Source organism: Ensifer sp. EB106-05-01-XG146 (genome assembly GCF_058791875.1).
This window is the reverse complement of record NZ_JBYTDX010000003.1, coordinates 1-57,671: the sequence shown is the minus strand read 5'-3', so window position 1 is coordinate 57,671 and position 57,671 is coordinate 1. Positions and strand designations below refer to the sequence as shown.

Annotated in this window: 44 protein-coding genes and 1 pseudogene (1 of these 45 running past the window's edge); 21 read left to right on the top strand and 24 right to left on the bottom strand. The window is 58.2% G+C overall.

What is annotated here, in order from left to right; all coding sequences use genetic code 11:
• The 10 genes from AC3WVQ_RS28795 to AC3WVQ_RS28750 all read right to left on the bottom strand — a co-directional run.
• Positions 1-43: the beginning of an NADH-quinone oxidoreductase subunit C gene (locus AC3WVQ_RS28795; RefSeq protein WP_492383344.1), read on the bottom strand. The gene continues 494 nt to the left of window position 1, outside the view; 43 of the gene's 537 nt are visible here — the first part of the coding sequence; its start codon is at positions 41-43; its stop codon lies off the left edge, out of view.
• A complete protein-coding gene (locus tag AC3WVQ_RS28790) occupies positions 40-543 on the bottom strand; it encodes a NuoB/complex I 20 kDa subunit family protein (RefSeq protein WP_060517302.1) in 504 nt (167 codons plus the stop codon). Before AC3WVQ_RS28790 ends, AC3WVQ_RS28795 begins: the two co-directional genes overlap by 4 nt.
• On the bottom strand, positions 531-896 hold the full coding sequence (locus AC3WVQ_RS28785) for an NADH-quinone oxidoreductase subunit A (protein WP_029742550.1): 366 nt from the start codon (positions 894-896) through the stop codon (positions 531-533). The genes AC3WVQ_RS28790 and AC3WVQ_RS28785 overlap by 13 nt, the downstream gene beginning before the upstream one ends.
• A gap of 154 nt (positions 897-1,050) precedes the next feature.
• A complete protein-coding gene (locus tag AC3WVQ_RS28780) occupies positions 1,051-2,490 on the bottom strand; it encodes an NADH-quinone oxidoreductase subunit N (RefSeq protein ID WP_492383343.1) in 1,440 nt (479 codons plus the stop codon).
• Positions 2,487-3,962, bottom strand: coding sequence for a complex I subunit 4 family protein (locus AC3WVQ_RS28775; protein WP_492383342.1), 1,476 nt, complete (start codon positions 3,960-3,962; stop codon positions 2,487-2,489). The genes AC3WVQ_RS28780 and AC3WVQ_RS28775 overlap by 4 nt, the downstream gene beginning before the upstream one ends.
• Positions 3,963-3,973: 11 nt before the next feature.
• The gene (locus AC3WVQ_RS28770; protein ID WP_492383341.1) at positions 3,974-5,749 is read right to left on the bottom strand and encodes a Na(+)/H(+) antiporter subunit D; all 1,776 of its coding nucleotides are present in this window, start codon (positions 5,747-5,749) and stop codon (positions 3,974-3,976) included.
• Positions 5,742-5,996, bottom strand: coding sequence for a hypothetical protein (locus AC3WVQ_RS28765; protein WP_492383340.1), 255 nt, complete (start codon positions 5,994-5,996; stop codon positions 5,742-5,744). The genes AC3WVQ_RS28770 and AC3WVQ_RS28765 overlap by 8 nt, the downstream gene beginning before the upstream one ends.
• A complete protein-coding gene (locus AC3WVQ_RS28760) occupies positions 5,993-7,456 on the bottom strand; it encodes a monovalent cation/H+ antiporter subunit D family protein (protein WP_492383339.1) in 1,464 nt (487 codons plus the stop codon). Before AC3WVQ_RS28760 ends, AC3WVQ_RS28765 begins: the two co-directional genes overlap by 4 nt.
• 4 nt (positions 7,457-7,460) lie before the next feature.
• Positions 7,461-7,763, bottom strand: a complete 303-nt coding sequence (nuoK, locus tag AC3WVQ_RS28755; RefSeq protein ID WP_029742540.1) for an NADH-quinone oxidoreductase subunit NuoK — start codon at positions 7,761-7,763, stop codon at positions 7,461-7,463.
• The gene (locus AC3WVQ_RS28750) at positions 7,763-8,263 is read right to left on the bottom strand and encodes an NADH-quinone oxidoreductase subunit J (RefSeq protein WP_089045251.1); all 501 of its coding nucleotides are present in this window, start codon (positions 8,261-8,263) and stop codon (positions 7,763-7,765) included. The genes nuoK and AC3WVQ_RS28750 overlap by 1 nt, the downstream gene beginning before the upstream one ends.
• 1,105 nt (positions 8,264-9,368) lie before the next feature.
• Here AC3WVQ_RS28750 and AC3WVQ_RS28745 point away from each other — a divergent pair.
• The 6 genes from AC3WVQ_RS28745 to AC3WVQ_RS28720 are packed head-to-tail and all read left to right on the top strand — an operon-like array spanning position 9,369 to position 17,756.
• A complete protein-coding gene (locus AC3WVQ_RS28745) occupies positions 9,369-10,199 on the top strand; it encodes a zinc metalloprotease (protein WP_492383338.1) in 831 nt (276 codons plus the stop codon).
• Positions 10,199-11,422, top strand: a complete 1,224-nt coding sequence (locus AC3WVQ_RS28740) for a S1 family peptidase (RefSeq protein ID WP_492383337.1) — start codon at positions 10,199-10,201, stop codon at positions 11,420-11,422. Before AC3WVQ_RS28745 ends, AC3WVQ_RS28740 begins: the two co-directional genes overlap by 1 nt.
• A 38-nt stretch (positions 11,423-11,460) precedes the next feature.
• On the top strand, positions 11,461-12,828 hold the full coding sequence (locus AC3WVQ_RS28735; RefSeq protein WP_492383336.1) for a peptidoglycan-binding domain-containing protein: 1,368 nt from the start codon (positions 11,461-11,463) through the stop codon (positions 12,826-12,828).
• 9 nt (positions 12,829-12,837) lie between these two features.
• Positions 12,838-14,673 carry a di-heme-cytochrome C peroxidase gene (locus AC3WVQ_RS28730; RefSeq protein WP_492383335.1) on the top strand — a complete coding sequence of 612 codons (1,836 nt, stop codon included), beginning with the start codon at positions 12,838-12,840 and terminating at the stop codon, positions 14,671-14,673.
• Positions 14,674-14,724: 51 nt separating this feature from the next.
• Positions 14,725-15,915, top strand: coding sequence for a catalase family protein (locus tag AC3WVQ_RS28725; protein ID WP_492383334.1), 1,191 nt, complete (start codon positions 14,725-14,727; stop codon positions 15,913-15,915).
• Positions 15,916-15,917: 2 nt separating this feature from the next.
• The gene (locus tag AC3WVQ_RS28720) at positions 15,918-17,756 is read left to right on the top strand and encodes a c-type cytochrome (RefSeq protein ID WP_492383333.1); all 1,839 of its coding nucleotides are present in this window, start codon (positions 15,918-15,920) and stop codon (positions 17,754-17,756) included.
• Positions 17,757-18,214: 458 nt separating this feature from the next.
• On the opposite strand, the gene AC3WVQ_RS28715 is transcribed toward AC3WVQ_RS28720, so the two are convergent.
• Complete coding sequence (locus AC3WVQ_RS28715) at positions 18,215-18,538, bottom strand: hypothetical protein (RefSeq protein ID WP_492383332.1); 324 nt, start codon at positions 18,536-18,538, stop codon at positions 18,215-18,217.
• On the opposite strand from AC3WVQ_RS28715, the gene AC3WVQ_RS28710 reads away from it, so the two are divergent.
• Positions 18,458-19,744 (top strand): ISKra4 family transposase, encoded by a 1,287-nt coding sequence (locus AC3WVQ_RS28710; RefSeq protein WP_492383560.1) that lies wholly within the window; start codon positions 18,458-18,460, stop codon positions 19,742-19,744. The genes AC3WVQ_RS28715 and AC3WVQ_RS28710 overlap by 81 nt on opposite strands.
• 189 nt (positions 19,745-19,933) lie before the next feature.
• On the opposite strand, the gene AC3WVQ_RS28705 is transcribed toward AC3WVQ_RS28710, so the two are convergent.
• The 7 genes from AC3WVQ_RS28705 to AC3WVQ_RS28675 form a co-directional block, all read right to left on the bottom strand.
• Positions 19,934-20,179, bottom strand: coding sequence for a hypothetical protein (locus AC3WVQ_RS28705; RefSeq protein ID WP_492383331.1), 246 nt, complete (start codon positions 20,177-20,179; stop codon positions 19,934-19,936).
• Positions 20,180-20,183: 4 nt separating this feature from the next.
• Positions 20,184-21,728 carry a hypothetical protein gene (locus AC3WVQ_RS28700; protein ID WP_492383330.1) on the bottom strand — a complete coding sequence of 515 codons (1,545 nt, stop codon included), beginning with the start codon at positions 21,726-21,728 and terminating at the stop codon, positions 20,184-20,186.
• 90 nt (positions 21,729-21,818) lie between these two features.
• Complete coding sequence (locus tag AC3WVQ_RS28695; protein ID WP_492383329.1) at positions 21,819-22,793, bottom strand: NAD(P)/FAD-dependent oxidoreductase; 975 nt, start codon at positions 22,791-22,793, stop codon at positions 21,819-21,821.
• A gap of 59 nt (positions 22,794-22,852) precedes the next feature.
• Entirely contained in the window at positions 22,853-24,601 is a 1,749-nt protein-coding gene (locus AC3WVQ_RS28690) for a ferritin-like domain-containing protein (RefSeq protein WP_492383328.1), read from the bottom strand.
• Positions 24,602-25,930 (bottom strand): radical SAM protein, encoded by a 1,329-nt coding sequence (locus AC3WVQ_RS28685; RefSeq protein ID WP_492383327.1) that lies wholly within the window; start codon positions 25,928-25,930, stop codon positions 24,602-24,604.
• Positions 25,931-25,934: 4 nt separating this feature from the next.
• A complete protein-coding gene (locus AC3WVQ_RS28680; protein ID WP_492383326.1) occupies positions 25,935-27,557 on the bottom strand; it encodes a hypothetical protein in 1,623 nt (540 codons plus the stop codon).
• A gap of 91 nt (positions 27,558-27,648) precedes the next feature.
• On the bottom strand, positions 27,649-28,623 hold the full coding sequence (locus tag AC3WVQ_RS28675) for a trypsin-like serine peptidase (RefSeq protein WP_492383325.1): 975 nt from the start codon (positions 28,621-28,623) through the stop codon (positions 27,649-27,651).
• Between the two features lie 1,114 nt (positions 28,624-29,737).
• Here AC3WVQ_RS28675 and AC3WVQ_RS28670 point away from each other — a divergent pair.
• The 3 genes from AC3WVQ_RS28670 (at position 29,738) to AC3WVQ_RS28660 (ending at position 35,948) form a co-directional block, all read left to right on the top strand.
• The gene (locus AC3WVQ_RS28670) at positions 29,738-31,306 is read left to right on the top strand and encodes a DUF8225 domain-containing protein (protein WP_492383324.1); all 1,569 of its coding nucleotides are present in this window, start codon (positions 29,738-29,740) and stop codon (positions 31,304-31,306) included.
• Positions 31,306-34,815 carry a Dyp-type peroxidase gene (locus tag AC3WVQ_RS28665; RefSeq protein WP_492383323.1) on the top strand — a complete coding sequence of 1,170 codons (3,510 nt, stop codon included), beginning with the start codon at positions 31,306-31,308 and terminating at the stop codon, positions 34,813-34,815. The genes AC3WVQ_RS28670 and AC3WVQ_RS28665 overlap by 1 nt, the downstream gene beginning before the upstream one ends.
• Before the next feature lie 128 nt (positions 34,816-34,943).
• Positions 34,944-35,948 carry a S1/P1 nuclease gene (locus tag AC3WVQ_RS28660; protein WP_492383322.1) on the top strand — a complete coding sequence of 335 codons (1,005 nt, stop codon included), beginning with the start codon at positions 34,944-34,946 and terminating at the stop codon, positions 35,946-35,948.
• Positions 35,949-36,534: 586 nt separating this feature from the next.
• On the opposite strand, the gene AC3WVQ_RS28655 is transcribed toward AC3WVQ_RS28660, so the two are convergent.
• Positions 36,535-37,869, bottom strand: coding sequence for a S8 family peptidase (locus tag AC3WVQ_RS28655; RefSeq protein WP_492383321.1), 1,335 nt, complete (start codon positions 37,867-37,869; stop codon positions 36,535-36,537).
• A gap of 559 nt (positions 37,870-38,428) precedes the next feature.
• Between AC3WVQ_RS28655 and AC3WVQ_RS28650 the strand changes: the two genes are divergently transcribed.
• From AC3WVQ_RS28650 to AC3WVQ_RS28640, 3 genes are read left to right on the top strand one after another with little or no spacing between them, the layout of a single operon-like run.
• Positions 38,429-38,947 carry a hypothetical protein gene (locus AC3WVQ_RS28650; protein WP_492383320.1) on the top strand — a complete coding sequence of 173 codons (519 nt, stop codon included), beginning with the start codon at positions 38,429-38,431 and terminating at the stop codon, positions 38,945-38,947.
• A gap of 8 nt (positions 38,948-38,955) precedes the next feature.
• Positions 38,956-40,212, top strand: a complete 1,257-nt coding sequence (locus AC3WVQ_RS28645; protein WP_492383319.1) for a hypothetical protein — start codon at positions 38,956-38,958, stop codon at positions 40,210-40,212.
• Positions 40,209-40,772 carry a hypothetical protein gene (locus tag AC3WVQ_RS28640; protein ID WP_492383318.1) on the top strand — a complete coding sequence of 188 codons (564 nt, stop codon included), beginning with the start codon at positions 40,209-40,211 and terminating at the stop codon, positions 40,770-40,772. Before AC3WVQ_RS28645 ends, AC3WVQ_RS28640 begins: the two co-directional genes overlap by 4 nt.
• Before the next feature lie 309 nt (positions 40,773-41,081).
• On the opposite strand, the gene AC3WVQ_RS28635 is transcribed toward AC3WVQ_RS28640, so the two are convergent.
• Both AC3WVQ_RS28635 and AC3WVQ_RS28630 read right to left on the bottom strand, forming a co-directional pair.
• The gene (locus AC3WVQ_RS28635; protein WP_492383317.1) at positions 41,082-41,378 is read right to left on the bottom strand and encodes a hypothetical protein; all 297 of its coding nucleotides are present in this window, start codon (positions 41,376-41,378) and stop codon (positions 41,082-41,084) included.
• A pseudogene (locus AC3WVQ_RS28630) lies at positions 41,378-41,806 on the bottom strand (IS66 family transposase); the annotation flags it as partial. The gene AC3WVQ_RS28635 and the pseudogene AC3WVQ_RS28630, both read right to left, overlap by 1 nt.
• A gap of 113 nt (positions 41,807-41,919) precedes the next feature.
• Here AC3WVQ_RS28630 and istA (AC3WVQ_RS28625) point away from each other — a divergent pair.
• From istA (AC3WVQ_RS28625) to AC3WVQ_RS28590, 8 genes are all read left to right on the top strand, one after another.
• Positions 41,920-43,452: an IS21 family transposase gene (istA, locus tag AC3WVQ_RS28625; protein WP_112977380.1), complete on the top strand. Its 1,533-nt coding sequence runs from the start codon at positions 41,920-41,922 to the stop codon at positions 43,450-43,452.
• The gene (istB, locus tag AC3WVQ_RS28620) at positions 43,442-44,236 is read left to right on the top strand and encodes an IS21-like element helper ATPase IstB (protein ID WP_192445786.1); all 795 of its coding nucleotides are present in this window, start codon (positions 43,442-43,444) and stop codon (positions 44,234-44,236) included. The genes istA (AC3WVQ_RS28625) and istB (AC3WVQ_RS28620) overlap by 11 nt, the downstream gene beginning before the upstream one ends.
• Before the next feature lie 202 nt (positions 44,237-44,438).
• Positions 44,439-45,992 (top strand): IS21 family transposase, encoded by a 1,554-nt coding sequence (gene istA, locus AC3WVQ_RS28615; RefSeq protein WP_492382697.1) that lies wholly within the window; start codon positions 44,439-44,441, stop codon positions 45,990-45,992.
• An 18-nt stretch (positions 45,993-46,010) separates the two neighbouring features.
• On the top strand, positions 46,011-46,787 hold the full coding sequence (gene istB / locus AC3WVQ_RS28610) for an IS21-like element helper ATPase IstB (protein ID WP_060521043.1): 777 nt from the start codon (positions 46,011-46,013) through the stop codon (positions 46,785-46,787).
• Positions 46,788-47,047: 260 nt separating this feature from the next.
• The gene (locus AC3WVQ_RS28605; RefSeq protein WP_492383316.1) at positions 47,048-47,971 is read left to right on the top strand and encodes a DUF2326 domain-containing protein; all 924 of its coding nucleotides are present in this window, start codon (positions 47,048-47,050) and stop codon (positions 47,969-47,971) included.
• A gap of 20 nt (positions 47,972-47,991) precedes the next feature.
• Positions 47,992-48,720: an HNH endonuclease gene (locus tag AC3WVQ_RS28600; RefSeq protein WP_492383315.1), complete on the top strand. Its 729-nt coding sequence runs from the start codon at positions 47,992-47,994 to the stop codon at positions 48,718-48,720.
• A gap of 771 nt (positions 48,721-49,491) precedes the next feature.
• The gene (locus AC3WVQ_RS28595; protein ID WP_060520067.1) at positions 49,492-50,406 is read left to right on the top strand and encodes a recombinase family protein; all 915 of its coding nucleotides are present in this window, start codon (positions 49,492-49,494) and stop codon (positions 50,404-50,406) included.
• Between the two features lie 560 nt (positions 50,407-50,966).
• Entirely contained in the window at positions 50,967-52,802 is a 1,836-nt protein-coding gene (locus tag AC3WVQ_RS28590) for a PAS domain S-box protein (protein ID WP_492383559.1), read from the top strand.
• Positions 52,803-53,977: 1,175 nt separating this feature from the next.
• On the opposite strand, the gene repC is transcribed toward AC3WVQ_RS28590, so the two are convergent.
• The 3 genes from repC to repA form a co-directional block, all read right to left on the bottom strand.
• Positions 53,978-55,222: a plasmid replication protein RepC gene (gene repC / locus AC3WVQ_RS28585; RefSeq protein ID WP_492383314.1), complete on the bottom strand. Its 1,245-nt coding sequence runs from the start codon at positions 55,220-55,222 to the stop codon at positions 53,978-53,980.
• 212 nt (positions 55,223-55,434) lie between these two features.
• The gene (gene repB / locus AC3WVQ_RS28580) at positions 55,435-56,451 is read right to left on the bottom strand and encodes a plasmid partitioning protein RepB (RefSeq protein ID WP_060520071.1); all 1,017 of its coding nucleotides are present in this window, start codon (positions 56,449-56,451) and stop codon (positions 55,435-55,437) included.
• Positions 56,448-57,671, bottom strand: a 1,224-nt coding sequence (gene repA / locus AC3WVQ_RS28575) for a plasmid partitioning protein RepA (protein ID WP_034796864.1), incomplete at its 5' end; no start/stop codon positions are given. The genes repA and repB, both read right to left, overlap by 4 nt.

Below are 57,671 nucleotides of genomic sequence, written 5' to 3'. Positions count from 1 at the left end.
GCTCCAGGATCAAAGCGCGATTGAGAGACGGTTCGACACTCATGATGCCGCCACCCGATCGAGAGGCGTTCCGGCAAGCGCGCGGGACTTCTTGATCTTTTCTTGCAATAGCAGGAAGCCATGCATCAGCGCCTCGGGCCGTGGCGGACAGCCGGGCACATGCACGTCGACTGGCACAAAGGTTTCAGACCCTTGCACCACGGCATAGGTGTTGTAGACGCCCCCTGAAATGGCGCAGGTACCCATGGCGATCACCCAGCGTGGCTCCGGCATCTGGTCGTAAAGCCGGCGCACGACGGGCGCGAACTTGCGGGTCACCGTGCCGGCGATGATCATCACGTCGGACTGCCGCGGCGAAGGGCGAAACACCACGCCGAACCGGTCGAGGTCGTAGCGCGCGCAGCCGGCCGAGATCATTTCGATGGCACAGCAGGCGATGCCGAAGGTCTCGGGCCACAAGGCCGACCTTCGGCTCCAATTGATGACGCTCTCGGCCGTGGTGAACAGCACGCTGTCCTGGATCGTGTTTCCTACTCCTCCCATTCCAGCGCTCCCTTCAGCCAGGCGTAGGCAAAACCCACGAGAAGCAGCACGATGAAGACGAACATTTCGAGATAAGCGACGAGACCAATCTCTTTGAGAACGACTGCCCAGGGGAAGAGAAACATCGCCTCGACATCAAAGACGACCAGGAGGATCGCAAGGATGAAGAACTGCACCCTGAAGCGTCCCCCGGCTGCCTCGCCTGCCGGGTCCATTCCGCATTCATAGGGCATGTTCTTTTCGGGATAAGGATTGGACGGCCGCAACAGCGAGGAAACAAAAAGCGTCGCCCCCACCACCAGAACAATTCCGGCGATCATGAAAAGAACCGGCAGGAAATCCGCTGCAGACATATCGCGCAGCCCGGTCACCCATCGGGGACGTTGCTCAAGCCGCGATCGGCTCTTTCGGGCCGGTAACGCGGTCGCCCAGTAGAAGCGACTTTGGGCATTCCTTTCCTAAACTGCTAGTTTATTCTGTCGGATAGGCCAATGCAAATGCGATCGCTCAGCCGCCGAAGGCCGACTGCTGGGCGAGCTTCAGAAACCACGCCGGAAACAGGCCGATGCCAATCGTGCCGGCGGCCGTGACGGCGAGAGCAGCGCCGACCAGGGGCGTCAGCGCCGGCTCGAACGACCGCTCTGGTTCGCGCATGAACATCACCATGACGATGCGGATGTAAAAATAGGCGGCGACGGCGCTCAGGAGCACCGCGATCACGGCCAGGAGGACGAAACCGCGCTCGACGAGCGCGACCAGCACGTAGAACTTGGCAAAGAAGCCTGCCGTCGGCGGAATGCCCGCCAGCGAAAACAGATAGAGCAACATCAACAGCGCCAGCCCCGGATGCAGCTTGGCGAAGCCGGAATAGTCGTCAATGACTTCGCCCGAGAAATTGCCGTTGCGCATCATGATGACGGCGCCGAAGATGCCAAGGTTCATGAAAGTGTAAATCAGAAGGTAGAGCATCACGCTGGCGATCCCGTCCGCACCGCCGGCCACGATGCCCAAAATGGCAAAGCCGGCATGGGCGATACTGGAATAGGCGAGCAGGCGCTTGAAGTTATCCTGCACCAGCGCCACGAAGCTGCCGAGCGCCATCGTCACCACCGCGATAACGGCCAATATGATCCAGACGTTGGAGCTTGCGACCAACGGGTTGAGGAACACCCTGAGGATCACCGCGAAGCCTGCCGCCTTGGGCCCGACAGACATGAAGGCGGTAATCGTCGTCGGGGCACCCTCGTAGACATCCGGCACCCACATGTGGAACGGCACCGCGCCAATCTTGAAAACCAGCCCCGCGACGATGAACACGACCGCCAAAAGCAAACCCGGATCGAGCGGATTATTGCTGATTGCCGTCGCCATACGATCCAGCTGCGTCGTGCCGGTAAGGCCATAGACCAGCGAAACACCATAAAGGAAAATCCCGGTCGAGACGGCGCCGAGGATGACGTATTTGAGCGCCGCCTCGTTTGAGCGTTGTTCACGCCGGAGGAAGCCGGTCAGCACGTAGGTGCACAGCACCATCAGTTCGAGACTGACATAGATCGACAGGAGATCGGTCGCAGACGCCATGATCATCATGCCGGCAAGCGCAAGCAGCAGCAGGACATAGTATTCGCTGCCGCCGATCCCTTCGATATCGGCATAGTTTCGCGAGAGCAGGAACGTGAGCAGGATCGACAGGTAGAACAGCGATTTGAAGAAGATGGAGAAGGGGTCGGCGACGAACATGCCCGCATAGGCCGGCTGCGCCCCTCCTGACAGCGTGAATGTCGCCACCGCAGCGACCAGCACCACACCGATCGACGCCCACACAAGAAGAGCGTCCTTTCCCTTCGGCAAGAGTTGCCCGCCAATCAACAGGATTGAGGACCCGACAATCACGATGATTTCGGGCAGGCTTACAAGGATCGACGCAAGGAGCGCTGCGGCGGTCATGGGCCGTTCCCCCTGTCGTGGACCTGCTGCAAAAGATGCGTGACCGAGCTGTCGATGATGGCGAGAAAGGGCTTGGGGTAGAACCCGACCCAAAGCACGAAGACGGCAAGCGGCAGGATCGCCACCAGTTCGCGGCCGTTGACATCACGAACCTTGAACCGCGCGCCGACGGTTGCCGGACCGAGCGCCACTTTCCGATACATGCCAAGCAGATAGGCCGCGCTCATCAACGCGCCCAATACGGCGACTGCGCCAAGGGTGAGGTTGGCCGCAAACCCGCCCGATAGCACCAGCAACTCGCCCACGAACGCGTTCGTTCCCGGCAACGCCATCGACGACAGCACGAACAACGCCAGAAATCCGGTGTAAACGGGAGCCACCTTCATCAAGCCGCCATAGTCGGCGATGCTGCGGGTATGGGTGCGCTCGTAGATCAGGCCGACGAACAGAAAGAGCGCGCCGGTCGTCACGCCGTGATTGAACATCTGCAGGATGCTGCCTTGAAGCCCGAGCGGGTTGAGGGCAAAAATCCCAAGCGTCACGAAGCCCATATGGCTGATGCTCGAATAGGCCACCAGCTTCTTTAAATCGTCCTGCGCCAAGGCAAGCAGCCCGCCATAAACGATCGCGAGTGCCGAGAGAGCCATCATCAAGGTCGAATAATAGACTGAAGCCTCCGGCAGCATCGGCAGCGAGAACCTCAGGAATCCATAGGCCCCCATCTTCAGGAGTACGCCGGCAAGGATGATGCTGCCGGCCGTCGGAGCCTGCACATGGGCGTCCGGCAGCCAGGTATGGAGCGGGACCATCGGCACCTTGACCGCGAATGCGACGAGGAAGGCAAAAAACAGCCAGGATTGAATGTCGAACGGCAGGTCGAGTGCCATCAAGGCGAGGATGTCGAAGGTCCTGCCACCCTCGAAGTAAAGAACGATGACGCCGATCAGGAACAGGAGGCTGCCCGCCAGGGTGTAGAGGAAGAACTTGAACGCCGCATAGACCCGGCCGCCACCGCCCCAGACCCCGATGATCAGATACATCGGGATCAGCATCGCCTCCCAGCAGACATAGAAGAGAAACAGGTCGAGCGCCGTGAATACACCCAACATCAGGGTCTGCATGGCGAGCAGGCAGACCATGAACTGCTTCACTTTGCGGTCGATGGCGACCCATGAGGCGAGCACGGAGACCCAGCCCAAAAGCGCGGTCAGGAACACGAAGAGCGCACTGATCCCGTCGACGCCGAGCGCAAAGGTTATGCCAAGCGCCGGCACCCACGGGTGCTTCTCGACAAACTGCATCTCTGAGCTCCCGGTATTAAACCCGGAAAGCATCGCAATGGCGAGCGCCACGTCGAGCAAGGTGAAGCCGAGCGCTGCCCACCGCACCGTCTCGTCGCTGCGCAGGAGCATCACGACCGCCGCCCCGGCGGCAGGTACGAAGACGATCAGGCTGAGCAGCGGGAACGCCATCACAAAACCCCCTACTGCCACACGATGGCAAAAACAGTGATCGCCGCGATCACGCCGGCGATCATCGCCAGCGCGTAGTGGGTGACCATGCCGGTCTGCAACCGCCGCAACGCGCCGCCGCCAGCAAGGATGGCGCGGGCAAGCCCGTTCACGGCCGCATCGACGCCATTTAGATCCACCCGCAGTCCGGCGCGCGCCGTCCCGTGCAGGAGCGGCAGGACCAGAGCGTCGGACACATTGCTCACTGCCTTTTCGTATCGCGCCAGCGGTCTCTCGGCGAGCCACAGGAAGGCTCGCGCCCCCTTGCGGTAGAACCAGTCCGTATCGATGCTGATGGTATTTTCCGGATCGAGCGCTTTCAGGAAGAGCACGAAGCCCAGCGCGGTAAACATCAGCAGACCGAGGCTTTCGGTGACATGCGCGCCCGTATAGGGCTCGAAGGCGACCGGATAGGGAAGGAGCGCATAGAGCGGTCCCGGGAACACACCAATCGCGATGCAAAGCAGTGCCGCCATACCCATCGCAACCAGCATGTTACTGGGCGGCTCGCGCGCCTCCAGCTTTCGATCAGGCCCGAAAAACATGTAGTAGGGCAGCTTGAGGCCCGTGTGCAGGAACGTGCCTGCCGATGCCATCGTGAGTACCAGAACCACGAGTGCCCTGTGATCCTGACCGGCGGCGGCGATCACCATCGACTTGGTGACGAAACCCGAGAAGAACGGAAACGCTGAGATCGCGAAGGCGCCGATCATATAGAGCGCGACCGTCAGCGGCATGGTTTTGTAGAGCCCGCCGAGCTCGGTCAGTTTCCGCCGTCCGGTGACCTCAATCACCGCCCCTGCCCCCATGAAGAGAAGCGCCTTGTAAAGGATGTGTGCGAAGGCGTGGCTGGTGGCTCCATTTACCGCCATTTCAGTGCCGATCCCGATGCCCGCCACCATGTAACCCACCTGGCTGACGATGTGATAGGCAAGCAGCCGCCGACAGTCGTTTTCCAACACCGCATAGATGACGCCATAGAGTGCCATCACAGCACCGAGCCAGACGAGAAGCTCAGTGCCTGGGAATGCGCGCGCCAGCACGTAGACGGCCGTCTTGGTGGTGAAGGCGCTCATGAATACCGCGCCTGTGACGGTCGCTTCGGGATAGGCGTCCGTCAGCCAGGCGTTCAGCGGCGGCACCGCAGCATTCAGCAAAAAGCCCGCAAGGATCAGATAGCCGCCAATATCCATTGCTCCCGCGGCACTGGCTCCGGCGATCGGGCCGAAGAGCAACGAACCGGCGGCGAACCCGTGGAGCACGATGCCACCAAGCAGAGCGACGCCGCCCGTGATATGCACGATCAGATAGCGGAAAGCCGCACGGATCGCGCGTTCGCCCCCTTGCGCAAAGACCAGATAGGCCGAGGCAAACGCCATGCCCTCCCAGAAGAGGTAGAGGGTCAGATAGTCACCGGCAAACACCACACCCAGCGCACTGCCGACATAGGCGAAGGCCGCCACATGCTGACCTGCCCGCGGCAGATGCAGCGCGTAAACCATGCCGATCAGCGCCATGATGGTGAAGACGGTGGCAAAGACGATGCTGAGCTTGTCGACGTTTGCAAACAGGATTTCCTGCCCGAAGACGCGCGCCGCGCCATAACTGCCTGGCTCCATCGTCAACACCGCGACGATGGCGAGAGCAGGAACGAGCACCAGAAAGACCTTGCGGACCGTTCCCTTCAGGAACGGGATCGGCACGGCGCCGAGAATGAACAGCAGGGCGGGATGGACGAAGTCAATCATAGTAGTCCTCGCGCCGCATGAGGCCGACTTGGTGGCCGAGGAATTTTGAGACGAAAATGATGAGCACGCAGGAGCCGAAACCATAAGCCGCCGACCAGCCGGGCAAGCGGTCCCACAGATATTCGGCCTGCTCGCGCGGAACCAGGAAATCGGCGGCGACGATCAGAACGAGCACGAGATAGAACAACCGGCGGCGAGACCGCGCATAGCGCTCGTCGCCAAAGAAATCGACGATGTGCCTGATCATCTGACCACTCCTTCCGCCAAGGCGATGAAATAGCCGGGGAAGATGCCCATCAGCACCGACAGGGCAGCGGTCGCCACCAGCGGGATCGTTACCAGCGGAATTTCCCGGACAGGTGCTGCCTCTTCCGGCGCCTCTGTTCCGAAAAAGGCGATATAGCTCACCGGCAGGAAGTAGGCGGCGTTGAGGACCGAGCTTGCCAGGAGGACGACGAGGAAAGCCATCTCGCCTGCTTCGACCGAGCCGAGCGCAAGATACCACTTGCTGACGAAGCCCGCAGTTGGCGGCACGCCGATCATGCTCAGCGACGCGACGAAGAAGGCTCCCATGGTCCAGGGCAGCCGGCGGCCGATGCCGGCCATGTCGCTGATGTTTCGTTTTCCCGAGGCGCAGTAGATCGATCCGGCGCAGAAGAAGAGCGTGATCTTGGAGAAGGCGTGCACGGCGATATGAATGATGCCGCCGATCATCGCGACCGGAGACAAAAGCACAGCACCCAGTACCACGTAGGAGAGCTGGCTCACCGTCGAATAGGCAAGCCGCGCCTTCAGGTCGTCGCGGGTTAGCGCGTAGTTCGACGCCATAAGGATGGTGAAGGAGACGAGATAGGCCGTTGCGATGCCGAGCCCCAGCCTTGCGACCAGATCCACGCCGAAGACATCGAACACCAAGCGCAGCAGGCAAAACACGCCCATCTTGACCACGGCCACTGCATGCAAGAGCGCGCTCACCGGCGTCGGTGCAACCATTGCGGCGGGCAGCCAGGCGTGCATCGGCATCACGGCGGCCTTGGCGAAGCCGAAAAGGTAGCAGAAATAGACAACCGTCAGCAGCGGCGCCGAGGCGTCCACTTTCGCCAGCCGGCCCCCGGGCACAAAGTCGAGCGATCCGGCAATCTGGTAGGTCAGCGCCAGCGCGGCAAGAAGCACGCTTTTCGATGCGCCCATCAGGTAGACGAGATACTTTCGGCTGCCTGCCCAGGCTTCTTCATCCTCGTGGTGGTAGACGAGCGGATAGGTCACGAGGCTCAGAACCTCGTAGAAGATCACCAGTGTGAACAGATTGGCTGCGAAGGCACCCCCGACGGCGGCGGCGAGACTGGCGGCGAAGCAGGCGAAGAAGCGGGTCTGCGCGTGCTCGTTCAAGTGCCGCATGTAGCCGATGGAATAGACCGCTGCGACGATCCAGAGCAGCGAGGAAACGGTGGCAAACACCATGCCGAGCGCATCGACACGGAAAGCGAAGGCGATGCCCGGCAGGATCTCGAACAGGCGGAGATCGAGCGTACCACCCGAAAGCACCGTGGGTGCCATCGAGATGACGATCGCGAACATGACGACCGCGGCAAGCGGCGAGACGGCGTCCCGGATTTTGTCGTGCTTGTTCAAGAGGAGAACTGCCAGTGCCGCCAGTCCTGCGACGGCGACGGCAAGTAGCGGCCGGATTGATAGCACCGGATCCAAGCCGCTATCCTTTCATCGTCGTCACGTCGTCGATCTTGAGGGTGGGCTTGTTCCTCACGAGGGCGACCAGAATGCCGAGGGCGACGGCAACTTCCGCCGCGGTGATGGCGATGACGAAGATCGCGACGATCTGCCCGCGAAAGTCACCGTAGTACCGTCCAAAGGCGATGAAATTGATGTTGACCGAGTTGAGCATAAGCTCCAGCGACATCAGCACGACCAGGATGTTGCGCCTCAGCAGCACACCCGCGGCTCCGATCACGAAGAGGATCACGGCGAGCGAAATGTACCACCAGAGCGGAACCATCACCCGGTCTCCTTCCGGGCGAGCACAATGGCACCAACGAGTGCTGCGAGAAGGATGATCGAAGCAACTTCGAACGGCAGCAGATAATCGGCGAAAAGGACCGTGCTCAGCTGCCTCACCTGGTCGCCGCCGCGCGACGCGACGGGCTCAACCGCCGAAAAGCGGCCACTCCAGAGCACAAGCGCAAGCATCTCGACCCCAAGCAGGACGAGGAGGGTCAGTGCGGGCAGATTCCCCCCGGGCACGAACCGTTGCAACACCGCTTCGCGCACGTCGATCATCATGATCACGAAGAGGAAGAGGACCATGATGGCGCCGACATAGACGAAGATCTGCACGACTGCGAGGAGCGGCGCTTCAAGCAGGACAAAGATTGCCGAGATTTGCAGGAAACACGCCATCAGCGCCAATGCGCTATGAACAGGGTTCCGAGCCAGGACGACCGTAAGGGCGGTAACCACGGCCCCCGCAGCAAACAGAAGGAAGAACCCCTGGCCCATGACGCAGCCTCTCCCGCGCGAACTATTTCGCGGCGCTTGATGGCCGGAATTCAGAGAGCGCCGCAGTTTCAGTTGCGTTTATAAATTGTGCCCCAAGGAACGGTTTTTCACAAGAATATTGTCTGCAACTTAGTTGAATGAGGCTTTATAGGTCGTCAATGCGATCCTCTGGGAGAGCGGCATGCGGGTGCTTGCCCAAACAACATCAATTGCTAATATGCAATACCGGTTAGCAGCCAATTGAAGCGAACACCCTGGTCCGCCGGTAGCGGGGAATATTCAAGCGATATCAAACGTTCGATTTTGTGACGGCCTTAGGGAGAGGCGAGCACGATGCGAATGTGGTTTTCATGGTTATCCTTGCTTGCACTCACTCTGATCGCGTCCACTGATGCGTTTGCAGCCGAAAGCGGTCGACGCCTGGCGCTCGTCATTGGAATCGCCGCCGGGTCGCTTCCAAACGCGTAGATGCGATGCGTTCATTGTCGAGTTCGCTTCTCTCGGGATCCAAGACCATTGGCGACAATACAAGCGGCCAAAAAGCTAAACGGAATTCATGCCGTTCAACACTAAGGGTTGAAATTCCGCGAATTTCGGTACATGCTAATAATCGGAAGGAAATCTCCGCAATTTGAGATCGTCGGCAATAAGCCGAAGTATTCTGGCGTCCAGCGATGCCGGCATATGCGCCTGAGCGCTGACGTTTATGTAGGTTGGCATAAGCGATATAGAATTGAAGCGAATTAGGAATAACAGAAGTTGCATTCCGCGAGCACAAAGTTGCTGACGAAGAAATTTTTCGGGGGAGAACTGTGCCATACCGGGAAGATTTCGCGAGAGCGGTCGGTTGGTCCGCTACGGATGTTAGCGTTCGCCTAAGCAATGGCGCCGGGCGAGGATTTTTATCCTACCCGAATTCAAATGGCGTTGATATCGTCATTCGTTGTTACGCAAGTTTTGCTCGCCCAAAAACAATATCGCCTGCAGAAACAAGATTCCTGTCCAAAGAGGGATTTGGAGACGAGGATGGTTTCACCAAGCCAGGTCAGCAAGTCATTGCTCTTCTGAAAAACCGAGCCGGACTCTAACGGCTATGAGTAATGGGATGGCCAGAGGAATCTGCATTTTAGTCGCCATAAGCCTTAATCTCAGTTTAGTCGGCTTGGTACGGGCGCAGGACGCTTATAGTCTGGAACGGATGGTTACGACGCGCTCGCTATTCGGAGACAATCTGAATGGAAGCGTAGCTGATTTGATTGAGGATCAATCGGTCGGGACGTTGTTTGGATTGGGTTTAGGGGCAAATGCAGGCGCTTTCTTTTCGGAATTGACCGACGAGCAAAAGCGAAACATCATTGAGCGCGCCTATCCTGATCTTGCCGCGAAATGGCCGACTAAGACGCTCTTCGTCTGCTGGGAGGAGTTCTCCGATAAGTTCGCTGCCGACCGTGACCTCGTGCGACGCGCCATCGAAGCGACCTGGCAAGCGGCCTCGGCCCTGACCTTCGAGGGTTGGGGTGCCTGTCAAGAGGGCTCGGTCGGCATCCGAATAGCCGTCAGAGACGTCGGTCCACATGTGCTGAAGCTTGGCAAGAACATCGACAAACTGAAGGATGGTATGGTGCTCAACTTCGCCTACACCATCACCGAACCGGGCTGTTTGTCCTCGGAGGATACCCGGCACTGGTGCATCCGCACCAGTGCCGTTCACGAGTTCGGTCATGCGATCGGCTTCTCCCACGAGCAGAACCGGCCAGACACGCCGACGGATTGCCAAAGGGTTCAGCGGCCGCAAGGCGACAACGGCACTGACATTGGCATGACGCCTTGGGATCCGCATTCCGTGATGAACTATTGCAACGACATTTTTCTTAACAACGGTGAGTTGAGCGACTTCGACAGGGCAGCCGTTCAAAAGATTTATGGGGCAGTTTGATGCGACCCTTTCTAGCAGGCATCTTCATTTCACTCTTTGTTGTGGCGACGGCGCCCGCGCAGGCTACCGATCAGCAATTGCACCAAAAGGTGCAACACAGCCTAGTTCAGTTGACGACCACTGGAACCGCCCGCATTGGGCCGTTCACTGGCTCAGAGGTAAGTGGTAACGGCACCGGGTTCTTCGTCGGTTCGGATGGCTACATCCTGACGACGGCACATCTCTTCGACCAACTGAAAGAGGCAAATGCCGCTAACGCCTCGATCAAGGCGAAATTCGAAGGGACCGGCACCGGCACCGTCCAAGTCGTCTACGTTTCGGAGCTAGCCAGCCTTGACCTTGTGTTGTTGCGAGCGATAGTCGACAACGGCATCACCGTGCCACCCTCGCTTGAGATTGGCGACAGTAAGGACGTCGACCTGAACGCGCCGGCGCTTCTTACGTCCGGATACGATACAACCGGCTACCGGCAACGGCCACTCGTTTTCAATAGCACCTCTAACGCTTTGGCCGCCTTCGCCTGGACGGTGAACGGCGTCACAAACTCCGGCGCAAGTGGCAGCCCGGTCTACATCGACCGTGGCGGCACGCCCTTGGTCGTCGGCATCCTCAGCGCCACGGCTAAGGACGATAACGATCTGTCGCTGATGATCCCGATCGAGTATTCCTTTCAACTGATCGGTCAGTTCAAGATGAAAAAGTTGCAGGAAGAGGTGGCCCGGCTGACGACCATGCTTGGCAAGGCGACGAGGACCAATCCGCCCTTGAATGCCCGCGTCGACGACATCGAGAAATCAGTGGACGAGATCAAGGAAAGCTTCAGTTGGACCGCCGAGACCGACGACGCCCGCGGCACGTTGGTGATCAAGTACCACAAGATCGTCAGCGACGGCCCGCAGATCGATCAAATCAGCGTCAAGATCCAACCCTACACGTTCGGCAGCGACAGCACCGGCAATGCGAGCGCCGCGCAGCCGGAAGTGACTTGGAACACCCAGACACTCCCGCGAAAGTCTTTGGAGTCGGAAGAACGCACTGGCACCTTCGTGATGGACGAGTTCAAGAAAAAGCTGACCGACGTGATCCTAAATAAGGGCGCCATCCCCTCAATTCGGGATCCGTTTCGCGACGTCGTCGTCCGAATCAGCGCGGATACCGGCCAAACATTCTTCCAGACCGAATTGATCATCGAGCCGAAGTTCAGCTGGAACTTCCAGAGATAGCCTCCCACCTCGCAGTGTCCAAGGAAAGGCAGTCCAATATGCACCTAAAACGACTTATCGTAGTGCTGGGATTGGCGGCGGCCGCAGGATTAACACCGCTTCCGGCGGCGGGGGGCGTGATTAATGACTTCATCCCTACCGGCCTGCTGACCCGTAGCGCCGCGCAGGCGCTGCCCTTCGCGCCGGCGGCCGTCACCGCTTTCGATGACAAGGTCTTCGCCGCTGGCACCGCCGACGGCAAAGGAAGGATCCTCCGCCTCGATGCGTCGACGCTGCAAATCAGCTCGACGCGGGATCTAGATATCGCCCCCAGTGCCATGGTGGCGAACTTTGACCAGACGCTGCTGTTCGTGATCGGGAAGCTGGACAATGGCCTGACCCGGGTCGAGGTGCACAACACCGATCTCAAGGCGGTCGGCGGAATCACAGTCGGCGTACCGATACAACATCCCTCGTTGACGATTACGAAGAACGACGTCCTGGTCGTCGGCAGCCTTCCCGGAGCGGCTGGCCCGGGAGCGGTAATCGCCTTCGACATGTCTCGGCCCGGCGAGCCGAGGGCACTGCCTGACCTGGTGCCTGACGTCTACGGGCAAATCGGCGTGGCGCAAGCCTGGTTCGACGGCACTCAAGCGGGGGGGACCCTTTTCGTCAACACCGCACTACCACCGTCGCTGATTGCGGTCGCGATTGAAGGCAAGGCAACCGGCGGCAAGCTCAGCAGCCTCAAATTTGACGATCCGGCGCCGGTGCCGATGATGGCCAACTTGTCCAGCCGCCCATGCCTCACCGGCGAGGCCATAGCTTGGTTCCTGGTTGCCTCGAGCGGCAAGCTGTTTCTGGCCACGTATGACCCCGGCTCTACCTTTAAATCGCTCGACATTGTCTCGCTGAGCGAAACCAACCTCAAGCTTGAGGGCGGATACGATCCTCCATTCTATTATGACACCAAGGTGCAGATGAACGCCGGCCTGCTCGCCAGTTCCTGCGATATGGGTGTGATCTTGATCGGCAACCGCAACTCGCGCCAGGTTGAGCAATTCGCGGTGAACCCGAAGGCCAATCCGCCGACGTTGGAAAAAGTGGGCCAATTCTTGCTGGACGAGGTGCCAGATCGACTGGTGATGACGACGTCGGGACAGCATGGTTATGCAGTCTCGGCCCGAACCAACACACTCACTCGGTTTGATGCCGGCAGCGGCGAAGTGACCGGAAGCGAAACGGCGCGGACGTTGCAGCGTCTATTGGTTGAAAAGGGCTTTTCGGTCGGTCCCATTGACGGACAAATCGGTGCCCGCACCCTTGATGCCATCACCCGCTTTGAGCGCAGCAACAATGTCACCCTCGACATCAGTCGCGACATCAAAAAGGCCTTCGAGACGCTTCAGGCAGCCCCAGCGCAGTAGCACCGCTTCATGCAAGTCAGAGCGATCAACCCTGAAAGGAACGTCAAAATGAGAGTGCGCCCCAGTCTCCCCGCCACTGCCGCCCTCGTCTTGGCGCTGGCAGCTGGCACCGCAAGTGGCCAAAGCGTTTGGCAGGGATGGACAGCCGATGAGCGCGAGGCAATGTATTACGGCACACAGGGCTCGCGACTTATCCCCAAGACCTGGCTAGACGCCTTAGTCATGGACGACGGCACACCCTTCGCCTCGATCGAGAACCTAACCTCCTATGGGCTCTTGCCGCCGCCTGACGGTGGCGCCAGCAGCTATCCGATTGGCGTGGCCATCGATCGGCAGGCGGACAGAGATTTTAGTTTTTCCAAACTGCGTTGGTACAAAGGCCAGGGCGATCGCGACACCACTGCCGAGCCTTGGGTGGGCCTCAATTGTACCGCGTGCCATACCGGCGCTTATACGGTTGCAGGACAGACGAATGTCGTCGACGGTGCTCCTAGTCTCTTCGACTATCAGAGCTTCGTCGAGGGACTCGACAAGGCGATGAAAGGCACACTGAGCAACGCTGACCGCTGGACGCGCCTTGTCGAAGACGTCCTGGGTCGACGAAACACGCCCGAAAACGCCGCGATGCTGAAGGCCGCCTTCACCTCGCTACTCGCGTGGGAAGAGAAGACCGACCAGATGAACCAGACGCCACTAAGATATGGCCATGGCCGAGTTGATGCGGTGGGCCATATTCTCAACCGAGTGCTGATGTTTGCGGAGGCGCCGGTCAGCGCCGGAAATGCCTCGAATGCGCCGGTCAGCTACCCGTTTCTGTGGAACATCTGGAAGCAGCACCGTGTCCAATATGACGGCTCGGTGACCAACAGCCGCATCAAGATCGGCGATGGCTGGGTCGAATATGGTGCCCTGGGCCGCAATACTGGCGAAGTGCTTGGCGTCTTCGGCGATATCGTCTTGAAGGACAAATCTCTGCTCAGCGGGCTAGTCGGCTACGACTCTTCGGTCGATGTCCGCAATCTGATGCGAATGGAGATTCTGCTACAGAAGCTGGAGCCGCCAGCCTGGCCCGACGCCTTTCCCGCCCTCGTGCAGGACAAGGTGGCGCGCGGCCAGACCGTCTTCCGCAATCGCTGCGCCAGTTGCCATTTGACCCCAGACATGCAAGTCGATGGCCAGCCGACCGAACGGATGATCCCGCTGATCAACACGCCGCCGGAGGACCTCACCGACATCTGGATGGCCTGCAACGCCTATGTCTACAGCGGCCCGACCGGCCCGTTGAAAGGCTCCAAGGATCTTGAGGGCAAGATCCTTGGAGCCGACGCACCAGTCTTCAGTATGCTCGGCACAACTGTACGTGGTGCACTGGTCGGCAGCAAGCTCGACCTGCTGAAGGAAGTCGGGCTGACCTTCGCCGGGGTCCAGCGGCTCCCGGATGTCTTCATCGCTTCGCCCAGCCCGTTCGATCCCCGCGCCAACGAGCGCACGCTTTGCATGAACACGCCGAACGTCGATATCCTCGCCTACAAGGCTCGACCTCTTGATGGCATCTGGGCGACAGCCCCCTATCTTCACAACGGCTCGGTGCCAACTTTATGGCAACTGTTGCTGCCGGCAGATCAGCGCATGACCGAGTTCTGGGTCGGCAACCGAACCTACGATCCACAGAACGTCGGCTATGTCACCGAAAAGCCTGATAACGGCCCAGCCTTCCTGTTTCAGGTGAAGGATACGAGTGGCAAGCTAATCGAGGGCAACAGCAACAGGGGCCACGAATACGGCGTCGGAAACCTCAAAGATGCTGATCGCTGGGCGCTTCTCGAATATCTGAAGTCGCTCTAATGAAAAGACAGGGATGATGTCCAGAGTCGCCCGCCCGGCGAAGGGGGAGTGATGAAACGAAGGCGAATCCTTTACGGGCTGATCATGCTGGCCTTTGCGGCCTTCGCGATCCGGGACCTATATCCCGAGACGCGGGATTTGCAACCGACGAATGCCCAGGCGTTTGATCTCAAGGCATATCGCGGCGCAATGCTGGAAGCGATCTATCCCCGGCCTGACGCCTATCTGGGTGAGGAGCTACAGCCCGACGAAGTCCTAGCAGCGGCCGATCTAATCGAAGAGCTCGCCCGCAAGGTCCAAACCGACTACGCGGCGGGCGCTGCTCGCCGCGACGCTCATCCGAAAGCGCATGGCTGCGTCACCGCCACGCTCGCTTTGGACGCCCACCTACCGGCCGAGCTTACCGGAGGCATCATACAGCCGAGCGCCAACTACGATGCCGTGGTGCGCTTCTCAAACGGCTCTCCTGACCCCAACGCCTCAGATACTAACGGCGATACCCGCGGCATGGCGATCAAACTGTTCGGCGTGCCGGGCGGCAAGCTACTCTCCGATCCGGGCAACCCTGATGCGCAGGACTTCATCCTGATATCCAGCCCTTTCTTTTTCATCAACTCGGCCCGCAACTATACCCGCTTCTTCCAGGCGGTCGACAGCGGCTCGTTCCTTCGATTAGCAGCGGTCCCGACGTATCTGGGCTGGCAAGGCAGCATGAATGCCTTCCACATGCTGCGCCAGAAGATCGCCAATCCGCTCGAGACCCGTTACTGGTCGGTAGTCCCGTCGCAACTTGGCGAAGGCGAGGGTCGGCAGGCGGTCAAATTTTCGGCCCGACCGCTCGGCCCCACGTCCAGCACCATCCCGACGAACGCTGACCCCAACTTCCTTCGTGCCGCACTTGTCGCCACCCTTTCCAAGGCGAATTACCAAATGGAATTCATGATTCAGCGCCGCGGCAATACTGGTCTTAGCGTCGAGGACTCAATCCCGGAATGGTTAGAATCCGAGGCACCGTTCCAGCGCATCGGCGTGCTGACCATCCACCAGCAAACCTTTAACACGGCCGCGCGCAACACTTATTGTGAGAACCTTAGCTTCAACCCATGGCATAGCCTGCCGGCCCATCGTCCGCTCGGCATGATCAGTCGTACCCGCCGCGTAGTCTATCAGGCGATCGCCGAGCTTCGCCACCGTATGAACGACGCAACCTTTTCAACGGGATTGCCAACGGACGGTAGATAATCATGTCGATCGCACGAATTCTCTGCGGCACGTTCGTCGTCGCGGCCTTCACGGGAGGCGGGCTCTACGCCACTAAGTGCTATCTCGATTTCGATCACACCGGTGTCGCGCTTCTACCGCCCAATGGTCAGCCTCACGTGCAACCTACGCCTGACGACTGGCCAATCGAACGCGCCAAGCGCAATGCCGCCAAAGAAACCTACATTAAGCAAAACAAAATTGCCTTCGACTGGTTCGCCGACTTTCCCTTCTCGCAAACCGACGGCACCGCGCTGATCATCTTACGGCTTTTGCCGCTGCTCGCGCCTGAACAATGGCAAAACGGCGACAAACTATTGTCCGAAGTCGGTCTATTCATGGATCCTCGCAATAGACAGACCTTCCTGCCGCGGGGGGTGGGGTTTTCTGGCCTAGACCCGACGGCGCCTGCGGACCAAGTCGACGTGACGTCGTTCACCTGCGGTGCTTGCCATATTGGCCGCGTAACTGATGCAAGCGGAGAGACAATCTTTATCGACGGCGCGGTGAATGGCAGCTTCAACATCGTGAAGTACTATGCCGAGACCGCTCGCACGATCCGCAAGCTATATGGCGGCAAGACTGATCGCGGCGAGCAGATCGACGAGCTGACCGCCGCGGTTCTGGTGGCGTTGGATAAGGCCGTGGAATCGTCGCCGACGTATTTTTATCAGAACTGGGCGTACGGGAAGCGAACCTACGATGCCGACTACGAGGCACACCAGGTGGCGTTGTTCCGGGCCGATGCCCGCCGCTATGTCACGCGCTTCGCCGATTATACCGAGGGCTTTGTAGGAGCCTTTGGCGATTATCTCGACAAGACCTATTCTGGCTACCAACAGCAGATGCTATCCGGCTTACCGGGAATGGCCGACGCCACTGGTGTCAGCGCCACCCATGGCTACGAGAAGCTAAGGGCGCGGGTCGGTGCATGGCTCGGCGCCATTATCCTCCCCGATCATCCAGGCATCACCGACTTCATGCCGGTCTGGGAGCAGAATACCCGCGCTGTGGAATGGGACTCGGGCAAGAAGCAACTGATAAACGGCGGCGGGCAGTACAACGGCAACATCCCAATCCCGGTGTTTCGCAATTTGGCCGCCTCGACCACGATGGGGTTGACCGATCCGGACATTCGCGTGCCAGCCTTTGCGGCCCAATTACTGGACGGCCTGCCGGCGACGCCATATCCCTTCGATATAAAAATCGAAAAAGCAAAGCGCGGCGAAGCGCTCTTCACCGAGAACTGTGCCGGCTGCCACCAGCCCCGGAACGGCGCGATCTATGCCGACCTTGGTACCGATCCTTCGCGTAGCCAAGTTGTCAACACCACTCTGATGCTGTCAGCGCGACATATGTACACCGTTTTCTGCTCGCCCGACCTGACGCTTGATTTGGCTGGAAGCAAAGTCAAGCCCTGCGCCGAATATCAGGGCGTGTCCCTTAAGAATTTCGGCACCGCTATCATGCGGCCGCTCGTCGACCAGCGCGGCTACAACGCCACCGCCCTGCGCGGCATATGGGCTAGCGCACCCTACCTGCACAACGGCTCTGTGCCCACCATGCGCCAACTGCTGATCCCCGGCGATAGGCCGGACCGTTTCGTCCGTGGACGCCTCGAATATGACACCGCGGGTATGGGCTTTTTCTGGCAAGAGCCTGCGAGCGATGGCGAGGTAACCGTCGATACCACCGCCTTCCCGGCGCTGAATCACCGCGGACACGACAGAGATGTTGAGAGCGATGGCAAGCGTTACAGACTGGACTGGACCGACGACCCGCAGGGCGCAGCCGATCTGATCGAATATCTCAAGACTCTCTGAGATCGAACTATGAAGGAAGACCGTACGTGAACCGCTTTCACGTACGACCGGACACTCAGCATAAGCAGGAAGGATCAAGCACAGGTTTGGGCATAGGCTGGACGAGGCAGCGGCCCTGAGGGCAATCCAGGACTTGCGACAGACCGAAACCGCGATAATTGTGGTAGCCGTCTGGGTGGCGGGGGAATGACGGAAGAACAATAGCGGACGGCATGCGGGAGAAATAACGCGAGCTAAGTCGCTCGCATGACCACCTCGGCTGCGACCGAAACAAGCAGTAAGGCCAGTGCAGCGGCTGTGCCGCACCGCGCTATCTTCATCCTGCGGCCGCGAGCGCCGTTCCAGGCATAACCCATTATGTTAGAAAAACCACAGAATTGTCCTTAGGGACAAGATCACGCTCAAAGCAAACGGCAGCGCCCCTCTGTAGCTGACGCGCCCAGTCCCGACGGGAACACTTAACGGTAGATGTCGAGCGTCCGGTTCCGGTGGTTGGGGTGGATGCTGTAAACGAAGATGCAATTGAGATCCCGATCGGTCAGCATCCGCAGGAAGCGCGCTTCGGGAGCGGGAAAAAGGTGGGGGTAAGAATCTTCGGTTAATCGGGGCCTTTTCGGAAGGGGCACTCGTTGACAGCGCAATTGAGGATGAACATTTGGGTCGAGCTTGTCGGGGTCGATGGCGTTGCGAAACGTCGGGAAATCGCAATCGTCGAACGGATTGTCGATGGAGCGCGGCTCGATGACCTCGGCCTCTCCCTGGGAGACGGCAAGGTGATACAACGCCGTCTGCAGGAGGAGCTGACACAGTTTCAGGCGGATCAAGCCGGCCAGCAGGATCGGAAATGTCATGACTGCAACCGCCTTCGGGGGGTTCATGATTACAGATTTCGTACGGTCCATTCGCTCTTCGGACGTTGTCGTGTGCGCGTGCCCCGATTGCGCAGCTGCGCGTGCGGAAAGACGGCAAGATCGGGTACTGGAAGCATCGAGACCCTGTTGAATGGCAGAGCAACGCCAGAATTGGAGCGGATCCAGGCCGAACTCGGCTCCCGGCTGTCGTTTCGGGAAGCCGCCCGTGTGCTCGATCTCTTTGTTCCGGCCGCGCGACCGCATAATCATCGGACCGTCAGCAACCGGCTCGCCAAGGTCGCCGATCAGATCGAAAAGTGGGACGTCGCAAGCCCTTACCGCATCAGCCGAGCCAGCGAATCCGCCGTTTCCGTTTTCATTGATGGCGCTTACATTCGCGCAGTTCCCGGATATCAAAGCCGGCATTTCGAGATCGCGATGGGACGCGTTGTGTCACAGGGTCGGCCACCGCGTCAGTTCGCGGCTGCGCCGAACGTGGCCACCGGCAAGCACGATGTCGTTCGTGCGGCGATGCGAGCGCAAGGATGGCTGCCGGGTCGCGATGTTACTGTCTTCAGCGACGGCGAAATCGGGCTGCAAAGTATCGTGCTCAGCGCAACACACCACCCCGTAACGCATATTCTTGACTGGTTTCACCTGTCGATGCGGCTCCGGCACATCGAACAGGCCTGGGAAGGAATAAAGCATGTCCACGACCGGAACATCTACCTTTGGGACGTCGCGGTTCATGTGCCGAGGCTTCGGCATCTCCTTTGGAGCGGATACGTCAGGGAGGCAACCAGAGCCGTGAAGCATATGCTCGACCAGTTGGAGCAGCACACTTGGCTGCCACAAGCCAGCAACAAGCTCAAGCGCCTGTACGAACTGATCAGAAATCTTCGCACCTATCTGGTCCAGAACAAGGCTTCGATTGTCGACTACTGCCGACGATATTGGGCAGGTCAGCCGATTTCGAGTTCTCCGGCCGAAAGTGCCGCCAACAGCCTCGTCAATGCCCGTATGAACAAGAAGCGTCAGATGCGCTGGTCTCCGATTGGCGCTCATCGGGTCCTTCAGGTCCGAGCCGCGGTTGCCGACGGACGCCTCAAACAAGCCAAGCTTGCCCTTGCAGCTTGAACCCCCACCTTTTTCCCGCTCCCAAAGAAACGGCCGCATTCTTACTTTCAAGTGCCAAACGACACCCGCGAAAACATACGGCTCTCGCAGCAGGGATTCGCCGATCTCCCGGCGGCGGCCGCCGTTTCGTCTCCGCGCTTGAAAACGGGAAACAGACGCTTGAGTTTGGTAAGGCCCTCGTGCAGGAGACTAGCGAGTAACCTTCCAATCCTGCATGATTAGAGTATCACCACTGGCAAAACCGTTGGTGGTGATTTTTACTCCCACCAATTGATCGAGCGCGCGATCACCAAATGAGGGGCCAGCTTGTCGCTGCAGGACAAACTTTTGCCCTTCGTCGGTTTCCAATACCACGGCATGGCGCTCACTCTTCGACCCAATGTCAGTACGCTCTGAAATCACTTTTCCAGTGATCGTGACGCGCTCGAAATCCATATCGCTATCTGCTTTCGCATTCCTCGATGTTGAACAAGCCGTCATCGATTATATGCCCAATCAAGACGCGATAGGTAACGAAATTTCGCTCAAACTCATCTTTGGTGTCACTAATGGTCTCTTTGGTTGCTACCGCGACCTTACGGTCACCAGGCATCGCCGCCTTTGCAGCCTGGAAAGCGGGCCCGCCGGAAACAGTAAAAACCTCGACTTTGGTCATCCCTTGTCCTCGGGCAATTTCTGCAAAGCGATCGATGGCGAGCGACGTCTGGTTCACTCTCCGTCCCGGTCGAGTGGCGGCAGAGGCTATGGACTCTCCCGCGCTCGCTAGTGCAACTCTTCGTAACTTGCGCTCACCCATCGCATCTGCTGGCAGCGGGGCCATCTTCGGAGTTATGGCCCCACCTGCCGGCACAACCGTTATAGTGACAGGGCAGAGCGAAGGATCGCCCAAAAGCAGAAACTGAGCGATAGTCTTGAGGTTGGTCGCCATAGACATTACTTGGGTCAAAATGAAATCCTGACGCGCCTGCAAAAGCGCCCGGCCCGACGATGCTCCACCAAGCACCTTCTGCAGGAAAAGTTGGCAGATGAGGTCGGCCTGTCCTGTCGACGATGCGGGACCGTAGGAGATATTTGTTGATCCGAGGAACGAGGCGGCTCCTTGCATCAAGTAGTCCATACAAATGGGTTTTGCTCTTCCAAGCAGGAGATAATTGTAAAGTTCAGCACCGTAGCAGCACTCCGCAGCCGCCACTGATCCGCGACTGATAGCTCCCGCAGGGATCTTGCTGGAGTCCATCGCATCGCTGTACGCACCACCGGCGTCTTCGCCGTAGAAACGATAATCACCCGAGTTGCCGTGACAATTTATGAAGTGCGCTTTGCGGCCCAACGACGGGTCAATGAGATTGTGTCCGCTTGGTCCAGATAAATAAAGGCCTGCTGCGGTCCCGAACACTGTATTCAGGCTCAGCTGCGTCGAAATTTGCCAGATATCGGCGCTGATCGCAAAGAACGACGCAAAGGCCTCGGGAGGAGATGAGAGTTGACCTATGCATCCGTCAATGAGCGCGACAAGGATCTTGTAATCTTTTTCTCCAAAACTTGCGGGAAGCCGACCCACTACTCTCGTGACATTGAGAAAGTTTGCGGCGACTTTACTGAAGGGGCTGGGCGACGCATAAGGCAGGTCACTGGGGATAGTCCTATCCCGGTCCGCAAGACCTGAAACAGGATTGAGCTCGATGTGAGGGATGATGTCCGGTCCATCCAGAAGCATGATGTAATCACAAGCAAGCGAGCTGTGAATAGCATCAACGGCCTCTTTTGCTCCGCGTTCGTCCTTAGGACTGATGACGGGCTTTCCATGTACTGTCTTCATGTGGGCGGTGTCATCGATATCGAACACCTGTGTGTTCAATCCTCTTGTTGCGTCATGGGCGATCATTCGGGCAAGAGCGGCGTAGATCGCAGCCGCACCTGCCGAGCCATATTTGGCTTGAAGAGCCAAGTTGTTGGATACTATCGCCTTATGTACCAGTGCCATCTCGTTACCCCCGCATTTAAGCTTTATCCGTCAGCTACCCTGACAATGGCCGCGTACGCGAAACGGGACTACGATCAGCGCCAACCATGGTCATCTCGGCTGATAGGCCTTCACTCCAGGCTCACCATCGCGCAAAAACGCAAGATACTCGGCCCAGAGCGGATCACACGCAAATGGAGACGCCGCTACGATTTCGGCAATGAGCAACCGCGCGTTCGCGACATTGCGCTTGCGATCGGCGGGAAAAACGGTCGCGGGTTGGCCGAGGCTTGCCCGCACTGACTGGACGGCTCCAACAAGTCCGACAGCAATTCCCTGAGATGAAAGAGCGTCTTGGGCTATGGCGGCGTCACCGATTTGCACCGACCCGATGCTTGCATCTGCCCATTGCATCGTTGTTGCCCCCGAGCGCCCGACTTCAGCGAAATCCAGCGGCAGGTCGTCAATCATCCACCTGGAGCTCTGCGCCACTTCGGCGCGAACCTCGCTCCAAGGGCTCCGCATCAATGCACCAGTGCCGACGACACCGAAGCACACGCGATGAGCATTGCCCATCCGGTAGAAGTATCCACGCTTGCCCGCACTGATGCGAAATGTGGGTGCGGTCGTTTCATTAGTGTCGAAAAGCCATTGGCGACCTGCGATCGGTCGACGTGGCTTGTGGGTAGCCAGAGCTGTGATACTGCTTCTGCCGGACGAATCGAGGACGAGTACGCCATCGCCTGCGTCTCCCTGCACTGCTTGTCGGCCAACTCTTGCTGTTGAGAGCTTGACGCCGAGACGCTCTGCTATCGCGAAAAGGGCGATATCGAGTTCGGGACGACTGACGTGGACGCGACCGGCATTCTCTTTTCGAAAGGGTTCACTTTGCGGTTCCCATTGGCGAATCTGCTCGTTGAACACTCTCTCCACGCCGAGCTGGCGGGGGAGTACGCCCATCTCAATCAGCAAAGCCATTGTCTGCGACGGAACGCTTTCGATCGTGGCGGCGACCTCCAAAGACGGCCATGTTGGACTTCGGACCTCCACCTCCAATCCGTTGTGCCGGGCGCAGATGGCAGCCATCAGACCCGTTGGCCCGCCACCAAATACAACTAACTTGAGAGGCCTCCTCATTTTAGTTGCTAGGGTGGAGAAATTGGCGCGAAGCGAGGATCTGTGACAACGTCGAACACAACCAAGAAGCCAGCCACGGCGACATCAGAGGCCAATGAGCTGAGCCCGTCAGCAACCATTTCGCGGCGTGCATTATTGATCTCAGGCGCCCCCTGAAAACGACCCTTCATATATCCAATGTGAAGGTCTTTGAGCACGTTGAGGTATGCGGCCTGCAGCGCCGAATGCTCAGGTTGGTCAGACTCCGGGCTCGTAGCTCCCGGATTGTGAAGATATTGGGTCTCCTGATAACCACCCAACCACTCCTGGATGTCGAGAAACGTCTGGTAGTGATCTTCACCTTCCGCGATAATCGAGCTAACTGCTTCAACCCACTCCTCAGCAACCCCCTCGGGCATGTCGGAGGGCGGCTCCTTAAGTGTCGCCAGGATGTCGATGTATAGTCCGTCTACGCCGGCCGATGGCGCTTCAATGTCGATGAAGTCTAGGATCGCCGCTTTTGAAGCCACCCGGGGGGTTACTGGCCGGTAGCCCCCTCCGGGGCGCGGCAACCGGTCGGCAACCTGCAACGCAGGTTCAAACGAGCCAGGCGAACTGATGGCCCGAATGACATCGTTTACGGCACGCGTATGCCGCATCTCCCCAATTGCGATCCGCATGATTTCGGCCCGCGCCGCCCGGACACTATCTCTTAGAGCAGCGTCGCCAACAAGCGAAACATCAGAGTCTCGCCTAAACGAGAATGCGGCGGCCAGGTATTCGTGTGCCACCGCCAGCTCGACCCCTGCAGCATAGCGCAGGTGCCTGAGCAAGGTGGCTCGATCTGGAAATGCGGTTCCATGCACGATGCCAGGTTGGAACGGCGACGTTGTTTCCCTCCGATTGATGACGAAGTGCAGTTCTTCCCAGCGGTGGTTGATCTCGTGATAGTCAAGTTCGCCGCGGGGTCGGAACGGGCCCGCGGATGCCGGCGGTTCGTCTCGCACGACCCGATCCGCTCTTTGCCAGGGCACCGAGACGGTCCACTTCTGGTCCTGCGCGCCGGGGCCGCCAGAAGGATAGATGGGCTGCACGATGTCTGGATGATTGCTGGCCCAGTAGTGGCAACCGCAATCTCGGAAATCATGTGTCCACGGACTACAAAGTGATTGGCTCATCTCACCCGGCAGAAAGATCGACGACAAGGCACCATTGTCGTCGAGATATCTTTCCCGCTTGGTGTTGAGCGTGAGTGTCGTTCCGCTGGTGCGTTCGAACGTGACCTTCAGGGGCGATCCCTCGGTTATCATCCGTATCGCTGTCCAGCTGTCGGGCGGCAACCTGTTCGGCCCATGACTCTTGTCGTTCAGCGCTGCTAGGTTGAAGGCCAGTTGCCCCAAGATTCCAAACGTACCTTCCAACCTGCTGACGACAGGTGCTACGCCTTCTCCGATATCGCCGGCAATCTCTTCGTATACCTGAAAATCTTCCGCGGATATGTCCCCACGCTGCGCCGCTGCTTGTGCTGGACCTATATCCACACTCACCACGCTGATATCGCGCACCGTTGGCACAACGTCCATCTCCATGAAGGGAACAAACCGTCGCTCCAAATTTCGAACATCACATTCGAGTCCCGGGTAGCAGTTGCCGACGCCGGACTCGAGCCGCGACGATACCGGATTGCCGGCCACCTGATGTCTTCCGCTAGTCGAACCCGAGAGCAGGCGGAGCGCGGTTAGATTCCTTGGGAGCAGTTTACCTTCGTTGGCTGACATTCAGGTCTCCATGGCGCCGACAGCGGGGGGTTGAAGGTGGTTGGGAGACATGGCGGTCAATTCGCAATAGGTCTTGAGGCAAAAGAGTAGCCAATTGCGCACAAAGTCACAGCTTGCCGAGGTCCGGGTACTTGCCTCTTGGTGACATCCGCCGGAACAGAGGTACCTAGCCCAACATCTTTGACAGTCGGTTTGGTTGTGAACGTGCCTGGCGGAAAGGAATTCAATTCGGCGACCTTGATCAATGCCTGATGAGCTTCCCAGTTCGAACTCGAAATCCCCTATCGCACGGTGGCACGCGTACCATTTGCCGTCAGCGGCGACGGAGAAGTACCCGCCTCCGGCACCACACGAATACGGCGATGCCCATCCTCTGTGGATTTGCTTCATGGCGATTGCGAGGTTGGTCAATCTGATCGATTTTCCCGCTTTTGCTCTTACCACTTCGCCCGAAGCAACGCTGCTGAGTTCGTTGAAGTAGCTGGAATAGTCGCCATCACTAAAGCCACTTTCGTCCATGGCCTTTCGCAACGGCGATATTCCAACCTCCAGAAAGCCCATCCCCAACACCGCGTCGAACTGGCGTTGGAGACCCGTTCCATTCTTGCGGACCGTCATGCGTGCCGCAACTTGAGCCAAACCCGGTCTCTCAAGGAGCGGAGCCAGTTTCCGCTCCAAGATCTCGTGGGTACCTCGGCCACGGTTGTCGGGCCGTTGCTGGTCGTGATGCTCGCGATCTCCATCGACGCTTACCGTGACGGCAAACCTGTTGGACCTGAACATCGCCACGTCCTCGTCGCTTACCAGGGTACCGTTGGTCGTGATAGAGAAGCGCACATCAAGGCCACGCTTTGCGCCGTGAAACGAGGCATACTTAACCGCGTCATGAACCAGACTACGGTTCACCAATGGCTCGCCGCCGAGAAAGCCTATGGTCACCGGCGCGTCGGCAGACGCACGCAAAAACAGTCCATCGATTGCGCGGTATGCTGTTTCCGCATCCATTCGTGACGACTGCTTGCCGGAGAAGCCGCCGCGGTCGGCGTAGCAATAGCCGCACGACAGATTGCAGGACGACGAGACGTTCAATGAGATGCTTTGAGGAGTTGGGAGCGGGACCTGCGACAATTCACCGTCGAGCGGCGTAACCTCGCCAAGGGCGGTTACCAGTTTTGTTATCTCTTCCGCATTGCGATCCCATGACGCCGCCAGCTCGGAAGGCACATCGAATAGACGCGTGTAGGGAACAACCAGAATATGGTCGCCCACTGCCGACTTGAATCTCATGGAGTGGGGCCAACCGGCGTTCGCATGCACATGTGTCGCCATGTGGTCATCCCTGCCTTTCACCGATATCGAGCGATGCCAGGACAGCTGCCTTGCGGCGCGCGGCCTTCTCCGAGACCAGCATCGGCCGCGGCAGTGCACCCTTGGGCTTTGTGAGCGTGTAGGCGACCCATTTCATTATGAGGTCGTATTGCCAGGTGGCCACCGTCAGCGGTTGAGCATTCGATTGTCGCATGAAGGGTGGCATCTGCATGGAAGAGACACCCCTATCTTCCTCGGGGCCGACGAAGAACGGCGGTCGCACCAAATCTTTGATGCGGTCAGGCATCAAGGCGACGAGTTTCTCAAGTCCTTGCAGGTCAGCCAGATCGCGATGTCTCATCCTTGCATGTTGGCTGAGCGGGAGGGGCTCCGCGTTCGTTGAGCCGGCAATTGAGTAGAGCGGGTCTCGCAAGCGATCGCGTCCGCCGAGCGCATAGTCTGGTCTTGGTCGGTTTCCATTGTCGAGGTCAGTAAGCCCTAGCTGAGGCGCCGGGATTTGGATCGCCCGCCGAAGGACGTAATCGTCAAGATTGACCAGCGAAACCGTTTCGTAGGCGCGTTCAAAGAAATCCTCGATCCAGACATCGAGCTCGTCTGCGGTCATCGCATTGTTTCTCTGCTGCCAGTCGCCGGAGCGATCATTGAGTTCGTCCGCCAGTGACAAAAATGGCCGACGATCGGGAGCAAAATCAGGCGGAGCCACAAAAGCGACCGACCGTCCAGGCGGGATCTCTCGCCCATCTTGTCGTTCGAGACGAACTTCGAAATGCACCTCGCATGTGTCATCCACCACGCCGAGTGAGGGGCCAATCGAACCTGTGTCTGCGTTGATAACATCGTAGGTGTTACGCGGAACTACGATCGGCAGCGAAGCTGCGCCGTACCAGCCCGCCTGATCATCAAGGAAGGCATTTTCCGGAGCGACTGCGGGTTGATCACGACCAAGGTCCGGGCGGACATCCGCTGCCTGGCGTGGGCCATAAAACATGCCCGCCGCCGGCCATAGACGAAAGCGCAAAGTCTCCAGGTCGATGTCGCCGAACCAGGGGTGTCCTTCCGCGTTATTTGTGCTTCTAAGGAACTGCACATGCCCAAGTGGAATATGTCTATGCTCAGGTATCATCGGGCGCGTAGAGGGCGGCGATCTTCCCTCAATAAAGTGCTTCCGATGATCCGCGCCCGTAAAGACGAGCGGAGTGTTCGTCCCGAACACCAGGCCAGGGTTTCCAGCGCGCCTGGCCGCCTTACGGTTGGCGGCCGACACTCTAAGAACAATATCGCTCAGCTGAAATCCGTTGTCCTTCAACAGCTGCTCGGAGAGTGGCTTGTCGATCCACGTCTCGGGCGCTGAACCTTCTTTACCCGTGCTTACCCAAACCTCGAAGAAGGGCGCGACCGGCCGCACACGGTCTCCATCCCGAAAGCTGATCTCGGCGGGCAAGTAGGGTCTAATGCTGCCATCGGGCTCAACCGCAAAGGTCCATTGGCGCATGAGCGTGGTCTTGCCGTCATATCGAGGAACCTCCGCGTCTGCCCAGCCAAATGCCTCTACCGCCGTGGTGCTGCTGCCGAGGCGAGCGATGGCCATAGAAGGACTAATCAAAAGGCGCCTTAGTTCACTCGTCATCAACACGCCTCCCTGTGTGCACACTTATTCGGACTGCTCCGCGGATCGGCCCAACCAAGGCTCCACTCCCGATAAGCCGAACCACTCCCGGTTAAGCCGAAAGGGCCTCGGCCAACTCGGTAATTCGAGTGCAGTCTTCGCCTCGGCAACCGGTCGTTGGACAAACAAGAGACACGTAGCAATTTCCGTTGGGAACGTAGTCCGTTTCACCTCTGACCAATATGCCTTCGACGACACCATCGGCGCCAAATACCGGGGAGCCGGAGTTGCCTCCATAGGTATCGAGATTGGCGATAAAATAGGTCAACGCTGTATTGTCGCGAACGTTCGAGCCGTCGGCAAACTTCAGTGGTAGCCCCGAAGGATGCCCCATCACGAAGACCGGTGCGTTGTCTGCGATCCGCCCCGAGGTACGCAAAGTAAGCACGGCACGATCCTGAACAGCCCGATCGAGACGAACGAGCGCCCAGTCCTCGCCCGAACCAGCATTAAGCATCCAACCGATCATCTCTCTACCGGAATAGATGTCGTTATCGGGTATCTTCAACAGAGTGGAATTGGCCGCTGTCATCCGAAAACCAAAAACGAACTTCACTGTCTCGACATTCGATTCATTGATGCAATGCCCAGCAGTGGCGATTATGTCCGGCGCCACCAGAAATCCCGTGCAGAATGCTCCTGTGGGCTGTTCTGCGAAGCGCTCGCCGCCGCATACACCCTGCGATCGAGACAGGGGAACGGTAGATAGGTTGGAGGTCCCATCACCATTGGACACGACGCCCGTATCCCTGAAGAGTGCTGCAACACTCTCGGCAAGAGCCTTCTCAAGGTCGTTCACGAACTCATAGTAATCTTTACGATCGTCGACGCCATATATGCCCTTTTGCTTCGTAGCTAATGCCTCGACCAAGACTTTGGAGTCTGCCGATCCAAGCGCAGATTTCGCTGCACCGTCCTTTGCTAGCGGTTGAGAGCCCGCACCACTTTTCGCAAGGATCTCACGCGAACGCAGTTCCTCCCTTAGCTCTGAAATCGAATACGAATTGAGTTCCGTAGGGTGAGACATGCAACCCTCCCGTGTTGAGCGTCATCTGAACAGACGCCGGCCGCTTAAACATTGAACGATTGGATCGGGATCGCGATAAAACTGCAAATTCTTGCCACGCCTGGAGGCAACAACTAGTCCCATGTTCGGGCGACCAATTGTATGCTTGTCGGCGGATGTTGCTTTTACTGTGATGCAGAGCAGGATGAACCGGTCTTGGGTGCAATTTCGGTCGCGCCGTCGTCCTCTGCCGCACACGGAGTCGGATATTCTTTTCGCTCTCCGTTTTTGGTCCCGCACGTTATGACCTGCGGGCAGGCCCGATCGCTCTTGGAAGTCGTGTCGGACTGGCCGGCTGCGCTCCATGGCGTAAGGACCACGACAAGCCACAAGAATGCTCTCAGATTGCGCATATCCAAGTCTCCCCAACGTGAACCGGACACAGGCCATCTCGCGCCTCGGGCTACCACCCGCGCGTTCCTCAGCCTGAATGCAAGCATTGGCTATCGTTTTGTCGAATATCTGCGTGTGAAACAACTTCCCGTTCAACCCTGCAACGACGCAGGCATGCCCGGAGAGTTAGAAAGAAAGAATATACACACCTTCTACAAGAATGCAACTCTGCGGCGTAGGCGGCAATGGCACGGCCACCCTTGTAGATGGCCGCTTCACTGGATGAGACAAGTAAGCGGTTAGTTGACGAGGTTTGCCATGCACTTGCCTGATATGAGACCGTCTATTGGCGATGCGTGCCGACTTTTGGCGCTTAAGGGCAATTTTTGTGAAAGCCACGCGATTGGGCGGCCCTCGACGTCGTTCGCAGAGATCATGATGTTGCCGGAGCGATGCTGTTAAGCCTGACATTGCGTGGACAAGAATGGCTTGACAGCAAGCAACCTAGAAATGAATTATATAAGCATTCAAGAAGCTACAAACCTCTACTTTCTAAAGAAAGTTGGGCGCAAGATATGTTGTAAGTTGCGCACGATGCGGAGGCGGTTCGTGCGAACAACTTCGGTTCGCCGAACGCCCGCAAGATACTGAATTGCATATAAGACAAACATCGCGATCGAGTTGGTCTGAACGAGATGCCGCGCACTCGTTTGACGCAGTGCGGGACCGGAAGGGGTTTTCTATGCTTTTTCGAACGCCTGCAGACGTGGGTGCGAAGGATTTTGTGCGCGCTACCCACAACGATGCGCAGCAACTCGCCCAGGGCTGGAACAGTTACCAAGCTCGCAATCTTGGAGATGCTCTGACGAAGAGCCGCAATTACTACGACCCACGCACGGTTGTCGCCGATGCAACGGCGCCAATCCCTTGGAACGCATTTCCGCGAGCTCTTGAGCGCTGGCACAGCGTGCTTGGCGATCCAACCCCAGCCAAACAAGCTGAAGCGGAGACGACGGCCGATACAGTGATCGAATATCTCTTGTGGTGGGAGCCCGGGAAAAACGGAAAGCCGGAGATCCAGGAGCATCCTGCTCATCTGACCGATCTGTTGACCCCTGAGCGACAAGCCTTGGCGCGACGTCCCCGGCTCGGTTCTGGAGCAGGCGCCGAGTTCTCAATGTGCTATCGCCAGCAGGATGAGTATTGCGAGTGGCACGCCGATCACGACCACCAAGGACGGCTTATCCGACTTTCTTTCACCGCGGAGCCGCCCGAGTACTGGACGTTCCTTGCGGCAAGCGAGCCAGCCCTCGTTTTCCAGCTCTACAAGGAGCTGGTTGGAAACCATGTTCGCCGCGACGACATCTTTTATCCGGAGCCGCCGGTAGTCTATGGCATGGGCAAAGACGGTATAAAGCGTTGGCTCCCTTTTGCGGAGAAGGGCGCCTACAATCGTTACAACAAATGGAATTCGACGCATGGTGCGGTTCACCTGACCCACCCAGCCAACACTCTCGGGGCGGAGATCGACCTTGCAGCCCGCGCGTCGCTTGCCTGGCAATCGGATGTCGATGGGCCTAGTCCCGATTATGATGACGATCCTGCGCTGACGCGCATCGCCTGCGCTGGCTATGGCGCCATCAATCGAAGCAGCGACCCAAGTATCGGTGAACAAGTCGGCATTCAGGTCATGGCCAACAATCGTGTTTCCCTCACGGATCCGATTGGCCTCTATATCGCGACAATCGACCTCTCTACACTGGAGCGAGAGGGCCCCACCGGTCACATCCCAGTGCCTGAAACAGATGTCTTAAGGGTTACGCGCGGAGACGCCGATGCTGTCCATCCGCGCAAACTTCATTTGAAACTTGAGGCTCCAGAGGGCGCTGATTGGGTCCTCGGCGATTGCTTCCTCGACAATCGCCGTCTCGAGCGCGCGGGACAGGTCGCCCGTAAAATCACGATGGCACTCTACGCCGACGTCAAGAACGGCGGAGCCAACAAGGATGCGCAATCGTGCCTCAATATTCTCGTTTGCAGGCACCCAAAGAGCCCCGGGTTTTTCGGAACCTTCAATCGGCAGTTTGTTGCTGCCTGCAAAAGCGCAACCAAAGATGATTGGACAGAAGAGATACCCTACGAATATCCGGGTGGTCTAATCGCGGGCAAGCATCAGGACCTCGATCTCGCACCGACACTGCCCTCGAAACAGGCTCGGGGAGCTGCGGGAGGCGATCCGACGAAGGATGCTCCAGTGGGCAAGGAGATCATCGCCGAGCTGCCGATCGCCACAAGCCGTGCCGCTTTCTGATGAGCGATCTGGAACCGCTCCTCGATGCGGACGACATACAGGGGCATGTGCTTGCGGGGTTCGGCAGGGCATTCGAGCTCCTAATAGGTCTTCGCGTCAAGACCGAGAAGATTGAAGCGGCCAAGGCCGCGATGTCGTCCATTACCGCTCACGTTACTCCTTTGCGATCCTCCGCGAAGGCCAAGGCACTGCGGCGGCACAAGGCTCTGTCGGGATTGATCCCGACGGCGCCTTCGGCCCCGAGCCTTGCGATTGCCTTGTCCTCGGCGGGGCTTACAAAGCTCGGAGGTGATGCAACCAAGATTCTTGACTCGATTTTTCACATGGGACCCGCAAAAAGTGCAAGCGGGCTAGGGGACGAGGTAGATGCGAACGGGATGCCTCAGGGATGGCAGTTCGGCGACATCCCGGAGCGAGAACCCGATATCCTCTTGATTATTGCCTCGGCGGATGAGGCCCAGGTTCTAGCGGCGGCAGACCAGTACATGGAAATACTCGGAGAGACGGTTGCCGTCGTGCTTCGCGAATGCGGCCGAAGAATTGCGCGCGATGCCGAGCATTTCGGATTTGTCGACGGAATATCGCAGCCAGGTGTTCGCGGCAGGCTGGATGACGGCACTTATCTTACCCCTCGTGCCTATTCAGCCGAAAACCCACAGGGTGCGATGTGGGCACGCCCGGGTCAGCGTTTGACTTGGCCTGGGCAGTTTGTCTTTGGCTATCCCGGCCTCAACCCAGACGCGGTGCAGCAGCCCGGAGCGGTCGTTGGGAACGACCCGTTTCTCAAGAATGGTTCATTGCTGGTTGTGCGCCGCCTTAGCCAGGACGTCGGCCTCTTCTGGGAGGCCATGGGCAAACTTGCAGAACAGTTCACTGCCGCCGCCGGAACACCCTGGACCGCCGAAATGGCGGCGTCCCGTGTCGTTGGCCGTTGGCGCGATGGAACGCCGGTTTCGCTTTCGCCTAATGGCGAAAATACGGAGATCGCGCGTGATTTTTATCGAAAGAACGGCTTCAAGTTTGTCACGCCGGTTGCGGCCGCCACACTTAAGGACGATCACGGAAACCATGTCTTCCCGGGCGCCCCAGCCGATCCTCAGGCGAAGGCATGCCCATTCTTCGGTCATATTCGAAAGGTCAATCCCCGCGATCAGGGCCATGATTTCGGCGGAGCTGGCAGCACGCTTAGAAGCCAAATGCTCCGCCGCGGAGTGCCGTTCGGACCGGATTGGCGCGGCGAAGAGGACGGGGCCGACCGCGGGCTGCTCTTCATGAGCTATCAGACATCAATTCAACACGGTTTCTTCCGGTTGATGTCCGAATGGGTCAAGGACCCCATCCGGCCCATCGCAGGCGGTATCGATCCGGTGATAGGGCCCTCGCCGCCGGGTGGTCGGCGGTTGCGAATGACGCTCGGCGACAAGCAGGTCACGTTTACGCTTGCCGGGCAATTCGTTCGTGCCACGGGCGCAGGATACTTCTTCACTCCAGGCATCGACACACTCAAGTCACTTTTTCAGAACGCTCGCAATGTCGCGAGTGTCCAGGCTGCCGGTAGGATTGCCATGTCGAAGCGCACAAAGTCGAAGAAACAGAAAACAGTCGGGATCGAAGCCGAGAGCACTGCAAAATCAAACGAGACGCTCATCCGCTCGCCCGGAGGCAAGCTCTTGGCAAGGATGTTCTCGTTGCCGGTTACAGAGCTTGCCCAACTGCCGATCTATTCCACTCAAGATCGCCGGCATCTGATCGACCAGCTTTCGATTGCGCTCGACTGTTTCTACGTCAACCTTAACCGCAAAAAGGCCATCTATGGCTTCGACCCGGTCAGAGCCTTGGAGCTGCTGCGGCTACAGGTGGCTGCGCTGTCGGACGCTGAGTTCCACGAAAACCTCGTTGAAATTCTCGCGCGTGTCCGAGATCGCCACGTCATGTTTTACGGGCGCTCACCCTATGGGACGTCAGCAGTGCTGCCGTTCATGGTGGAAACCTGTTGGGACGCGGGAACCGAGATATATGTCGTCACCAAGCTTGAACCGGGTGCGTCGTTCAAGGATCTTAAGGCAGGAGCGCGGGTCACACACTGGAATGGAATTCCGATAGACCGCTATGTCCGCTTGACTGCCAATCTTTTTGACGGTGGCAACGAAGCGTCATCGCTAGCGCGTAGTCTCGCTTTTCTTACGCACCGCCCTCTCACGCGATTTGGCCCTCCGCTCGAGGAATGGGTAGATCTTCGCTTCTCGCTCAATGGCGCCATCGCCGAGGAACGCTTCAATTGGACAGGGTTTAATGCGGCCGTTGCGCCGACCTACCCTGCCCTCGGACGCAATCTTACTGGTTTTGGCGGCGACCTGCTGCTCATGGACCTGCAGAACGCGCGGCGTGTGCTGACCGCGCCCCAAACATTCGACGCCGTACCCCCTGCATCGCCCGTTCCCCCCGAGCTTGGTGTCCCTGTCATCCAAGGCAGCGCAGCGGGCGATGTCATCGACTACGGCACAGTGACAACCAGCGATGGGACTTTCGGCTATGTGCGCTTATGGTCGTTCAAGGCGGACGCCGTCGATGACCTCGTCGATGCCCTTGTGCCAATCCTTCCAAATTTGCCGCCGAACGGCCTGATCCTCGATATCCGTGGCAACACGGGCGGCTACATAGCTGCTGGCGAACGCATTCTACAGCTTTTCAGTTCTCAACCGATCGTGCCGGCGCGCTTCCAGTTTCGCGTTACCGATCTAACTCGGGCGATGGCGGTCGTCAGTGATGCATTCATCAATTGGCGTCCCTCGTTCGAGGAGGCCTTTAAGACCGGTGAAGCTTATACACGAGGTATCCCCATTGAAGGCGACGATGCCGACTACAACCAAGTCGGACGCAAGTATGTTGGCCGCGTTGTCCTCGTTTGTGATGCCTTGGCGTTCAGCACCGCAGACATGTTCGCTGCTGGCTTTATGGATCATGAAATTGGCACCGTCATTTGCACTGATGCCAACATGGCAGCGGCTGGCGGGAATAATTGGGGGTGGGATGTCGTACGCCTCTTAAATCCTGACTTTCGCCTTGATGGGAAAATGAGAGCCGACTTCCTTGCCGGCAATTTGTCTGCTCAGGTGGCCGACGCCTTCAACGCTGCTGGTGCCTCCTTGTCAAAAAATGCGACCCTGTCCACGGGGCAGGTCGAGAATGGGGACACTGCGTGGACAATCCGGGACGGTGCGCTTTCCCACGTCGTGCGCGATCAGCCGTGGATGAGCACCGATTTGGTCGTCTATCTCGCACGCAGCCCTGCTGGTTTGGGCGATTTGCCTAAAGATATCTACGTGAGCCTCACAATGCGTCGCGCGTTGCGCGTCAAGGCCAACGAAGGTCGGGTGCTCGAGGATACCGGAATCGTGCCCGACATCCTCTATCGCATGACGCTCCGCGATGTGATGGAGCAAAATCAAGATTTGTTTGAAAGCGCCGGCAAAGAACTGATCACGCGCTCTGCACGCCTTGCAGTGTGAAGAGGAGGCGCCGGTCAGCGAAAGGGATCGAGGAGACGTGGCGAGTGAACGCGTAAAGTTCAATCAGGCAATAACTCGTGAGTATCACATATATCATCGCGCGCAGTCGATGTTGGGGAGGCAGTACCATGAACGTTTCGCTGATTGACGACTCAAACCTTCGCAAACCGGAGCTCGGCTTGTTTGCCGGGGAATTCTGGGGCATCGGTCGCCACGAGCTGGTGGCGGGCGCTGCAGAGAACTTCCTGAGCCCCAAAGCCTTGCTTGAGGTCGAGCGGATCATAAGCGTGCTCGGTCCCTCGAACCGCCTTCGAAGCCTTGCCGGTTGGGCCGACCGCATCAAGAGGCGCAAGCCTCAGCCAGGTGACGACCCCGATACGGTCGCGTTCTTAAGCGACCCTCTCAACGAGAAGCAGGATACGTGGCACTACGTCAATCTCCCGGCCAATGCCGAGATCTACGATCGCGCCCGGTATCCGGCGTTCACGCGTGACGATGATATCGTCCAGATGACCATAGCAGCGATCGACGTTCTGGCGGGCGCTTCGACCCGTTTCAGCGAGCTCAACGCCCTCCGCCTGGTGACGCACTACGTTGGAGATGTCCACCAACCGATCCATGTTGGCTGCGGCTTCATTGATGCTGAAACCAGCCCGCCGGGCCTCGTCCTGGACCCAGAAGTTGCCGCTGCCGGCGAGCTCCCTCATGATCGTGGTGGTGGCCGCATAAAACTGCCTGATGATGCTGGCGGAAAGTCGCTGCATGAGTACTGGGACGGAATGGGAACGTTCAAGCCTGACTTGATGGCGGCCACTAAACAGGGCGAAGTCCAAGAGCTATTCGTGCAAAAACTCGTCGAAATGGTCCGACTGTCTCAGCCAAAGACATTCAGCTTCGCGAGCGCAAAAGATCTCGCGCCACAGTCCCGCGTCCAAGCCTGGACCAGAACCTCTCTAGAAGGGGCCAGACAGGCTTATCAGTCGCTCGTTCCAATCGGGCGATCGGGACCTTCTGTCACTGTCAGTTGGGAAGGAAAGGCGTCCTACGACGATCGCTGCCGGCCCATCGCCAATCGCCAGCTGACCCATGCGGCGCACAATCTTGCAGCACTCTTGAATGATCTGTGGTCCTAGAACCTTCACGCCTTAGAAAGCGAAAGCTCCCGCACGCACGGCTTCCACGCAACCCCAGCGTTCAACCGAGTAATGCGGGCGCCTTTTACTTCCTGCGCGGTCCAAAGGCCTCTATCCGCGGATTTGAGAACGGTCCACGATAGGATCTTGCCGTCGCTCCGGCGGACCGAGCGGACGATGCGGCTTCGGCGGTGACCTTGACGGCATAGAGACCTCGGTCGGGGTCTACGCAGACCACTCCGAACTGCGCATCGATGCTTTCAAGGGAAACACCAAGCGTCGCCGCTGCGCTTTTGAGGTCGGGTTCGGCCTCAGGGCTGGAAACGGTCATAAGGATCTTCTCGGCACTCATCTTTCCAACCTTTTGCCAGCGCGTGGCGTGCAAGGAATTGCAGCGGCTTGCCGCCTCAGTATGCCAGAAGCCATATCGAGCCAAAACACGGTATTACACCACGAAGGGTTCACCAACGTGGGCAGCCGAAGTTACCTAACCTTTCAAGCGCCCGCGGGCGGCCGGATCCGGTGTTCCGGCACTTTCAAACTAAGACATCTTTACGTTTGTAGCGATTCGCATGAGCGGAGTGACTTAGAGCCCGAATTGTTCCGCGGCGGGAACGGGTCTTAGCACGCCTCCCCCATAATCGTTGTTCCAACCGCCTTGCGACACAGGGCGCGGATCGGCCGTCGCTATTAACTGCTTAAATAGGACTTCCGGCGGTGTATTGCCAGGAGGCAGGCATGTCCGGATGGCTGCGACGCAGCCGGCTACCACCGGGCAGGCAGCGGAGGTGCCGGTATCCGGCAGGCCCGTCCCGAAGGCTTCCGACCCGATGAAGTGCGTGTAGCTCGTCAGATCCGGCTTGTTTTTGCCCATTCCCGGTATTGCAGGCCCCTGGCTTGAATAGCCAACACGCAATCCGTCAATGTCGCAGCCGGCCACGGTGAGTACCGCTGGATGGGCGTTCGCGCCGGTAATGCTGTGCTTGACCACGCCTTCGCAACGGTTGTCCGGGCAATCCCTTCCACAATTGCCTGCTGCAAACAGGATATCTGCGCCCGCCTTGGCGAGCGTGCCGACGATAAGGTTGAATGGGTGATCAGGATTGTCCGCGTATCGGCCGGGATGTCCTGCGGGAAAGTCCCAACTCGGGCTATACATTCCCCAGCTGTTATTGATGACCAATGCGGAATACTTCCAGCTTCCTCCCGTTAATTGGTCACGCAGATATGAATAGGCAAGCAGTGCGTCGCTAAGGAAGCCTTGCATGACGCTCCCGCCCGGTGTCGTCGACTGCAAGATGGGAAAATCGAGCAGTGTGCATTTCGGCGCCGCCATCAGGGCGTCGAAGGCGCACATGGTTCCATGATCTACCTCGTATTCCCCGGGTCTGTTGTGCGCCGCGCCCGGCGGAGCCCAGAAGACCTTCTTGTCCAGTTTGGGCTTCAACCCGTGTGATTTGAGATGAGCGACGTTTATTCCACTATCCATGATCGCGACAGCCACCCCCTTGCCGGAAAGGCCCTTGGCACTCAATGCCCTAACATCAAGCATATTCGCGACTTGTGAATGCGAGCCTCTGGCATCAGCACCCGCGCAAAGCGGCTTCACCATGCCGATCTGAGGATCGGCGAAGATGCGAACGCCTTTGGACGGATTGCGCACGCTCTCAATGCCTTCCGTGTCGATCGTTCCGCGCATAGCGAATACTGGAGCGGCTCCGACGGATGAGGTGGCGAGCTTGATCTGGCCCGCTCGGTGGGATGCGAGCGGCAGAGGCGGAAAGCCAGGGTCGAGGATCAGCCCGGCCTTCTTCGACGCCTCAGGGAAGGGGCTTTGTGGTTGTTCCGGTGAAAACGCGAGCTTGCTCCACTCTCTGACCCGGTCTTCGGCAGGAATCGTGACAATGACAGAAACACGCATCGAGAAGCTCCGATCAAATCATTTCCTAAGGCTGATCAAACGGCAGACATCGCTACTTTGAGCATGGTCATTTATGCCACTACACGCAACGCCCTCTGCCGGATGATATTCGTTTTCAACTGCACCAATCGACACAGCAATGAATGTGAGCAGCAAACTGAAGAAATCACTTGCGTGAAGTGCAATATTGATCAAATCTGCACCCTTGGAGAGTACTGTTCTGCGATGCGAAGCTGATGCTCAGTTAAAACGTATACTATCCAGAGCCCGTTGAGAGGAACGAAGAGCCTGGCAGCAGAAATAGATGCATCTTATAAGATTCACCTGGACCAGCACTTTAAGACGCATGCCCTATCGCACAAGATCAGTAGATCCCACGTTGGCTATTCAAACTCGAAGGTTGTTCAGGAGTATCTCCTTGGAGTTTATAAACAACGGTGCCTCCAAATTCTCACGTCGCGTTTCGATTGGAAATCTGTGAACCGCTGAGATTTAGTTGAAGTGAAAACTTATATCCTCGTCCTTCTTATCGAACACAACGCAAAGAGCGGAGGGCAACATGGCCACTTGGCACATCAGCACCGTAACCTTCCCCGAGTTCAATGAGCGAATGTCAGCGGTCGACGCTCTTGCAATTTCGCGCACAATTCCGACCACGGCCATGATCGTAGCGGGCACGTCCGGCGACCGCATCATCACAGAGTCAGACATCGAGCGAACGGAGAGTTTCGGGGCCGGACTCACCCTTGGCCAGGTGTCCCTCTCGTCAAAACACGACTATCTCAAGCATCCGCTAGTCGGGCACTTGCCACTGGTAGGTGCTCTGCCCGACCACCTCGGCCTGGCGTCAGTGGAAGTCGACTCTGGCGGAGTTCCAGCCAAGCTTACCAGTCGACCAAGGGACGAACTGTTTTTGATCCTTGGAAAGGACGAGCTGCGAACACCACGAGTTGTTGGCGTTTTTTGGAAAACCGAAATCATGAAGTCAGTTCATGATGTCTGGGAATGCCCGCGGGGCGATGTTTACCCTTCTGGTGGCGTTTGTCCCATTCACGGTCGTCCGCTTCGCAAGAGGTAGCAAAGGTCATGTTCGGGCCTGTTCTGGAGAAGATCGATATCTGGCTTGGTCGGTCGTTTCTCCTGGCGCGCTATTTTCCATGGTTACTCTTTGCCGTCGCCAACTTGACTGCGGCGTCGGTCGAATTTCCCTCCGTTCGAAGATTCCTGCTCGGCGAATATGAAGGCTTGGGTTCCGGTGACAAATTGTTGGATCTTGCGATCTTTCTCGCCATCGTTGCAGTTGCCGCCTTCACCCTTTCGCCAGCAACACAGCCAGTTCGTCGCATCTTGGAGGGCCAAGACCTACCTCTCTGGCTAGCCGAGCCGCTGTTGATCTTTCATATCAGCGAACGTGACCGACTGGTCGAAAGCAAAGATCGCCTTTTCACCGATCGCGCAGCGCTGCCGTCGACGGAAGAATTGAGACGAAGGCTTTCTGATGAGCGCAACCGTGGCGAAGCTCGTCAAATTATGGAAAGGCCGAGACTGATTTCCGCAGCGGCCGAGCATCTGCAAAAGCTGCGAGCACTGCGCGCACTTAATCGCCACATCGCAGCCGCCGATCTCAACGCTGCAGCGGATGCTTTGGCAGCTGCGCTCCATAGCAACTGCGCCGATCCAAGCTCGCTCGCCGTAGGCGCTACAATCGAAGAAAGGACGCAGTCTGAAACACTTGGACGACTGCATGAGGAGATGGCCAAGAAGCTTGCGCCCTACGCGATCGATGTCGCGCGGTCGCGCGAGGCGAAAGTACTTGAACGTTATGACAAGCTCTACGCTGAGGCCGAACTAACGCCGACACGGCTGGGAAACGACACCGCCGCGCTGCGCAACTACGCCCAGAGTCGCTACGGTTTCGACTTCGATCTTTTTTGGCCCCGTCTACAATTGGTTATAAAAAACGACCAACTGAGAAACAGGCTTGATGCCGCTGAGGTCCAGGTGGATTTCTCAATTCTCTGCCTCGTGCTAACCATCGCCTTCATGGCGGTTTGGCTGGCTATTCTCGCTGTATGTGGCACTTCGTTCGCTCTGCTTGTTGCAGTTATCATCCTCTGCCCGTTGTTGCTTTCCTTATGGATGTGGATGACCCGCGAAAGCTTCACCGCGTACGCTGGTTTGATAAGAGCAGCAATTGATCTGAGCCGTTTCGATCTATTTGACGCATTACACCTCACACTCCCGAAAGCGACAACGGATGAAGCGGCTGCGTGGCTGCAGCTTGAACGTTTCCTAGCGCTTTCGGTTAAAGAGCCAATCTCTTACCAAGAGAGCCGCACATGACGGAACAAGCTAAGCTTGATCAAGCCCTTCGCGCCGCCCAGTTATCTCGGTATGCCGTTCCCATCGCCTACGTCTTTACGATCCTCATTGTGTGCATTTTGTTTTTCTACCGGTCTCAGCCCCCCGCGCCAACTGCGGCACGGGATATGGCGCGAAATCAACGGCTCGCCAGCGGCGATCTCACAACAACTGGAATAGACGGCCTGCTCGGCACCTACCTCAACCAGGATGTTAAGCGCGGCGACCCAATCTCCGGCCTGGATGTGAGCAAACAGTCACAACCGCCGCCAATTGCGAACATAATCGCCGCGGTAATCAATGTGCCGGCCGCGGCGCGGACTAATGCAGGGATCGACGTCGGAACTGACGTTCAGATCTGCGTTGGATCGAACGGGATCGGCGGACTGACGAAAGTTCGCTCGATTGACTGTGACGCGGCCAATTGTAGCGTGCTTGTTGAACTGCCTCCGCTTGCCGCGTCGCAACCGCTTCCGAAAGACCTTGCGCAAGCTTGGTTGGCGACATCGCAGCGGCAAGGCTGCGCAAGTTCACCACCGTAAGGATGGGACTGGCGGTGGTCGCGTGACCCAGCGCGTGCCAATGTTATTAGACTTCCGAGTTCTACCCGAAGCTGCTCGCGCCCGACAGGTGGGTGACGCCAAGTTCGCAGGTTTGTTGGGGCTGGCGCTACAAACATGCTCGCCGTACTTTACGTGCCGACGCACGCGCCATAAATGTTCTAAAATAGAGTCGATATCGTCGGATTGTGACGCCAATGTCCCCTATGTGGGCGACTACGTTTTTTTGCTTGACTTGGATTGCGATGGGGCAAAACCAACGATGACGAGATTTTCGTAACCGCCCGATTGTTACCGCGGAGATTTTGCTTTGATGCGGGCGATAAGTTCTTCGTCGTCGACAAAGCTGTCGAGGAAGTCGTTCCATTCCTGAGTTGAGCGGCGAGCATAGGAGAGCATTTGTTCCAGCTCCTCCATGCCGTCGTCTGTCAGTGCGATGACGGATTCGTCCTCGCTGTTGTAGACACTGATGATACTGCCGTAGGTCAGGTTGTCATCGTTGCTGACGATCGCCCGAAGAAGCTCTGGATCCTCGCCAAGAATTTCGGCGACATATTTGATGGTGCGGACATAAGTGACTGTTGCCATCAGGCCGCCTCGGCGCAGATGACGGCCACGGGTGACCAATTCCAGGGGAGCAGTTCGTCGAGGCGATTGATCTTATGATCGTGGATACGGTCGAGCACATCGGCCAGATAGGCCTGTGGATCGAGGCCATTCATCTTGGCCGTCTCGATGATCGTCATGGCGCGCGCCAAGGTCTCCGCGCCGGTGTCAGCGCCAGCAAAAAGCCAATTCTTTCTTCCGATTCCAATCGGGCGCAGCGCCCGCTCGGCGGCATTGTTGTCCATTGCGACACGACCGTCTTCCAGGAACAGGCAGAATGACGACCAGCGGCTCAGGCCGTACCGGAAGGCTCGTGCCAGATCGCCCTTGCCCGGAATGCGGGTCAATTGCGCTTCGGCCCAGACACGCAATGCCTCGACTTTTGCCTTGCTGTGTTTTTGACGCGCGGCTGTTGGTTTCCGCGCGGAACTGAGCCGGTTAGGCGCATAATTTCCATTGAGAATTGAGCCATGTGAACCTTCCCCTCAACGCGGTGAGCGACGGGGGCAACGGAGTGATCCACATGGGACTTTTAAACATCATCCGTCGGATGGCACTGCGCGAGAAGCTGTCGGTTCGCGAGATCAGCCGACGAACCGGATTGTCGCGCAACACGATCGCGAAGTACTTGAGCGCTGGCACGATCGAACCGAAGTTCGCGATACCAGAGCGACCAAGCAAGCTCGATCCTTTTGCCGATAAACTGGCCGGCTGGCTGAAGACCGAGGCCGGGAAGTCGCGCAAGCAGCGTCGAACGTTGAAGCAGGTTCACGCCGATCTGGTGGCTCTTGGCTTTGCCGGCTCTTATGGCCGGGTGGCCGCTTTCGCCCGTGATTGGCGGGCTGATCGGCAGCGTGAGCAGCAGACGACGGGCCGCGGCATATTCGTTCCGCTGTCTTTCCGCCCAGGTGAGGCATTCCAGTTCGATTGGAGCGAGGACTATGCCGTCATAGGCGGAGAGCGCGTGAAGCTTCAGGTCGCGCACATCAAGCTGTCGCACAGCCGTGCTTTTCTGCTCAGAGCCTACTTACTGCAGACGCATGAGATGCTGTTCGATGCCCACTGGCACGGCTTCCGGGTGTTCGGCGGCGTGCCTGGTCGCGGCATCTATGACAACATGAAGACGGCGGTCGATCGCGTGGGACGGGGCAAGGAGCGGCAGGTCAACATCCGCTTCCTGGCGATGACGAACCACTACGTCTTCGAACCCGAGTTCTGCAATCCGGCGGCAGGCTGGGAGAAGGGTCAGGTCGAGAAGAACGTCCAGGATGCCCGTCCACGGCTGTGGCAACAGATGCCGGACTTCCCAGATTTGGCGGCATTGAATGCCTGGCTGGAACAGCATTGCCAGAACCTGTGGCGGGAGACATCGCACGGCACCTTGCCTGGCACGATCGCCGACATTTGGGTCGCAGAGCAGGCCGCGTTGATGGCGTTGCCTAGCGCTTTTGACGGCTTCGTCGAGCAAAGCAAACGCGTCTCACCGACATGCCTCATTACCTTCGAACGGAACCGCTACAGTGTGCCTGCATCCTTTGCGAACCGGCCCGTCAGCCTGCGGATTTACCCTGAGCGGCTGGTCGTTGCGGCCGAGGGCAATATCCTATGCGAACATGCGCGGGTCATTGAGCGCAGCCACGACAAACCGCCGCGAACGATTTACGACTGGCGGCATTACCTTGCGGTCATCCAGCGCAAGCCCGGTGCCTTGCGCAATGGTGCGCCCTTCCTGGAATTGCCGTTGGCCTTTCGGCAATTCCAGGACCAGATGCTTCGCCGCCCTGGCGGTGACCGTGAGATGGTCGATATCCTCGCGCTTGTGCTTCATCACGACGAACAGGTCGTCGTCAGGGCTGTGGAACTGGCTCTGGATGCGGGCGTGGCGACCAAGACGCACGTGTTGAATCTTCTGCACCGGCTGATCGACGGCAAGACGACCGACGGCCCGGACATCGATACGCCACAGGCGCTGACCTTGCTGCGTGAACCCAAGGCCAATGTCGAACGCTACGACGGCTTGCGCGTCCGGATCGTAGGAGGTCGCCATGCGTCATGATCCTGCCAGCGCGGCCGTCGTCATCATGCTGCGCAGCCTGAAGATGTATGGCATGGCCCAGGCCGTCACGGACCTGATCGAGCAAGGGGCTCCGGCCTTCGACGCGGCCGTGCCGATCCTGTCCCAGTTGCTGAAAGCCGAAATGGCCGAGCGCGAGGTTCGATCCATCGCCTATCACATGAAGGCTGCCCGCTTCCCGGCCTACAAGGACCTCTCCGGCTTCGACTTCGCCGCCAGCGAGATCAACGAAGCGACCGTGCGCCAGTTGCACCGATGCGAGTTCATGGACGGAGCGCAGAATATCGTGCTCGTCGGCGGGCCGGGCACAGGCAAAACACATGTCGCGACAGCACTCGGCATTCAGGCGATCGAGCATCATCGCCGAAAGGTCCGCTTCTTCTCGACCATCGAATTGGTCAACGCGCTCGAGCAGGAAAAGGCCAAGGGCAAGGCGGGCCAGATCGCAGAGACGTTGGTCAGGCTCGACGTGCTGATCCTGGACGAGTTGGGATACCTGCCGTTCAGCGCCTCCGGCGGCGCATTACTCTTCCACCTGCTGAGCAAGCTCTACGAGCGGACCAGCGTGGTGATCACCACCAACCTCAGCTTCAGCGAATGGGCCACGGTCTTCGGCGACGCCAAGATGACGACCGCTCTCCTCGATCGTCTGACCCATCGTTGTCACATCCTGGAAACCGGCAACGACAGCTTCCGCTTCAAAGCCAGCTCGGCCGCTGCGGCCCAGAAGAGAGGAGAAAAAGCCAATCCCTTGACCAAACCCTGATCAGAATGCGGGTTTCGGTAATTCGCGGACAGGGTTTCCATTAAATCCCGGACAGCGATTTCACTAAATCCGGGACAGCATTTCCGCTAATTCCCGGACAGCGATTCCGGTAAATCCCGGACAGTCTTTCGGCGATTAAAACATCGACTTTCGCACGCGCCGTTTTGCCATTCTGGACCCCGATTTGAGAGGGGTGCGGGGAATGGCGAAACGGAAGCAGGCGAGACTTACTGACGTGAAGGACATTCGATCGATATTGCGACTGACGCACGAACAGGGGCTTTCGGTTCGTGCGATATCGGAACGGCTGAAGATCAGCAAAACGACCATTTCGACCTACCTGCTGCGGGCGCGTGAGGCCGGGCTGACGGGCTGGCCGTTGCCGCCTGGCCTTGACGAGGACGCTGTGTTGCAGCGTCGCCTGTTCCATCGTCGCGGCCGCCCGCCCCAGGATATGCACGCGCCTGACTGGAGCCAGATCGCCAGTGAACTGAAGCGAAAGGGCGTGACGCTGACGCTGTTGTGGCAGGAATATCGCGAGCGGCACCCGAACGGTTATGGATACACTTGGTTCTGTGAGCGCTTCGCCGCTTTCGAACAGCGCGCCAGCGCCACTTTCCGCAATCGCCACACCGCCGGCGCGGCGATGCAGACCGACTATGCTGGTCACACCGTCCCCGTCATTGATCCGGCGACGGGCGAGATCCGGCCGGCGCAGATCTTCGTCGCGGTTCTGCCGGCCTCTTTGTACACCTTCGCCTATGCGAGCTTCACTCAACGGCTGCCAGACTGGATCGAGGGTCAGCAACGGGCTTTGAGCTTCTTCGGTGGCGTAACAAAAGCGATCGTCTGCGACAACCTCAAGGCCGGCGTTGCCAAGCCCTTGTGGTTCGAGCCGACCATCAACGCCACTTTTGCAGCATTCGCCGAACATTACGACACGACGATCCTGCCGACCCGCCCAAAACGGCCGAAGGACAAAGCCAAGGTCGAAGGCAGCGTTCTGATCGTTGAGCGCTGGATCCTGGCGCGACTGAGGAATGAGCGCTTCTTCAGCCTCGTTGATCTCAATGTGCGGATCAGCCAGCTCCTCGACGATCTCAATAACCGGCCGATGCGGCGTGTTGGCAAATCCCGACATCAACTCTTCGAAGCGATCGAACGCGACGCGCTCGCCCCCTTGCCAGCAACGCCATTCGAATATTCCGAATGGAAATCGGCAAAGGTTCATCCCGACTATCATGTCGAGGTCGATAAGGCCTTCTACTCCGTGCCGCACCGCCTGATTGGCCGCCAGGTCGATGTCCGGCTCACAAGCCGGATCGTCGAGGTCTTCCATGATCACCAACGCGTCGCCAGTCACCGCCGGACGTCGCAGCGGGCTGGTCACGTCACCGTCAACGAACACATGCCCAAGACGCATCAGCACTATGCCAACACCACCCCGGCGAGCCTGATCAAGCAGGCCGCAAAGATTGGCCGCAACGCTGCGATCCTGATCGAACGGCTGATGCGCGACAGGCCCCATCCCCAGCAGGGATACCGCGCCGCTCAAGGCGTTCTATCACTCGCGCGCCGGTACGGACCTGAGCGTCTTGAAGCCGCGTGCGATCGGGCGCTGACGATCAATGCGACCAGCTATTCCTCCGTCAGCACCATCCTCAAATCCGGCCTCGATCAAGCTCCACCAGCCGCCGAGCCGGTCAAGCCAGCCCCGCCGCATGGCAACATCCGCGGCAGTTCCTATTACCAGTGAAGAAAGGAAGACACTTGAATGCTCACACATCCAACCCTCGACCAGATGCACGCACTCGGTCTATCCGGCATGGCAGCAGCTTATCGTGAACTGGCCAATCAGCCCGAGGGCAGCGATCTCAACCGCGACGAATGGCTGGGTCTGATGCTCGACCGGGAGATGGCCGTGCGCGGTGACAAGCGCCTGACCAACCGGCTTGCAATCGCCAAATTGCGCTTCCCCGACGCTTGCATCGAGAACATCGACTTCGCCGCCCATCGCGGCCTTGACCGCAGACAGCTTCTCTCCCTGGCACAAGGCGAATGGCTCAAAGCCCATGAGCACTTGATCCTGACCGGACAAACGGGAACCGGCAAAACCTGGCTTGCCTGTGCCATCGGACGGCAAGCAGCCCGCCTCGATTATTCCGTTCTCTATGTCCGAATGCCTCGTCTCTTCGAGGATTTGGCACTGGCGCGCCTCGACGGTCGGTTCCCTCGATTGGTCGACAAGCTCGCACGTGTTCAACTGCTCATCTTGGATGACTGGGGAACCCATGCGCTCAGCGATCAGCAGCGGCTGGATCTCCTGGAAATCTTCGAAGAGCGCTACCGCAGGAAATCAACTCTGATCACCGCCCAACTCCCCGTGGCGCAGTGGCACGAGATGATCGGCGAACCAACCATCGCTGACGCCATCCTCGATCGCATCGTTCACAACTCTCACCGAATTGCGCTCGAAGGCGATAGCATGAGGAAGCAAAAGCAAACCTCGCTCTTGACCGAAACGCGAAACGCCGAAATCAATAACAAATGACATCAACCAGGCGAACGAAAGTCGATCCCGCGAGACTGTCCGCGATTTAGTGAAACGACTGTCCGGGATTTACCGGAATCGCTGTCCCGTTAATCCGAAATCCGCAATCAGAAAACCATACTCAGAGGTGGCTCACTTCTCGGTGGAAAAACCGGCTCAGTTCCGCGCGGAAACCAACAGCCAGGTCTGAATTTGAACGCGCTGCCACCGAGCGGGGCAGGCTTGAAGAAACCGCCAGAAGTCTCGAGGCTCAGATCGCATTGCATGAACTCGAGGCGAAAGTCGCCCGTAGCGAGATCCCTGAACTTTCTGCGCAGAACGTGAAGGCCTCTACTCCCATATGCCCGGTCTGCAAAGTCGCAATCGACAAGGTTAGAGCTGAAGGCTGCGGTATCGCGTTGACGCAGTGTGACTTGGACGCCTTGGCCGCCACCCTTGCAGATGCCATGGGCCGTGCAGACAGTGCGACTGCGACTGCTATCGCGCTTCGTCGGCAGCAGGACGGACTGAAGTATCAGCTCGCCACCGCGGCTCAGACCACTGACCGTTTACGCGACTTGCAAGAACGCTTGGAGCTTGAGTCCAGCCATCGGTCCGAATTGGTACGCCTGGCAGAACGCGCCGCAGATATGGTTCAAGACCTCAGGCAGGAGTTGGAACAGGCCGAGCGGCTGGATAAGAAGGTCGCACATCTCGAGCAGGATCAGGACGAATTGACGACGTCCCTAGCTGAGTACCGCCAACAGAGTGCTGGCGTCGTGCACTTGGTGTCAGAGCGCTTCAGCGCCATCTTCTCACGTCTTGTGAAGACCAACGGCGGGTCGTCGGTGCGACTCGACGGCAATGGCCTGCAAGTGAAGGCCTCTGCGGACGGAACCGCCATTACCTCCTTCACGGTCGTGCTATTCGATCTTGCGGTACTTACCCTCGCGATGGAAGGCAGGACCCGTCATCCTGATTTCCTCCTGCATGACAGCCCGCGCGAGGCCGATCTTGGCAGATCGCTGTACTCAGAGATCTTCCGGTTTGCGCAATCGCTAGAGGACGTCGGACCGTCGCCGCTGTTTCAGTACATCATCACCACGACGACCGAACCGCCCGAAAAATATCGCGACGCGCCTTGGTTGCGACTGCAGTTACAAGGGTCCCCTGAAGAAGACCGCCTATTTCGGGTGGACCTCTAGTGCTGTCGCGATCGGATAGATTGCTCGCGGAGCACGTTGCTGCCCAGCAAGGCTTCGAGTTGGTCGTGCCTGCGGCTGCAGGTAACCTGACCGTCGGCAGTTCTCTTGTGCCTGGCACCATTTCAATCCAGGGAGCCGGTGCGAGCGCCTTCTTACTGGATGTCGATCTTCCGTTGGTGGCGGCGGTCTTGCGGCAAGAGTTCTCTACTGGCGATGACCAATTCGTGCGAGCGGCGGGCGAGACCGAGCTCTATAGAATACTTGGCCGCGCCTTCCAACTTTGCGGGGCATTGCCTGACAGTCCACTCAGGACATTCGAACTGGAAGTGAACGGTTTGCCCAGGACTACCGAGGCCGAACGCTTAGTGGTTCAGCGAATCGGCCAGGACATCTTTCGGAAAGCATTGGAGAGCTACTGGGATCGTCGTTGCCCTATCACCGGTGTCCAGGACGCGGCCTTACTCCGCGCCAGTCACATCATACCCTGGTCGGAAAGCACCGATGCCGAAAGGCTCGACGTTTACAACGGCATCCTGCTTGCGGCTCATTTGGACGCTGCCTTCGACAAGCACTTGATGACCATTCTCCCTAGCGGCGCCGTGACGTTCTCGTCGCGGCTCAGCGCTCCAGCCGTAGCAATTCTCAATCCGGGCAACAGAGCGCTGCAGGTCCAACTAGCTCTGGGACATGCGCCCTATCTCGATCGACACCGGGCTCGTTTCGCTGAACTACAAAGTGCACGGGTATGAGGGGGAAGAGCCAGTTGACTCATTGCACGCCCCACGCCCGTAACCTCCCCCTCCCCGTCATCTCTCTGAGCCCGAGGCTCAAACCGCAACGTCAGCCGCCGCTTCCGGCGCAATTTCCCCAACGTACCCTGACTTTGAAAGCTCCCTCTCCTTGCTCGGCCTTGAAGTCGTTAGGTGAAAGTACGGCGTCGTATTTACCGCTGAGCACTTCATTGAAATCACAAAGCAAAAGCCACACCCTGCCTCGTCTGAACCCGCCATTGAATCGCACTTGACCATCTTAGCCGATCATTAACCATCTGCATTAACGTCCTAAATTTCTCAAACGGAAACCAATAGACCATTTGCTTCCGTCATCCGGACCCTCGTTTCCGTGGCGCATCACTATCGATAGGTTTCAGGTATGGATAGTGACCGCTCCGAAAACGCAAAGCCTCAGTCCCCGGATCAGCACGGGGAGAATCACCTGCGAGATAGAATGGACTGACCGAAGGGGCGGGTCCAGTGTGTGCGCTATCCGCTTCGCATTATTCTCCATATTCTCCTTCCAATGAGTTACGACGCCTTGCGACCTCTTGTGGAGCTGCCAATTATCGAGATTTCGCCCCAGAAGCCCACTGGAGCCCTTTCGCTATCGTTTACGATCGTCTTACCATCCTCCCTTCTATATTGCGTCTGATGGCCTCCCATTCTCACTATAAAACACGCTTGCAACTTACCTGTTTCTCACACACTTTATTATCCTCAATGAAGTGACGGTTCGAAGGCGCGATGGCGAAGCAACAAACAGCTGATTTCCAACCCCTGCAGCGACTAATCGGTTACGCCCGCATGTCGACGGATGACCAAGCCAACGATACCCAGCTGGACGAGCTGAGGGGCGCCGGCTGCGATCGGATCTATCAGGAACATGGCACCGGGGTTTCGCGCGCTCGGCCTGTCTTGACCAAATTGCTGGGCGAGCTCACCTCGGGAGACGTCCTCGTCGTCGTCCGTCTCGATCGCCTGGCCAGATCCGTGAGCCATTTGCTGCAAGTCATCCGGGATCTTCAACATCGCGGGGTGCACTTTCGGTCAATCCAAGATCCGATCGATACCTCGACTCCGCAAGGCATGTTTTCCCTTGCGGTCCTCGATGCCGTCGAAAAGCTTGAGCGTTCGCTGAACGCCGAGCGAACCAAAGCGGGCATCAAGGCCGCGAAGGCTCGGGGCAGGCTGCCTGGAAACCCCGGTCTTCGAGAACGGCGGCCGGAGGCGATTGCGGCGGTTTCAAAGGCGCGGGAGAAGCTCTATCTCGAAGAGCTGATCGCGTCCGCACAGGCGTGGCTTCCGATGGTGCGACAACTCAGGCCTCAGCACAGTTGGGATAATGTCGTTCGCGTTCTCAACCGACGTGGCCAGGACTGGACCGTCGAACGCCTTCGTCGCGCCGTGCATCGCCTGGTCCGCGCAAAGCTCGCAGAAAATGATCTCCTCGCCCGATCCCCACGTCGCGCTCCCGAAGACCATTTAATGCAACTGGTGGCGGCGATCGCGATCGCCGATCCCGATCTGTCGCTTCGCGAAATTGCCGCCGAGCTGGACAAACTGGGAGAGCGGCCGAAGGGCGGCGGCAGAAAATGGATCCCCTCCTCCGTCCGAGATTTGCTGGATGAGGCCCACCGGTTCGGCCTCATCCGCCGCTGAGGCACATTCTATCAGGCGCGCGATTGCCGACATTCTGCCTACGGAATTTCTGCGACGGCGAGCCCTTGGCTGACGTGACACACTCACTCCCGAACCCGCTCTGCTTCCGTAACCGCCAGTGATCGAGTGGACGGTCTGCGCGATGCCGAACTTACAGACTAGCGCGAGCCCCCTTGCTGGGTCTGTGCCGCGGCAATTCCCTCGCCTCCCATCCCTCCTGATACGCTCCGGCCATACAAGGACAACGTCTGGCCTACCCAGGGCGGCGCGGTCGCCAAGCAAGTCGCCGCCAGGACAATGTCTGAGAGCGCCGACAGCCACGGCAGCGCAGGGATCATTCGTTATCCGGGCACACCCGCAGTCTGATGAATGATCATCGGTTCACGAACAGCGCCCACCTCCGTTCCAGCACGAAAGCACGGGGTACGGTCCATGCCGTTCCAGGCGCGGATCTGATCCGAAACGTAATCAAAGTGACCAGCAGGTTCCCTCGCTTTGCTTGTTGACCCAACCGTCTCAAAAGGTTGAAGTGCACGCCCATATCGGTGAGGAGTTTGGCCCTGAAGCGCATCAACGATTTCACAGCAGCTGGGACAATTGAGCGCCTGATCGAAACCTACAACTGGGAGGCCAGCCTTCTCGGCCCCAGGAAGCGTTGGCCAAACTGTCTCACCGCCGCAATGGATATTCTGCTGCCGGCGCAGGCCCAGATCGTGCTGTTTTGGGGCGAAGAATTCGTCGCCCTTTACAACGAAGCCTATGCGCCCACCATCGGTGACAAGCACCCTCGCGCATTTGGACGCCCTGCCCGAGAAAACTGGGGTGAACTCTGGAGTGATCTCGAGCCCCTGCTTCGACGTGTCCTCGACGGCGGGGAGACGGTCTTTGCGAAGGACCGTCCCTTCTATATCGAACGCCACGGCTACCCGGAAACAGTCCACTTCGACATCTCCTATTCTCCCGTCCGCGACGAGGAACGCCGCGTTCGTGGGGTTCTTTGCATCGTCAACGAAACAACGGACCGGGTGAAATTCGAGAGTGCATTGCAGGCGAGCGAAGAGCGACTGAGGGCGATTTTTTCGCAGTCCGCAGCAGGGATCGTTCAGACAGACCTCACGGGCCGCTTTCTCCTGGTCAACAACCGCTTCTGCGAGATCCTCGGCTATAGCGAAAGCGAGCTCTTATCGATGCGAATGCGGGATATCTGTATTGCCGGAGACATCGACGAGGCAGACCGGCTCTTTAAAACGGTGGCTGAACGCGGCCAGAGTTTCGAGATGGAGAGCCGTCTTCGGCGAAAAGATGGCAGTTTGGTCTGGGTGGCGAACTCGGTTTCGGCGCTTCGCGACAAAGATGGCGGTTTCCAGCAAGCGAGCGCCATCATCGTCGACATTACCGAACGCAAGCGCGCTCAGGACGTCGAGCGTCGCCTGGCCGCGATCATCGCTTCGTCCAACGAAGCCATCCTTGGCATTGACCTTGGCATGAAAATCACGAGTTGGAACACTGGCGCCGAGCGGCTCTATGGATATACGGCTGACGAGGTCATTGGCCGATCCGTCCTGGTCTTGGTTCCTGAGGACCGCCAGGGTGAGGAGCCTGCAATTTTGCGCCAGGTCAGCGCCGGCCTGAAGGTCGAGCCCTACGAAACGGCAAGACTCCACAAGGACGGTCGAAGCGTCCCTGTCCTCCTCAGCGTCTCACCGATCTATGACGCCTATGGCGTGATCGTCGGCGCATCGAAGATTGCGCATGACATCTCGGCCCGAAAAGACGCAGAACGCCTACAAAGCGTCCTCGTCGGTGAACTGAACCATCGGGTAAAGAACCTTTTTGCGACTGTCCTTGTGATCGCGCGCCAAACGCTTGGCCACGGCCAAATAGATGCCGCGGACGTGCGCTCATTCGAGGCGCGGCTATCTTCGATGGCACGCGCTCATGATCTTTTGACCCACGGGAGATGGGAGCAGGCCGAACTACGGGCGATCGTCGAACAGTCGATTTCACCCTATTCTCCGGATCGATTTGCGGTCACCGGTCCTTCAATCCAGGTCCCTCCAAGGGCGGTCGTGTCGATCTGCCTGGCGCTTCATGAACTCGCCACGAATGCAGCCAAATACGGCGCACTCGCGGTCGACCAGGGCCACGTCTCGATCGCTTGGACAGTACAAGCCGGGACCGAGTCTACCGCCAGACTGTTCCTGCGATGGGAGGAAACCGGAGGCCCGCCTGTGACCCCACCGACCCGCAGAGGTTTTGGATCCCGGCTCATTGAGAGCCTGTTGGCCGCCGAACTCAATGGCACGGTCAAAATTACCTATGACCCAAAGGGCGTCGTATGCGAGGTCGATGCCAATCTTCTTGGCGAATGGGATCAGCAGCCAAGCTCTCATTGAACTCGAAGCCCGAGGTGCATTTCCTGCCATGATCGTCGATCGGGTGCGCGATCGCATTAATCCCCGAGCCGGCCTCTTTTTTCCCTCACCGCCGGTGTCATCGCCACGGGGCTAGCCGGCGATAGTTTCAGGTAGCCTTTCCAGAAGCTCCGCGGCGCCTTGTTATAAGCCCTCATCACCTGCGCTTCCCAATGCCTTTGCACCCGCGCACGCAGTTGTTCCCCGGTCGCTCATGCTGAAAGAAATCCAAAAAGCGGTCCCTCTCAGCGGCGGGCTGCTGTTCGGCTTTAAGGTGTTCTACCGTTCCCATTTGCGCCGACGCGCAGTGTTTTTCGGCAAGACGTTGCGCAAGGCGCCGAGTGTTTCGCCAGCGACGGCCTCACAACGGAGCTCCCAGTGACCAGTCCAAGCCATGGAACCGTAGAACCCAAAACCCTGACAGCTGTCAGGGTTTGATGGAATTCACGCGGCAAACGGTGCAGGGGAGCACATTAAGTAGGTGCCCCGGAACTTGCGATCTGATGCACAAGGCGTCCGGCACTTCGTCACGGTTGAGGACGTTCACATTCAAAAACCCTGACAGCTGTCAGGGTTTCTCAACGGCCAGTCTGATCAACCGGCTCAACCGGAGCCCCGCTTCATCCACGACATCAGTCAATAGACGGCACCGATGAATGCTTCACGTCGCGCAGAGAAACAATCTCCCAGGTGAGAACACGCCCATAAACGCCGGTCAGGTTTGCCCGCAACCCAAACCGAGCTCACGCCACCACTCTGCCGTCAACGTGGCGATAGATCTTTGCCCCACCCGCTGCCCACACGAACACCGCCATCAGAAGAACCGGGACCGGGTTGTGTTCAGCAGATGCTTACGATCTGTGTATCGACTTCCTGGCATGGGATCGATAGCCAGCTCAGTGAAAGGGAAGGTGGGGCGAACGACCAACAAAGTCACGCTTTTCACCTTAGACACGAGCAGCCTCCATGGAGCCTGAACCCCACAATGTCCAATGGTCGAACGAGCTAGTTAAGTGACAGATGCTGACCTCACCAGGCTGGAATTGCCCCCCCATTTGAGATCGCGCTCACCATACCAAGGGAGAAGCCGTTTCTCGTCATCAGGTCCGTTTCGATCTCGGAATAAATCAGCCTCGTTTCGCGGACAGATTTCGATCTCACATCGAGACAGATGATAGCCCGGGGTTTAACCAACGGCGCCGCTCCGAGCATCCATTCGCCCTCAACAAAGCCATCAGCATCGGCCCGAGGGAGAATTCGCCACGCCGTGCCTTTGTCGTCAGGTCGCGCAGGTAACCTCCGGCCGAATTGATGTGTCCTGCCCGCTCAAGGATGCAAGCAACCGCAACAGCTGCATTTTCAGGTCCCATCACATCGCAAGCGTCCTGGTAGGCGTTCGGGCTCACTCCCAACATCGAACGCACCACAATGGCAGCGGACATCAGGTCACGCCAGTTCGATATGGCTCCATCCTGGCCATACAGTGCGATCTCGGGGCAGGCTCGCATTACCATGCTGAGCGGAAAAGCCTTGATCGGCTTGTTCACCACCCGCTTTGCTGGTTCGGATTTTGCCTCCAGCTCCTCTCCAGAGCTAGGTTCAAGTTCATATAAGGATTCGGTATGTGAATTCTGTATGTGGCGCTCATTTTGAGCATCATTGCTGCTCAAACTTCCGGAATTATCCAAAATATCCAATTGATTGACGATCTCCGAGCAAAGTAGTTCCATCTCGTCGAGGATCGGTGTCAGGTCATGGATGGTTGGGGATCGCGGTATCCGGGCAACGAGAGCCTGATAAATACCTTCGATCTTTCTCCAATCGCCGCTCGCCCCTTCTTCAATTGCTGCTGAGATGAGCTTGCGGGCGTCGCGTCTACGGATCGTGAGCGCTTCTTTGGTTTTCCGAAGCAAGGCGTGCTCGGCGGCCACCTGCTGCGCCAACTGCGCAAGTTCCTCCGATCGGGCGAGAAGTGGGGAAAGATCGAAACCGAAAGCATCCTGAACATCGCCAGCCCTGTCCTTGCGGGCGTAGCGCTTCCCGTTCGCACTGTCTTTGCGATTGATCAGTCCGGCATCAACAAGCGCTGCCAGGTGCCGCCGCAGCGTCGCGCCGGCAATACCGTGCGCACGCACCGACAGTTGGGCATTCGACGGAAAAACGATGAGAGACTCTCCCTGTCGGAGATAAGTCTCAGGATAGAAGCTCAAAAGCGCGTCAAGGACGGCAAGAGCACGATCCTGTAGCCCAAGATGCGCCCTGGCTTCACAGGCATCCCGGAACACTTTCCATTTGTCGGCCGATTTGTTCGGCCGGATCTCGATGGACGCTTTTTGTCGCTTTAACAGCGCAAGCGTCATCGGCCGCCGCCCAAAAGGCGTCGTTACACTTCCACTTTGCATCTTCCTTCACCCTTCAGAAGGCAAAAGATGTCCGCTCACCCAATTCGGTGCCAAAAACTCTTGACTGGGATTCGTGGAAATGCGATTCTCAGATTGTCCAGATATGAGAGAGGCTTCCACGACGGCAACGTTAAGGGGGCCTTTTTCTTTTGCGGTATTCCTTTCCGTATTTTCCTTGTCGAATAGACCAGCTGACAGCTTGTCTATAACGTCTAGCTTTGACGCTCACGCGAGAAGCGTTCGATGAGAGCCGGCAATTCGTCGCCGACGAACTTCACGAAGTCCTGACCGAGCGGGCCATCTGCAGAAATCCGAAGCTCCTTGGTCGAAATCTTCCAAGAGCCGAGCTTCGATCCTGCATGGTCCAGAAGGTCACGGCTGTCCTCCCGCGCAGGGCTCGAGGGCTTTATTGCCTCGAAAGCACGCTGGAAGCGTTGATCCGATAGGGAGCCGCGTTCACGTGCATGCGAGAGCACCTTCCGCACCACCTCAAGCGATCCAGGATCGCTTGCGATCGTTCTTGCAAACTCTATCCAGCGCGGCCGACCCACTTTGGGGGCACGTCCAATCGCTTCGATCACGTCTGCCGGGATCGTTCGATAAACGCCGCGCATTCGAGCAAGTTCTGCATCCGCAATCGACAGTGCCGCATAGATGTTGCGGGCCTTGATGCCGGCGTCATCCATCCGCGATGCAAACAATGTGCGCTCGATCCAGGTCAGATCTTGCCGGCTCGCGTTCTCGATGCCTTGTGCGACGACGAGATCGAGATCGGAGATGTCGACCTCGAGCGCGCGAACGTTCCGCAGAAGTTCCTTGGCAGCACGCCAACGCCGGTGACCGTAGACAATCTGGTAGCGCCCTGCAGACGAGGGATGCTGCCGAACCTGGATGGGGACCTTTTGGCCCTCGGCCTCGATCGAGCGTTTGAACGTCTCGAAATCGCTGCCGTCATCATCCGACAATCGGTCCGGGTAGGGGGAAGGATCGATCAGCGCGGGATCGAGCTCAAGGACCGTTCCGCCGCCGGCTTCGACGATTGCCTTCAAACGGTCCCGCTCTGCCCTGATGTCATCGATCGCGCGGTGCGCCGCGCCGACAACGCCAGCCCCGACGCGCGGCGACGGGGCTGGTGGCGCAGGTTGCGGATCGTCCGCGAGCTTGTTCTCCAGTTCTTGCGACAGCAGACCGAAGCTCGCGACAATTGATTTGCGAGATGACTTGCTCATGTCCGCCCCCAGCTATCGTTGATAAGGCGGATAATGGCCTCGTTGACCGAATCGACTGCTTCACGGGCGCGCTTATGGGTGTCACGACCAATCTGGCCCATTTCGAGCTCGTAAATCGAGCGCTTGGCGAGGCCCGCGGCTTCGACGGCCGTGCTTTCGATGGCGGTCGGCAAGAGGACGTCTGTCCCGAACATATGTCGCAACATCGCAACGACCTGCGATTGCGGCGCATCGTTCGGGTCATGCCGTGTCACGAGATATCGAATGAAATCCTGGTCGAGCTGGGCGCCGCTTTCATTCAAGACGCTGATCAGATCGCCCATCATCAGCAAGAACTGGCTCATGGATGCCACGTCCAGCATCGCAGGATGGACCGTGATGACCATACTGGTTGCCGCATAGATCGCGCTTAAGGTCAAGAAGCCAAGGGAGGGCGGGGTGTCCAGGATGACGACGTCGTAGTCCTGTTCGACGTCTGCCAAGGCAAGCTTCAGGCGCTCGAAAAAGATCGCGCCAGAGCTCGACTTGTTTGCCAGAACACGAGGCGTTTCGTGCTCGTATTCCATGACTTCAAGGTTGCCCGGAACGAGATCGACGCCATCGAAATAGGTTTTGCGAATGATGTCCTTGATCGGTCGCCGCTCGGCGTCATCGTAGCGAAGCGCTGCGTAGATCGTTTCGTTCGCACCGACATCGATTTCCGGCTGCGCACCGAACATTGCAGACAGCGATGCCTGGGGGTCAAGATCGAGTGTGAGGACGCGATAACCATGGAGGGCAAGGTAATGCGCCAGATGAACACACGTGGTGGTCTTGGCACTGCCGCCCTTGAAGTTCGCGATCGCCAGCACCTGGAGGTGCTCACCCGGTCGGCGGCGAGGCAGGAAGCGGAGTGCTTCCGCAGGCTTCTGCTTGGCAAACAGCTCTCGCAGTTCGTTGATCTGTGCGAGCGTGTAGACGCGATGGTTGTTCTCAAGGCGGCCCGGCGTCGGCCCGCGCCCTTCCGATGACATCAGCTTCAGGGTCGAATCCGGTATGGACGTCAGCTTCGAGACTTCGTTCGTCAGAAACGACCTCAAGGCCTTTTCCGACCTCGGCGGGTACATCCGTGTCCGCAGTTGCTGCAGCTGGTTCGACAAAAGACCGGCGTGCCGCAAGATCTTTGCGGCTGCGTCTTCCTTGAGTTGAACGTCATTTTCTGCGCGTTGAGCTATCGCCAT

Excerpts from the sequence above, each read along its gene's own strand:
- AC3WVQ_RS28790 (WP_060517302.1), bottom strand. The coding sequence starts at position 543 with ATGGGAGGAGTAGGAAACACGATCCAGGACAGCGTGCTGTTCACCACG.
- AC3WVQ_RS28785 (WP_029742550.1), bottom strand. The coding sequence starts at position 896 with ATGTCTGCAGCGGATTTCCTGCCGGTTCTTTTCATGATCGCCGGAATT.
- AC3WVQ_RS28780 (WP_492383343.1), bottom strand. The coding sequence starts at position 2,490 with ATGACCGCCGCAGCGCTCCTTGCGTCGATCCTTGTAAGCCTGCCCGAA.
- AC3WVQ_RS28775 (WP_492383342.1), bottom strand. The coding sequence starts at position 3,962 with ATGGCGTTCCCGCTGCTCAGCCTGATCGTCTTCGTACCTGCCGCCGGG.
- AC3WVQ_RS28770 (WP_492383341.1), bottom strand. The coding sequence starts at position 5,749 with ATGATTGACTTCGTCCATCCCGCCCTGCTGTTCATTCTCGGCGCCGTG.
- AC3WVQ_RS28765 (WP_492383340.1), bottom strand. The coding sequence starts at position 5,996 with ATGATCAGGCACATCGTCGATTTCTTTGGCGACGAGCGCTATGCGCGG.
- nuoK (WP_029742540.1), bottom strand. The coding sequence starts at position 7,763 with ATGGTTCCGCTCTGGTGGTACATTTCGCTCGCCGTGATCCTCTTCGTG.
- AC3WVQ_RS28750 (WP_089045251.1), bottom strand. The coding sequence starts at position 8,263 with ATGGGCCAGGGGTTCTTCCTTCTGTTTGCTGCGGGGGCCGTGGTTACC.
- AC3WVQ_RS28745 (WP_492383338.1), top strand. The coding sequence starts at position 9,369 with ATGGCCAGAGGAATCTGCATTTTAGTCGCCATAAGCCTTAATCTCAGT.
- AC3WVQ_RS28740 (WP_492383337.1), top strand. The coding sequence starts at position 10,199 with ATGCGACCCTTTCTAGCAGGCATCTTCATTTCACTCTTTGTTGTGGCG.
- AC3WVQ_RS28735 (WP_492383336.1), top strand. The coding sequence starts at position 11,461 with ATGCACCTAAAACGACTTATCGTAGTGCTGGGATTGGCGGCGGCCGCA.
- AC3WVQ_RS28730 (WP_492383335.1), top strand. The coding sequence starts at position 12,838 with ATGCAAGTCAGAGCGATCAACCCTGAAAGGAACGTCAAAATGAGAGTG.
- AC3WVQ_RS28725 (WP_492383334.1), top strand. The coding sequence starts at position 14,725 with ATGAAACGAAGGCGAATCCTTTACGGGCTGATCATGCTGGCCTTTGCG.
- AC3WVQ_RS28720 (WP_492383333.1), top strand. The coding sequence starts at position 15,918 with ATGTCGATCGCACGAATTCTCTGCGGCACGTTCGTCGTCGCGGCCTTC.
- AC3WVQ_RS28705 (WP_492383331.1), bottom strand. The coding sequence starts at position 20,179 with ATGGATTTCGAGCGCGTCACGATCACTGGAAAAGTGATTTCAGAGCGT.
- AC3WVQ_RS28700 (WP_492383330.1), bottom strand. The coding sequence starts at position 21,728 with ATGGCACTGGTACATAAGGCGATAGTATCCAACAACTTGGCTCTTCAA.
- AC3WVQ_RS28695 (WP_492383329.1), bottom strand. The coding sequence starts at position 22,793 with ATGGCTGCCATCTGCGCCCGGCACAACGGATTGGAGGTGGAGGTCCGA.
- AC3WVQ_RS28690 (WP_492383328.1), bottom strand. The coding sequence starts at position 24,601 with ATGTCAGCCAACGAAGGTAAACTGCTCCCAAGGAATCTAACCGCGCTC.
- AC3WVQ_RS28685 (WP_492383327.1), bottom strand. The coding sequence starts at position 25,930 with ATGGCGACACATGTGCATGCGAACGCCGGTTGGCCCCACTCCATGAGA.
- AC3WVQ_RS28680 (WP_492383326.1), bottom strand. The coding sequence starts at position 27,557 with ATGACGAGTGAACTAAGGCGCCTTTTGATTAGTCCTTCTATGGCCATC.
- AC3WVQ_RS28675 (WP_492383325.1), bottom strand. The coding sequence starts at position 28,623 with ATGTCTCACCCTACGGAACTCAATTCGTATTCGATTTCAGAGCTAAGG.
- AC3WVQ_RS28670 (WP_492383324.1), top strand. The coding sequence starts at position 29,738 with ATGCTTTTTCGAACGCCTGCAGACGTGGGTGCGAAGGATTTTGTGCGC.
- AC3WVQ_RS28665 (WP_492383323.1), top strand. The coding sequence starts at position 31,306 with ATGAGCGATCTGGAACCGCTCCTCGATGCGGACGACATACAGGGGCAT.
- AC3WVQ_RS28660 (WP_492383322.1), top strand. The coding sequence starts at position 34,944 with ATGAACGTTTCGCTGATTGACGACTCAAACCTTCGCAAACCGGAGCTC.
- AC3WVQ_RS28655 (WP_492383321.1), bottom strand. The coding sequence starts at position 37,869 with ATGCGTGTTTCTGTCATTGTCACGATTCCTGCCGAAGACCGGGTCAGA.
- AC3WVQ_RS28650 (WP_492383320.1), top strand. The coding sequence starts at position 38,429 with ATGGCCACTTGGCACATCAGCACCGTAACCTTCCCCGAGTTCAATGAG.
- AC3WVQ_RS28645 (WP_492383319.1), top strand. The coding sequence starts at position 38,956 with ATGTTCGGGCCTGTTCTGGAGAAGATCGATATCTGGCTTGGTCGGTCG.
- AC3WVQ_RS28640 (WP_492383318.1), top strand. The coding sequence starts at position 40,209 with ATGACGGAACAAGCTAAGCTTGATCAAGCCCTTCGCGCCGCCCAGTTA.
- AC3WVQ_RS28635 (WP_492383317.1), bottom strand. The coding sequence starts at position 41,378 with ATGGCAACAGTCACTTATGTCCGCACCATCAAATATGTCGCCGAAATT.
- istA (WP_112977380.1), top strand. The coding sequence starts at position 41,920 with ATGGGACTTTTAAACATCATCCGTCGGATGGCACTGCGCGAGAAGCTG.
- istB (WP_192445786.1), top strand. The coding sequence starts at position 43,442 with ATGCGTCATGATCCTGCCAGCGCGGCCGTCGTCATCATGCTGCGCAGC.
- istA (WP_492382697.1), top strand. The coding sequence starts at position 44,439 with ATGGCGAAACGGAAGCAGGCGAGACTTACTGACGTGAAGGACATTCGA.
- istB (WP_060521043.1), top strand. The coding sequence starts at position 46,011 with ATGCTCACACATCCAACCCTCGACCAGATGCACGCACTCGGTCTATCC.
- AC3WVQ_RS28595 (WP_060520067.1), top strand. The coding sequence starts at position 49,492 with ATGGCGAAGCAACAAACAGCTGATTTCCAACCCCTGCAGCGACTAATC.
- repC (WP_492383314.1), bottom strand. The coding sequence starts at position 55,222 with ATGCAAAGTGGAAGTGTAACGACGCCTTTTGGGCGGCGGCCGATGACG.
- repB (WP_060520071.1), bottom strand. The coding sequence starts at position 56,451 with ATGAGCAAGTCATCTCGCAAATCAATTGTCGCGAGCTTCGGTCTGCTG.